Genomic DNA, 57671 nt, shown 5'->3' on the forward strand with positions numbered 1-57671 from the left:
TGATTCGTGGATTATCAGGAACAGTCGCGCCAGAAAGGCTTGGAGAAAAGCATGAATCCAGCGATCAATGTTCAGCAATTGGTTCCGGCTTGGCAATCGCTTCAATCCCTGGCTCCGGTGCATCATATTGATTCCGCAGCCGATTATGAACAAGCGATCACCCTGCGAAGCCTGTCTTGTCAAAAACTGAAGTAAATCACTTGCCCCCCTCCCATTTTGCCAACAACTGCGTTATACTTGTTTTCTGCGTTGCCGGGGTGGCGAAATTGGTAGACGCATCAGACTCAAAATCTGACGGTGGTGACACCGTGCCGGTTCGAGTCCGGCTCCCGGTACCAGCTTTTTTGCAAAACATCAAAGGCCAAGCTTTCCAAAGCTTGGCCTTTTGTTTTTCGCCCGCCTGCAACCTCAGAGAATTGAGCCATGAAGATCGAAACCCTAGCTATTCATGCTGGTTTTGCACCGGATCCGGCAACGAAATCAGTCGCCACCCCGATTTATCAAACCACCAGCTATGCTTTTGATGATACGCAGCATGGCGCGGATTTATTTGATCTCAAAGTCGCGGGGAATATTTATACCCGCATTATGAATCCCACCAGCGCGGTATTAGAACAGCGGGTTGCGGCGCTTGAAGGCGGCGTCGGTGCGCTGGCGCTGGCTTCGGGCATGGCAGCAGTGACTAATGCAATTCTCACGCTGGCGCAAGCCGGCGATAATATCATTGCAGTATCAACACTCTATGGCGGTACGTATAATCTTTTTGCGCATACTTTACCGCGCTTAGGTATTCAAACTCGCTTTGCTGCGCCGAATGATCTCGATGGCATGGCCGCGCATATTGATTCGCGCACCAAAGCTATTTTTTGCGAATCTATCGGCAATCCAGCCGGAAATGTCGCTGATTTAACACCAATGGCCGATCTGGCACATGCGCATGGTCTGCCTTTAATTGTCGATAATACCGTGCCGACGCCATATTTATGCCGTCCGTTTGAACATGGTGCAGATATTGTCGTTCATGCACTGACGAAATATATGGGCGGGCATGGCACAACCTTAGGCGGGGCATTAGTTGATTCAGGGCGTTTTCCCTGGGCGGAACATGCCGAACGCTTTGCGCTGCTAAATGAGCCAGATCAGTCTTATCATGGTGTGGTTTATACCGAAACAATGGGCGCAGCGGCCTATATTGCGCGGGCGCGAGTTGTGCCATTGCGTAATATGGGCGCGGCAATTTCGCCTTTTAATAGCTTTCTGATTTTGCAAGGAATTGAAACCTTACCGGTGCGAATGGATCGGCATTGCGACAATGCGCTCGCGGTTGCACAGTATTTACAGCAGCATCCTAAAGTCGCTTGGGTGCGCTATGCTGGATTACCGGAGAGTCCTGATTATCCGCTGGTTCAGCGGTATATGGATGGCGCTAAAGCGAGTTCGATTTTATCATTTGGGATTCAAGGCGGACGTGAGGCCGGAGCGCGTTTTATTGATGCGCTGCAATTAGTCGTGCGGCTGGTCAATATCGGTGATGCGAAAACCTTAGCCTGTCATCCAGCGACAACTACGCATCGTCAGTTATCAGCGGCTGAATTAGCACGCGCTGGCGTATCAGAGGATTTGATCCGGCTGTCAATTGGGCTGGAACATATTGATGATATTCTCGCCGATTTAGAGCAGGCATTAGCAGCGGGATAACATCAATTCGCGTGCCGGAGCATGGGCCGATGAATACTACTATCTCGATCCAAGTTCAAACCCAGCCATTTGCGATTCACGCCGAGCAGGAGGCGCTCTATTGTCAGCATCCGCATATTGGGGCGCTGGTTACTTTTGTCGGCTTGATGCGTGATTTAAATGATGGGGCTGATGTTGTGCAGATGACGCTTGAACACTATCCGGGTATGACCGAAAAGGTGTTACAGCAACTCGCGGCTGAAGCTGAGGCACGCTGGGAATTAGCTGGAGTGCGCATTGTGCATCGCGTCGGGACGCTTAAACCGACAGATCCCATTGTTTTTGTCGGCGTTGTCAGTGCGCATCGTGATGCAGCTTTTCGCGCCTGTGAATTTTTAATTGATGCGCTCAAAACCCGTGCGCCATTTTGGAAAAAAGAGCTTACGGCGAATGGTGAGCGGTGGGTTGAGGAGCGGGCGACGGATTTAATGGCGGCGCGGCGGTGGTAAATTCGGAATCATCTGCCGTCGCAGTCATGAGCGGCGGCGGTTCCACTACAGAACGCACGCGCAAATGCAGCGCCGCTTTTGAGAGCAGATGCGCACTCACCGGTGCAGTGATGAATAAAAAGAGTGTAACTAAGACTTCATGGAGGCTCCAAGAATTAGTCTGGGTGCTGAAATACAGCATCGATGCAATCAGCAGACTGCCAACACCAATAGTCGTGGCTTTAGTCGGGCCATGCAGGCGCGTATAAAAATCTGGCATCCGTACTAATCCTAATGAGCCGATCAAGGTAAAGAGTGCGCCGAGAATAATTAAAACGGAGAGCGTAATGTCTAGCATGGCGCACCTATTCAATAATATCGCCGCGTAGTATATATTTGCACAGCGCGACCGTGCCAACAAAGCCCATCATAGCGATTAAAATCGCGGCCTCAAAATAGAGCGCCGAGTTAAATTGGATTCCTAATAATACGAGCAGCGCAATAGCGTTGATATAGAGGGTATCCAGCGCCAAGATGCGATCCGGTTGATCCGGCCCAATCAATAATCGCCAGACTGTCAATCCAATTGCGGCGGTGACGCATCCAAAAGCCACTGCCAGCGCAGTATTCAGCATCAGCATGATTCAAATACCCTCCGAATCGGTGTTTCATACCGCTGTTTAATGGTCGCAATCAAGGCGTCGGGATCCGTAACATGCAGTGCTTGTACAATCAGTACGCGCCGATCTGGACTGAGCCAAGCTGAAACCGTGCCCGGCGTTAATGACACGGTATTCGCCAATAAACTAATGCCCAATTCTGAACGCAGATCGAGCGGCACGGCGATAAATGCCGGTTGAATATGGCGGGCGCCGCGCAGAATGCGCCAAGCAACGATCAGATTAGCGACCAGAATGTCCGCGCCAATCACCAGCAGCAACCGGAGCAGAGTCAGCGGCTGGCGCACACGCACCGGATCGGGCCAAAAGCGCCGCGTAAATAGCGGAATCAGCCAGCCGAGCAGTAGTCCGAGCAGCACCGAACCAGGCGCAAAGCTGTTGGTCAGCAGCACCCAAATCAGGGCCAGCGTTGGCGTGAGGAGCGGATGCGGCAGCCAGTGTTTCACGGTGCGAACTCCTCAGGTGCGAACTGAATGCCGATGGGCTTGAGCACGGCATGAATATACTCATGCGGGTTGAGCAGTTGCGCGGCGGTGGCGTCGGTGAAGTTCAGCAGCGGCCCCGCGCCGATCAACAGGGCCAGACAGAGCGTGAGCAGGCCGATGGTCGGCAGGGCAGCGCGGAAGTATCCGGGCTGTGGTAGCGGATGGGTGGCAGCGCCGGAACCGGCGCCGCGAATGTGAAAAAACAGTAGACTGCCCACCCGCGCCAACGCGATGATGCCAAGCAATCCCGTGACCAGCACGATGCCCACCAGCCACGGCCAGTCGGGGGCGGCAAGTGCGGCACGTAAAATCAAGAACTTGCCGATAAATCCCGAGAACGGCGGCAATCCGGCGACCAACAGCGCGGTGATGAAAAACAGTCCGCCGAGTAATCTAGCATTGGGTAGGGCTGGCCCGGGCTGCAAGCGGTCGCTCAGTGCGCCGCGTTGACGGCGGATGAGATCGGCGAGCAGGAAAAATGCCGCCGTGGCAAAGGTGGTGTGGACTAAATAATAGAGTCCAGCAGCGATGCCGGCGGCGGTGCCGAGACCGAAGGCGGTTAGAAGCAATCCGACTGAGACCACGACGAGATAGGCGATTTGCCGACGCACTGTACTCGCGGCCAGTGCGCCGAGTGCGCCAAGCACCAGCGTCAGCAAGCCGAGCGGCAGCAGCCACGCGGGATACAGGCCGCTTAGAATGCCAGCGTGTGTGCCAAACAGCAGGGTTTCGACCCGTAGCAAAGCGTAGGCACCGACTTTAGTCATAATCGCAAACAGCGCGGCAACGGGCGCTGCGGTTGCGGCATAGGCGGCTGGGAGCCACAGATGCAGCGGGACCAGTGCGGCCTTGAGTGCGAACACGGTTAGCAGCAAGAGCGCGGCGATCCGCGCTGGCCCGAGATGTTCCGGCGGCAGGTGCGCGAGTTTTAGGGAGAGATCGGCCAGATTGAGCGTGCCAACTAGCCCGTACAGGGCACCAGCGGCGAAGAGAAACAGCGTCGAGCCGATGAGGTTGATGACCACGAAATGCAGTCCAGCGCGAACCCGCGCCGCACCGCCGCCGTGTACCAAGAGGCCATACGAGGCCAGCAGCAGGATTTCAAAGAACACGAACAGGTTGAAGAGATCGCCGGTCAAAAACGCCCCGTTGAGGCCCAATAACTGCAACTGAAATAGCGGATGAAAGTGCCGACTGCGCCGATCTGTGCCCTGCATGGCATGGAGCAGGGCGAAGAACGCTAACAGCGCGGTGACAAGCAGCATCCACACCGCGAGCCGGTCGGCGACCAGCACGATGCCCCAGGGTGCGGGCCAGTGACCGAGGCGATAGGTGAGAATCGTGCCATCGCTGACTAGCAGCAGGAGTTCAACGGCAAGGATAAGCTGACCGAGGATTGCGGCGAGATTGAATGTCCGCCGAATGGTCAGCGAGAGGGTGCGTCGAGCAAGCAGGAGCAGCGTGCCGATGAGCAGCGGCAGCAGCAACGGAGCAATAACGAGATGGTTGATCCAGGATTCGTGCATTAGTTGTTTTGAACCGCAAAGAGGCGAAGTGCGCTCAGTATTGTTAAATGTTTAAGCAGGTTATGCGGTAAAGAGGATGTTAATAGACAGGATTAACAGAATGATTCAGAATTTACAGGATGTTAGTAAATATTAAACGCAGCCTGTTTATAAATCCTGTTAATCGTGATTCATCCTGTTAATCCTGTCTAATCTTGTGTATTTGGCGGTTGATTGATGTGCCCATCAACATGATCGCTGCCTAATTCCGCCCGCGCCCGCAGCGCCAGCATAATGACAAAAGCAGTCATGGCAAAGCTAATGACAATAGCGGTGAGCACCAGCGCCTGTGGCAGTGGGTCGGTGTAATGGGTTATTTCGGGCGCGAGAATCGGCGGTGCGCCACGCGTGAGTCGTCCGCTGGCAAATAAAAATAGATTCACCGCGTAAGTGATTAGGCTCAATCCGAGCACAACCGAAAATGTGCGGGCGCGTAATAGCAAATATACGCCGCCCGCAGTAAGCACGCCGATCATGACACTCAGCAGGGCTTCCATCTTAGGGCGTCGGCTCCGCGTGTGGATGGGTGGCGCGGTGCATTAAGCCGAGATGAATTAAGATCAAGAGGGTTGCACCGACCACCACTAAATACACTCCGAGATCAAATAACATCGCAGTCGCTAATTCAAAATCACCAATGATCGGCCAATGCACATGCGTAAAACTGGAAGTCAGGAACGGATAGCCAAACACCAGACTTCCCAGTCCAGTCAGGGTCGCAATCAATAGGCCCGCGCCAATTAGCGGCAGCATATTGCTCGATAGCCGTTGGTGTGTCCACGCAACGCCATTAGTAAGATATTGCAGAATCAGCGCCACGGCGGTAATCAATCCGGCAATAAAACCGCCGCCCGGAGCATTATGTCCGCGCAAGAAAATATAAATCGACACCAGCAGCGCCAGCGGCAGTAATAGCCGCGCCAATGCCGCCATAATTGCCGGATGAGTGTCCCAATTCCACGGGCGACCTTCGGCATCCTGTGTTAAACCCGGCAGCCGCAGACCATAGAGCATGGCGTGAATGCCCAGTCCGGCGAGCGCCAACACCGTGATTTCACCGAGCGTATCAAAGCCGCGAAAATCAACCAAAATCACATTGACCACATTTGCACCGCCGCCACCGGGCAGACTGTGGGTGATGAAATAATCCGAAATCGACGTGAATGGCCGCGTCAGCATCGCCCAAGTCAACGCTCCGGCTCCCAGTCCAGCCAATACCGCGATCAGCGCATCGCGTGTGCGCCGCAGGTTGCTCGATTCACGCGGCGATTGCTGTGGCAGAAAATACAGCGCCAGCAGTAGCAACACGATGGTCACCACTTCAACCGACAGTTGCGTTAAAGCCAGATCGGGCGCGGAAAACTGGATAAAAATCAACGCCACCAGCAGTCCGAGTGCGCCGACAATCACCAGCGCCGTGAAGCGGCGGCGATGCAGCGCGACCGTCGCCAGCGTGACCACAATCAGCACCGCTGTCATCGCCACACTGACCCCATCGACCGGCAGCAGCGAGCGCGTTCCCGTCAACGGCGAGCCGCTGCCCAGAAATCCAAATACGCCCAATCCCAGCACGGTGAGCAGCAGCACCAACACCAAACGTTGCAGCGAGCCGCTATCCAGGCGGCGCGTGAACCAGCGGGCAAACAGCAGCATCTCGGCTAATACCCACTCGTAAATCGCTCGCGCATCGAGCCACCCTTCCAGCCGCGCCGCCAGTCGAAACAGCGGGCGACGCAAGGCATAGATCGTCAAGCCGCCGCCGAGCGCCACCAAGCTCATCACCACCGGCAGACCGAAACCGTGCCAAATCGCCAAGTCAAAATCCGGCGGCGGCGCTTGCAGCACGCTCGCAACAGTCATGCGCAACAGCGGATCGACCGTCAACGCGGGCACAATCCCAACCAGCAAACAGATCGCCACCAGCACCGCAACCGGCGCTTTCATCCAGAACGGCGGTTCATGCGGCGTGCGCGGCAGGTCAATCGGATCGCCATTAAAAAATACGTCATGAATAAAACGCAGTGAATAAGCGACCGCCATCACGCCAGCCGCAACCACCAGCGCCGGTAATACCCAACCATGATCAAAGCCGCTGGAAAAATCAGCGGTCTCAGCAAAAAACATTTCTTTAGATAAAAAGCCATTAAAGAGCGGCACCCCAGCCATAGATGCCGCCGCAACCATTGCTAAGGTCGCGGTATAGGGCATGAATGACCATAAGCCATTGATGCGGCGCATATCGCGGGTGCCGCATTCATGGTCAATAATACCAGCGGCCATGAAGAGCGATGCCTTAAAGGTCGCATGATTAAAAATATGAAATACACCTGCGACCGCAGCTAATGGCGTGCTTAAGCCAAAGAGCAGCGTAATCAATCCCAAATGGCTGACGGTCGAATAAGCGAGTAAGCCCTTAAGATCATGCTTAAAGAGCGCAATTCCGGCACCGACGAGCAGCGTTGTTAAACCCGCGCCTATAACTAACCATGTCCATTCCGGCGTCCCCGAAAGCACCGGAAATAAACGCGCTAACAGAAAAATTCCCGCTTTGACTAGCGTCGCCGAATGTAAATAGGCCGAAACTGGCGTTGGCGCAGCCATCGCGTGTGGGAGCCAGAAATGAAAGGGAAACTGTGCTGATTTAGTAAACGCGCCGATTAGAATGAGCACCAGCATCGGCGTATACAGCGGATGGGCGCGAATGATTTCGCCCTGAGTCAAAATAATCAAGAGGTCATAGCTTCCAGCCATGTCACCGAGTAACAGCAATCCGCCGAGCAGCGCCAAACCGCCCAGCCCAGTGACGGTTAACGCCATCCGTGCCCCGCGTCGGCTCTCCGGTTTGCGATAGGAATAGCTAATCAGCAGAAAAGATGACAGGCTCGTCAATTCCCAGAACATGAGCAGCAGAATCACATTTTCGGCCAGCACAATGCCGAGCATGGATCCCATAAAGCTCAAGAGATAGGCATAAAAACGCCCAAGTCCGTCGCGTTCCGGCAAATAATAACGGGCATACAGAATCACCAGCAGCCCAATGCCGAGAATCATCGCCGCAAATAACAATCCCAGCCCGTCAAGCCGAAAGGCGAGATTTAAACCACTTGTCGGAATCCAGTCCAATCGCCACAGCACGGTTTCACCGGCAACGGTCAGCGGCACGCATGGCACCAGCGCCAACACCGCGAGCAGCGTAAATAATCCAGCCATCCATGCCGCTTGCATTCGCCCCAAACGCGCTACCCAGCCTGTGAGCACCGCGCCGATAAAGGGCAACAGAATGACCAGTGGTAGCGTCATAGTTTGCACGGTCTTAAACCATCCAACCTCGGTTTAGACTTGATTTAAACTTGTTTAACACCACAACCATAGCGATCAATCCCAACCTCAGCGGCAGTCACAGCGCGAAAAATCGCCCGACCTTTATTCATGGTTTCTTGCCATTCTGATTCGGGCACCGAATCAGCGACAATACCGGCACCGGCTTGAATATGTAACATCCCCTGTTGAATGACGGCGGTACGAATGGCAATGGCAGTATCCATATTGCCATTCCACGCTAAATAACCAACCGCGCCGGAATAAATGCCGCGTTTGACCGGCTCTAATTCGTCGATAATTTCCATCGCCCGAATTTTTGGCGCACCTGAAACCGTGCCTGCTGGAAAGGTTGCACGCAACACATCAATCGCACTTAAGCCATCTTTTAACTGTCCGATGACATTAGAAACAATGTGCATGACATGTGAATAGCGTTCGACGATCATTTGATCGGTCAGGCGCACGCTGCCAATTTCCGACACGCGCCCAGTATCATTGCGTCCCAAATCAATCAGCATCAAATGCTCGGCTAATTCTTTCGGATCGGCTAATAATTCGGCTTCAAGCGCCTGATCTTCGGCGGGTGTGTGACCGCGCTGCCGGGTGCCAGCGATAGGACGCACGGTGACTACACCATCTTCTAAGCGGGTGAGAATTTCTGGTGATGAGCCGACAATATGAAATTCAGCGAGATCGAGATAATAGAGATAAGGCGATGGATTTAATCCACGCAGAGCGCGATACAGATCGAGCGGCGGCGCACGAAAGGGAATTGACAGCCGCTGCGACAGCACCACCTGCATACAATCGCCAGCGAGAATATAGTCTTTAATGCGCTCAACAGCCTGTTTGAAAGCCGTTTCGGTAAAACCAGAAATAAAGTCTGCTTCATGAACTTCACGCGGCGCAGTGCTGATTAAATTCGGCAGCGGCTGGCGCATCCGTGCATTTAATGCCGCAATCCGCGCTTCACCGGCTTCAAGCGTATCCCCAACAGTCGGATCGAGATGGACGATGATATAAAAACGCCCACTGAGATTATCAAAAACAATGACTTCATCCGAAACCAGCAGCAGAATATCCGGCGTGCCGAGTTGATCGGGATTGGGGCAGACGGCTAATTTCGGTTCGATATAGCGAATGGTGTCATATCCGAAATAACCGACCAGACCGCCGGTAAAACGCGGCAGTCCTGCAATTTCTGCAACCTGAAAGCGGCGCTGATAGTGCTCAATCCAAGCTAATGGATCTGTGCTCGTCGTTGATTCGATCACCTGACCATCGCGCTCAACGATAATCTGCTGACCGCGAATTTTAATCACCGTGCGTGCCGGCAGACCGATAATCGAATAGCGGCCCCATTGCTCGCCACCTTGCACTGACTCGAATAAATACGAATACGGCCCATTGGCCAGTTTTAAATACACACTGAGCGGCGTTTCGAGATCGGCAAGCACTTCACAGGCAACAGGAATGCGGTTATAGCCCTGTGCGGCGAGCGCGTTGAAGGTTTTGGGGGTCATCGTGAATGATAAAAGCTCTGAATGCAGGGAAATTTGAGACAGGATTGACAGGATGGCTCAAGATTAACAGGATGATCTTTCAATTGATTATTGCCTGTCAATCCTGTGTAATCTTGTTAATCCTGTCTAATGACTCGCCAGCAAGCCACGCAATTCGACAAATGAATCAATCACGGCGTCGGGCTGCGAATCACGAATATCAACGCCGTGATTGTAACCATAGGTAGTGCAGATAACCTTAAATCCGGCAGCGCGGGCGGCTTTGACATCGCTCATCGAATCACCGATCATCAATGATGCTTCAGGTTGAACGCCAAACTGTTCAGCGGCATGAATCAATGGTAGCGGATCGGGTTTTTGGCGCGGCAGACTGTCACCGCTAATCACCAGACCGAAATAGTCGCGCAGTCCAAATTGCTCCAGCAGCGGATCAGTAAATTGCGCGGCTTTATTCGTGACACAGCCGAGCGGATAACCTGCGCCCTGCATAAAGGCTAATCCTTCGCGCACTCCGGGATAAACCTGCGAGCGTTGAAAGATATTCTCGCTATAGAGTTCGAGAAAAATCGGATAGGCGCGTGCAAATTCCACTGCATCCGGTTCGCCATTAAGTTGACCAATTAACGCCCGCCGCACCAATCGCTCAACGCCATTGCCAACCCAGGTGCGTACCGCCGCCTCACCGCAGGCCGGACGCCCCAGCCGCGCCAACATCGCCTCAACGCAATAGGTCAGATCGGGAACACTGTCCACCAAGGTTCCATCAAGGTCTACGAGGATCATTTGAGGGTGCAACAGCGACATGGGCGCGGCCTCCACAAGCAGGCGAGCTGGAATTAACGATCAACGCTGGCTAATGCGCGGCGCATCTCGGCAACAATGGTGTCATAGCGATGCGGGTCAGATTCGCGGCCGTAACCGAAAATGCCTGAGCCGGATACAAAGGTATCAGCGCCCGCTGCTTTGATTTCGGCGATATTATCGGTTTTGACACCGCCGTCGATTTCAAGCCGAATATCCAGTCCAGAATCGTCGATGATTTCGCGCACTTCACGCAATTTATCCAGCGCCGAAGGAATAAAACTCTGTCCGCCAAAGCCCGGATTCACCGACATTAGCAGAATCATATCGACTTTTTCTAAGACATAGTCGAGATAGGTCAGGGGCGTAGCCGGATTAAAAACCAGACCGGATTTGCAGCCAGAATCACGGATCAATTGCAGCGTGCGATCAACATGTTCACTGGCTTCAGGATGAAAGGTAATATAGGTTGCGCCGGCTTTCGCAAAATCGGGAATAATGCGATCAACCGGCTTAACCATTAAATGCACATCAATGGGAGCGGTCACGCCATGCTTACGCAGGGCTTCGCACACCAGCGGGCCAATTGTTAAATTCGGGACATAATGATTGTCCATGACATCGAAATGCACGATATCGGCACCGGCGGCAAGGACGTTATCGACCTCTTCGCCGAGCTTGGCGAAATTCGCCGACAAAATGGACGGTGCAATAAGATCAGATGGCATGTGAGGTGTCCCCGTGTGATGATCCGGCGTGCGGCGTGCCGCCATCCGGTGATAAGGCGATGCGAAAGCGTAAAGCCGTGCAGGGTTGCAACAGCGAAAGCGACTAACTCTAACCGATGCGGGCGCGTTTTTCACCCGCTTTGCGTGAAGAAACCGCGAGCGTGGGTCGGCAGCATACGGCAAGTTCTCGGTCTATAATCAGCGCGTTTTCAGTCTAATCCCGCCATTGTGACGCCCCCGTATGCACTACCGCGACCTGCGTGACTTCATCGACCAACTCGAACAGCGCGGCGAACTGCATCGCGTGCGCGTCGCAGTCGATCCCTATTTAGAAATCACCGAAATTTGCGACCGCACCCTGCGGGCTGGCGGCCCGGCGCTGCTGTTTGAGCGGCCTAAAGGGTCAAAGATTCCGCTGCTGGGCAATCTGTTTGGCACGCCGCAGCGGGTTGCGCTCGGCATGGGCGAGGAATCGGTCGCGGCACTGCGCGAGGTCGGGCGGCTGCTGGCCTTTCTCAAAGAACCCGATCCGCCCAAAGGTCTCAAACAGGCGTGGGAAACGCTGCCGATCTTCAAAAAAGTGCTCGATATGGCCCCAAAGGTGCGGCGCAATCCGCCCTGTCAGGAAGTCGTGTTCAGCGGCGCGGCGGTCGATCTTGGTCGCCTGCCGATTCAGCACTGCTGGCCGGGCGATGCGGCGCGGCTGATTACCTGGGGACTGGTCATCACACGCGGGCCAGAAAAACCGCGCCAGAATCTCGGCATCTACCGGATGCAGGTGTTGGGGCCGAATCGCGTCATCATGCGCTGGCTGTCGCATCGCGGCGGGGCGCTCGATTATCGTGATTGGCAACGCGCCAACCCGGGCCAACCGTTTCCGGTCGCGGTGGCGCTGGGTGCTGATCCGGCGACTATTTTGGGCGCAGTCACGCCTGTGCCGGATACGCTGTCAGAATATGCCTTTGCCGGTTTATTACGCGGCAGCCGCACCGAATTAGCCGCCTGTTTAGACTCCGAATTACAGGTTCCGGCGACGGCTGAAATCATCCTCGAAGGGCATATTTATCCGAATGATCTTGCTCCCGAAGGGCCATTCGGCGATCACACTGGCTATTATAACGAAGTCGATTCTTTTCCGGTCTTGACAATTGAGCGGATGACGCATCGCCGCGACCCGATTTATCACAGCACCTATACCGGTCGGCCACCAGATGAACCCGCTGTGCTCGGTGTTGCATTAAATGAAGTCTTTGTGCCGATTTTGCGCAAACAATTCCCAGAAATTCAGGATTTTTATTTACCACCCGAAGGCTGTTCGTATCGGCTGGCAGTGGTCAGCATCAAAAAGCAATATCCCGGACATGCCAAGCGCGTAATGATGGGAGTGTGGTCATTTTTGCGTCAATTCATGTATACCAAATTTGTCATTGTGGTCGATGACGATGTCAATACGCGCACTTGGACAGATGTGATTTGGGCGATGACCACGCGCATGGATCCAGCACGCGATACGCTGCTGATTGAAAATACGCCGATTGATTATCTCGATTTCGCCTCGCCGGTTTCTGGGCTTGGCTCAAAAATCGGTTTTGATGCGACAAATAAATGGCCGGGGGAGACAACCCGCGAATGGGGTCAGCCGATTAACATGGATGAAGCGGTGCGCGAGCGGGTCGATCAAATTTGGAATACACTGGGGATTCAGCTCGAACCGCGCCCGCATTGACGCGATTCGAGGGAGTGGGATATAGGGATATAGAGCGATTGCGTGCCGCAGTCGCAATCAATAGCGCCCGCCGCCTCCTCCTCGCGGACGCTCGGCGCGTGGGCGTGCTTCATTGACCGTTAATTTACGGCCTTTCATTTCGGTATCGTGCAGCGCCTTGATTGCTGCATCGGCTTCCGAGCTATTGGGCATATCGACGAAGCCAAATCCCTTCGATTGACCCGAAAACTTATCCTTAATCACTTCCGCTGCTGCCAGTTCACCAAACTGGCCGAAAATGTTTCGCAGTTCGTCATCGTTCACGCTATAAGGCAGATTGCCTACGTAGATCCTCATCGCTATTCTCTCTCGCGCTCATCATAGTGTGTCGGTCAAACGATACCGTCGCGGGCCAACACACAAGCCGACGCGACAGCCAGAAAACCCTCGGCTGTTGGCGCAAAAGCTAGTAGATACGCAATCAAGCGTCAACTGGCCAGCACAAAAAAACCGCCGCGATCCGCATTAAACAATATGCTGATCGCTGGCGGCTGAAAGCTGGCCGCTAAAATCCCCTCACGGCCGCCCATCAATCACCGATTCAACCGGCGCACGCATTAAATCAGCACGACTGACTCCGAGCATCACGGCGGTCGCACTAGCAATATAAATCGTCGAATAGGTGCCCGAAATCACCCCGATCATCAGCGCCAGCGAAAAGCCGCGTAGACTTTCACCGCCAAAGCTATAGAGCGCCAGCACCACGAATAAGACTGTGCCTGCCGTAATAATGGTGCGCGACATGGTTTCATTGACCGACTGATTCATAATCTCCAGCGGCTCGCCTTTGCGCAATTTGCGGAAATTCTCGCGCACGCGGTCAAACACGACGATGGTGTCATTAAGCGAATAGCCAATCACGGTGAGCACAGCAGCTAACACATTGAGATCAAAATCAAGCTGAAACAGTGCAAACACGCCGAGAATCAAGAGCGCATCATGCAGCGTGGCGGCAATCGCGCCGACTGAGAAGCGCCATTCAAAGCGCAAGGCGACATAGATCAAAATGCCAATCACTGAAAACAGCACCGCTAAACCGCTCTGTTCGGCTAATTCCTTGCCAACCTGCGGCCCGACAAATTCAACGCGACGCAATTCAACCTGTCCGGGTGCAGCATCATTGAGTACCTTGAGCACGCGCTGACTGAGTTCGGCATCATTGACCTCCCCAACCGGCGGAATACGCAGCAAGACATCGCGGGTTGAACCGAATTGCTGCACCATCACCGTACCAAAATCACCGCTGGCTAATGCCGTGCGCACCGCAGCTAAATCAGCCGGTTGACTATAGCCGACTTCAATGAGCGTGCCGCCGGTGAAATCGAGACCGCGATTGAGGCCGAAAATTAACAGCGATAGCAAACTAATTGCCATGAGCGCCCCCGAAAATATCAGGGCACGTCGGCGCTGCGCGAGAAAATCCAGATTGGGCAGTTGAATTGCAAACATAGGTTTTTCTCTCGCTTAGACGGGCAGGCTTTTGAGCCGTTTGCCACCAAACAGTAAATTGATTGCGGCGCGGCTACAGGTAATGGCCGTAAACATCGATGTCACCAAACCAATAGCTAGGGTGACGGCGAAGCCTTTAACTGGCCCGGTGCCGAAACTAAATAACATCAGCGCGGCAATCAGGGTCGTGATATTGGCGTCGATGATGCTCGACAGGGCTTTTTCATAGCCAGCGGCAATACTGGCTTGCGGGGAATTGCCGATGCGGACTTCTTCGCGGATGCGCTCAAAAATCAGTACATTAGCATCCACCGCCATGCCGATAGTCAGCACAATGCCAGCAATGCCGGGCATGGTCAGGGTTGCGCCGAGTAGCCCCAGCACCGCGACAATCAGCACCAAATTCAATAGCAGCACGGCGTTGGCGACCAATCCGAACACGCGGTAATACACGCCCATAAAGAGCACGACCAGCACAAAGCCGATCAGTACCGAGTTCAAGCCCTGATCGATGTTGTCCTGACCGAGGCTGGGGCCGATAGTGCGTTCTTCGACAATCTCAATCGGCGCAGCGAGCGCCCCCGAACGTAGCAGCAGCGCGGTGTTGTGCGCTTCGGTGCTGCTATCGAGGCCAGTCGTTTGGAAACGCCGCCCGAAGGGTTCGCGGATGGTAGCTACGCTGATGACTTCTTCAACTTTGCGCGTGGTTTTGACCGGCTCGCCGTTGACGAGCTTAGTCGTCGTGCGGTTTTCGATGAATACCACCGCCATCGGTTTGCCGACATTCTCGGTAGTGACATCGTGCATCCGGCGGGCGCCCTGACCGTCGAGATTGACGAACACCGCCGGAGTGCCGCTCTGACTATCAAACCCAGCAGAGGCATCGGTAATTTGATCGCCAGTGACGATCACACGCCGCTTGAGCAAGATTGGCTGACCGTCGCGATCTTTGTAGAGTTTGCTGCCAACCGGCATGCGCCCGGCGACGGCATCGGCGACGCTGCCTTCGGTATCAACGAGACGATATTCGAGCGTCGCCGTCGCGCCGAGGATTTCTTTTAAGCGGCCCGGATCCTGTGCGCCCGGCAACTGCACGACGATGCGCCGCTCGCCCTGACGCGCAATGCTCGGCTCGGCGATGCCCAGTGCGTTGACACGATTGCGCAGGGTGGTGATGTTCTGTTCGAGCGCGAAATCTTTGATCTGGCGCTGTTCGGCTTCGGGCAGACTGGCCAGCAGCGTGATGCCGCCTGCGTCATCACTGACGGCAAAGCTCAGACCGGAAAACTCGCGTCTGAGCTGACGTTCTGCCGTGTCGCGGGTGGCGGCATCTTCAAAGATGATCTGGAGACGCTCGCCGTCGCGGTTGATGGCGAGATAGCGCACTTTTTGTTCGCGCAACTGACCGCGCAGATCGTTGCTGTAGCGTTCAATGGCCTGTTCGAGCGCGGCTTCTAAATCGACATCAATCACGACATGAATCCCGCCGCGCAGATCGAGGCCGAGATTCATCGGTTTGAGTCCGAGCCAGCGCATCCAGCCGGGGAGATCAGCCGATTGTGTCAGCGCGGTGCGATAGCGTTCCGAGAGCGTCTGGTCGATGGCATCCTGCGCCTGCAACTGCTCACCAGCGGAGTTAAACCGCGCAAGCAGCTTGCCGCCTTCCAGCACTTCGATGTGCTTGAGCGGCACCTTGGCGTTTTCCAGCGCGGCGGTGATCTCACCGAGGCTGGCGGCGCTAATATTCTGACCACGGGCGGCGGTGATTTCGATGGCTGGATCTTGGGAATAGAGATTCGGCCAGGCCAGCAACAGGCCGACCAAGATGACGCCCAAGATCAGCAGATTCTTCCATAGGGGGTATCGGTTCATTCAGCACTCCAGATTTGGAGAAGAGCGGCTCGCGGTGCGGGCTGGCGGGCGGTGCGCGTGGAGGGATCACCGAACGGCGATCCGCTCCAGAGCGGAAAAGCGCAGGTTAGAGTTCGTGCAAAGTGCCCTTTGGCAGGACGGATTCAACGGCGGTGCGGCGGATTTTGACCGTCATGCCGTCGGCGATTTCGACCAGCGCGAAGTTCTCGCCGATGTCGGCGATGCGTCCAGCCATGCCGCCCATCGTGATGATTTCATCGCCTTTGGTCAGCGATTCGACCATTTTGCGATGCTCTTTTTGGCGCTTGGCCTGCGGGCGGATGAGCAAAAAGTAGAACACTACCGCAAACAGCACCAGCGGCAACAGGGCCATAAACGGATCACCGGCGGCAGGCGCGACGGCTTCGCTCTGGGCTAAAGCATCGGAGATAAACACGCTCATAAGTCAGTTCCTGAGTTCAAGTGTGGCGCGGGTCGTCGGGTTGCATGGGCCGATCCGCGACGGCTAAACGGGCGGGGATTATCGCACAGCGCAGCGGCTGGCGAGCAGCGTAGATCGTTTGGGATCCTGAAGTATGCGTTCAAAAAAGCGCGTTGAGGGTCGATGCTGAAAGCCGAAGGCCGGAGGCTAATAGCTGGAAGCTAAGAACTGCTAGAATCCCGCTGATTCGCCAATCCAGTTTGCTGTACGGATTTCTCCGGTAACTCTATGCCCCACGCCACCGCCTACGCACAGCTCTATGAGTTGTCACGCGCCATTGACGACTCCCGCGAATTGGAACCGCAGCTTCAACGCTTTTTAACCGAGCTAGTCCGACGGCTCGATGCCAGCGGCGCAGCCGTGCTCGAATCGCCCGCGAATGTCCCATCGGGACAGGCTCCGGTTGTGTGCTTAATGCCCGCCGAGCTGCCCCGCGATCCACTCTATGCCGCGTTTTGGGATGATTGGTCATTCAGCACGCTCGAAACGGCGTTAGCTGACTGTCCACCTGGCTTGCCGATTTTGACGCAGAGCGCCACCGGCAGCGTACTGGCCATGTCACTCCCTGGGTTTGGTGTGCTGTTGCTGCTCCGTTCGGCGACCGCTGGGCCGCTCAATCTAGTGCTGCAACAGGGTCTGCCGTTGGTGGCGATGACGGTCGCACTGGCCGCCCGCTGTGCGCGGCGCAGTGCCGAGACCAAACAGCGGATCGAAATGGCACAATTTGGCCGCAGTCAGCGCCTCGCTGATACCGGACGTGAGATCCGCGTTCCGCTAAAAAATATTTTAGAAATCAGTGAGTTGACCTTGCACAGCTCACTAGAACCCGCGCAACGCCACGCACTCGACCTGATCCGCGCCTCAGCGACCACGCTGCTTGAGCAAATCGACGATCTGCTCGATCTGACGCGCATCGAAACTGGGCAAATGACCATCGAGCAGATTCCATTTAATCCCTCGGTGTTAATCGCTGATTTGATTGATGCACTGGCGCTCAACGCCCATCGTCACGGCCGCGAGATCTGCTACACCGCGCAGGATGCCCTGCCCACACACAGCCTCGGCGATCCCAGCCGCATCCGGCAGGTGTTGACGACGCTGTGTCAAGCGATTCTTGCCAGCAGTCACGATGACGTGCTGCACATTCAGACGCGCCGTCTGGCTGCTGAACCGCCGACACTTGATTGGTTACAAATCTCGGTGCTCGGCCTCAAGCCGCCGCTGCTGGCCGATCTGCAAGCCGTGCTGGATCTCACATTGGCCGTCAATGCCATGACCGAACACGGATTTAATGCCAATCATTGGCGGCTGGCCAGTTGTGCGCGACTGATTGAGCATCTCGGCGGACAAATTTGGATCGACGCCACATGCGAGCACGGCAGTCTGCATTTCAGTCTCCCGCTGCAACGGCTCAACACCCGCGAAGCCGCGCCACGTCCCGGGCAAAGCTGGCCAGGTAAACGGGCATTGATTGTCGATAATCAAGCCGTCGTGCGCCGCACACTGGCCTATTGGTTCAAGCAATGGGGACTGGATGTGCAGGAAGCGAGCGGCGGTCGGCAAGCTCTCGAACTTGCGCAGGCCAGTCAACCAGCATTTGATGTGTATGTATTCGATGCGATGCTGCCGGAACTCGACGGCTTTGAACTGGCTGCGCAGTTACGCGCTGGCGTGGCGAGCCAATCCGGGGCACTGGTGATGCTGGCCTCACTGGGGCAACGCGGCGATGCGCAACGCTGCCGCAGTGTCGGGATCGACGCTTTTTTGACGAAACCAGCTTCGCCGCGTGAACTGCGCGAGCTGCTCACCCGTTTGCTCACGCCGCGTGAGATTGTTAGTGATGAGCGCCCGTTGCTCACGCGCCACATGCTGGTTGAGTATCGCCAACGGCTGCGCGTGCTGCTGGTCGAGAGCAGCCCGCTGCATCAAAAGCTGGCCAGCGCCCTGCTGCAAGAATGGGGACACGAAACGCATCTGGCGACGACTAGTGAACAGGCCATCGCACAGTTTCAAGCCGAGCCGTATGATCTGGTGCTACTTGATTTGGCGCTGACGGATGCGGATGGGCTGGAAGTGGCGCACGCGATGCGCCGTCTGGAAGCGCCGACACGCCCGCGCACGCCGATTATTGGTCTAAGCACGCTCGATCTGGACAGCGAACGCCCGCGCTATCTCGAACACGGCTTAGATGACTACATCGTCAAGCCGCTCAATCCGACGGTGTTGGAAGATTTGATTCTGCGTTTTGTGCATGGTGGGTAGCTTTTAGCTACCAGCCGTCAGCTTCCAGCAGTGCTGATCACGAAGCTGGAGCTTCGTGATTAGATTGACCAGATTGAACGCTGATAGCTGGTCGCTCTCTTCACAACCGAAACTGCGCTACCCGCGCTTGTAGCAAGCTGGCCAACCGCGCTAATTCCTCGCTGGCGCTGGCAATGTGTGCCGATCCCGCCGCCGTTTGATCGACAGTTGTGGAAATGGTGTGGATATTGCGATTGATCTCTTCAGCGACGGCGGTTTGCTCCTCGGCGGCGCTGGCAATCTGCCGATTCATGTCATTGATGCTGGCAATTGCCGCGCTGATCGCTTGGAGCGACTCTCCGGCCCGCTGCGCCTGCACCACGCTCTCACGCGCCATATCTTGCCCTTTGGTCATCACCGCAACCGCGCCCGCCGAGCCTTTTTGCACGCGCTCGATTTTTTCTTGAATATCCTGAATCGACGATTGCGTGCGGCTGGCCAATGTGCGCACCTCGGCGGCCACCACCGCAAAGCCGCGCCCTTGCTCGCCGGCCCGCGCTGCTTCGATGGCCGCATTGAGCGCCAGCAGATTGGTCTGCTCGGCGACACCGCGAATCACATCGAGCACGGCACCGATTTCGCTGCTGTCATCCGACAATCGCGCAATGACCTCGCCGGCTGATTCCACTTCTTGCGCCAGCAAATTGATCGCCGAAATCGTCTGCGCGACCACATGGCCACCAGCTTCCGTCTCGCGATCCGTGTCCTGCGCCGCTCGCGCCGCCGCCGCCGCATGGCGGGCGACCTCTTCAACCGTCGCGGTCATCTGGTTCATCGCCGTGGCGACTTGATCGGTTTCCGCCTGTTCTAAATGTACCTGCTGACGGGTCTGCTCACTGTTGGCTGAGAGTTCAACTGCTGCTGCAGCGACCTGTGAACTGGCAGTAGCCACATCACGCAATACCCGCCGCAACTGCTCGACCATCCGCGCCATCGCTGCCAGTAAGCTTGTCTCATCGCCAGCACGGACATGAATCGTTGTCGCTAGATCGCCTTCCGCTAACTGATTGACAATCGCCACCACCCGCGCCGGTTCACCACCAATCTGACGCAGGGTGTCATGCGTGGTCAACCAGCCGAGCACCACCGCCATAATCATTCCGAGTACGATGCCCGTGCCGTAAAGCAGAATCATCAAATGACTTTCGCTTTGCGCAGCCAGCAGGGTGTCGGTCGAGGAGCGATTTTTCAGTGCCACCAGCGATTCGATCAGCACGGCTACACGGTCGGAGAGCAAAAAAATCTCATCGACTCGCTGTGAAAATTGCGCCAGTGCGTCAAAATAGCTTTCCTGACTGGTCGCGTCGATCATGGCGCGGGTCAGGCGTTCGAGTTCGGTGTAATGCTGCCGCCAGGTTGTATAGTCGGATTGCAGCACCGAAAACACGGCCTGTTCATCGACCGATTGCGGAAGCTGTTGCAACTGCTTTAACGCCGCGTCCATAACCGTCCACGAAGCGATACGCTGACGTTGAATCTGTTCGAGCAGCTCGCGGGTACGCGGTGTCCACTGAATCAAACCTTTAATTTCATAGGTCTGACTGCGGATTTGCACGCGCTCGTAGTTGAGTCGATTGAGCTGCATCACCGCTGGCAGGCTCTCTTGGCTCATTGATAATAAATGATTACGCATACTCAGCTCGCCGCGAATACCGAGCAGGCCGAGAATCAAGAGAATTACCGCCATGATGAGAAAACTAGCGGCCAGCTTTACGCTCAAGCGAGTGTTGTTCAACATACAACTTTCCGTCCCAGGACGTGTAAAAAGTGCGGGCGATATAAGCGGGACAGTTTAATACGACTTGGCGTTGGGCGCGTATTATCCGTGATGAGCTTTCAGCCGCCAGCGCGGGCGTCACTCGCGAGACTGCGTGGCACAGTCGGCAGGGGTGGCACGGTCGGTGTGTAGCGGTCAGAATCGCGGCGCGACCAGGACGCGACAGGCGCATAGCTGGCCTGTTTCATCGCATAGAGGGCGCTGTCAGCGCGTTGATAGAGCTGTTCGAGGGTCATGCCTAGTTCGTGCGTTGCCGCTCCGATGCTGGCGCGGATATGGAGGCGCTGGCCGGCGTCGGTCTCGATGCACCGCTGCGTGAGTGCCTGACGAATGCGGGCAGCACACTCGTGCGCGGCATCGAGATCAGTGTTTGGCAAGAGCACGCAAAATTCATCGCCACCCAGCCGCACGCACAGATCCGCCGTGCGCGTGACCGCCATCAAGGTTTCAGCAACACAGCCAAGCACGCGGTCGCCGACTGGATGTCCGTGCGTGTCGTTGACCGCTTTAAAACGATCCAAATCTAGCACCAGCATCGAAAACGGATGTTCGTGCCGCACGCAGTCGGCCAGCCATTGCTCGCCTTGCAGCGTCAGGGCACGGCGGTTGCCCAATCCGGTGAGCGGATCGCGTTCTAATTGACGGGTGATCTGCGCCACATAGAGCGCGTTGCGAATCGCTGGCAGCGCCAGCGATAACCAACCGGCGATGCGCGTCTGTTCAGCGGCTGAAAATCGCTGACTGCGCATCAGCGTTAATGTGCCCAATTCGTGCTCATTACATGTTAAATCGTACTCGATTCGATGGTGTTCGCACTGCCCGTCGCGCAGGGTCTGGCTGTTATCCGGCCCGCGATATTCCCAGCCGCTGAGGGTAACCGTGTCATGCAGACACTGGCTGAGAGTGCCAAGCACTGCGCTTAAATCAAGCGAGGCCGTGACTGCTTGCAAAAAGCGAATTGGGTCAATGCGCTCGGAAGGGTGGCGGCGACTGGGGCCAGCACACGCCACGAGGGAGAGTGGTAGCGCATCGTTTTGTGTTGTGCTGGACACGTGACGCCCTCGCCAAGATGGATCATGTGTCGAGTTATGCGAAAGCTATGCCAGTCGCGGTTAATAGAGGAGCACCGTGCGCGGGTGTTCGCTGGCGGCGACCGAAAACGACGATTCTCTGACGCTTGCCAGCGTGCCTTATCTGGCGCATTGCCACGAACTTGGCAGCGTTTAGCGCAGTTTACACATGGCTGCTGTCATGCGATCCGCTGCGGCTCTGGGGGCGACTGGTCAGCAGCGTCAACACTTGATCGAGGTTGAGTTGCCGCCGCGCCCGCCGTTCGGAGCGGTCGCGCACGCACAGTAACCACGCGCCAGTATTGCCATCGGCGACCAATTCGAGCCAAAACCGCTCGTGTTGCCAATGATCGGCCAGCGGTTCGATTACGGAGCGTGAATTCGGGGATAACGGCTCGTTGCGTTCATATTGAGTGTTCATCGTGTTCCGGCGCTCCACGCACATTAGCAGTAAACAGATCGCTACAAGCCTACGCAACGGTCATGCCCGATTGAGCTGAAAGCTGGCAGCACAAAACCATTTACTCGTATCATTCCGGCACCGCTCATGTTGAGGCTGCTGTTGTATGCCTATGTCACAGTCTGCATCGATGAAAGCCGTCATTCTCGCCGGCGGTCTTGGAACGCGCATTGTCGAAGAATCCCATTTGCGCCCCAAGCCGATGATTGAAATTGGTGGAATGCCGATTCTTTGGCATATTATGAAGCTCTATGCGCATCATGGCGTGACTGAATTTATTGTCTGCTGTGGCTATAAGGGCTATATCATCAAAGAATATTTTGCTAATTATTTTTTGCACATGTCTGATGTCACCATTGATTTAGCGCAGAATCAATTAGAGGTGCATCATCATCAAGCCGAACCCTGGCGTGTGACCTTAATTGATACCGGCGCGGATACCCAAACCGGCGGGCGTTTAAAGCGCGTTGTGCCCTATTTGCGCAATCAAGAGGCATTTTGTTTTACCTATGGCGATGGCTTGAGCGATGTCGATATTCGCTCATTGATTGCCTTTCATCGTCATCACGAACGCTGGGCGACCGTCACTGCTGTCCCCGCGCCCGGACGCTATGGTGCGATTGATCGTGATGGTCAGACCGTGACTGATTTTATTGAAAAACCGCGTGGTGGTGATGGGTTAATTAACGGCGGTTTTTTTGTGTTACATCCGCGCTGTATTGATCTGATTAGCGATGATCGGACTTCTTGGGAAGCCGATACCCTGCCAAAATTGACGGCTCAACGGCAACTGATGGCATTTGAACATCACGGATTTTGGCAGCCAATGGATACCCTGCGCGATAAAACGCATCTTGAAGCCTTATGGGCGTCTGGTGCAGCACCGTGGAAATGTTGGGATTAAGGATTTAATACGCGATGAGTCCGCAATTTTGGTCACAACGTCGGGTATTTATCACCGGACATACCGGTTTTAAGGGCGGTTGGTTGGCACTTTGGTTAGCCGAATGGGGCGCGGAGCTATTCGGCTTTGCGCTTGAACCGCCGACCACGCCGAATCTGTTCACCGTCGCGCACCTGCGGGCGTGCTTTGCTCAGGATGTGCGCGGCGATGTGCGCGATCAAGCAGCCGTGACCGCTGCACTTCAGGCCGCGCAACCAGAAATCGTGTTGCATCTGGCCGCACAACCGCTGGTGCGGGCGGGCTATGCCGATCCGGTCGGCACCTATGCGGCTAATGTGATGGGCACGGTGCATCTGCTCGACGCCGTGCGCCAGTGTCCGAGTGTGCGGGCGGTAGTGATCGTGACGACAGATAAATGCTACGACAACCGCGAATGGTTCTGGCCCTATCGTGAGTGCGATGCGCTCGGCGGGCATGATCCCTATTCCAGCAGCAAGGCAGCGGCAGAGTTGGTCACGCACGCTTATCGGCAGGCATTTTTGGCGACATCTGGGGTGCAGGTGGCCAGCGTGCGGGCGGGGAATGTCATCGGCGGTGGCGATTGGGCGGCGGATCGGCTGGTGCCGGATGTGTTGCGGGCGCTTGATGCTGGGGAAGCGGTGTCCATTCGCTCGCCGCACGCAATCCGCCCCTGGCAGCATGTGCTCGAACCGCTGGCCGGTTATCTGCACTTAGCCGAACGGCTCTACGTACCGGATGCTGCCTGTGCAACCGCGTGGAATTTTGGCCCCGATCCGGCGGATGCTTGGTCAGTGGAACAGGTGGTGCGCTGGTTGTGTGAGCATGGCGGCGGACACTGGTACACCGCGACACAGGTCGGGCCGCATGAAGCCGCTGTGCTCAATCTCGATAGCGCCCAAGCGCGGGCGCGGCTGCGCTGGCGTCCGCGCTGGACGGTGCGCCACGCTTTAGATCATACGCTGCGCTGGCATCAGGCGTGGCGAGCGGGCGCTGAGATGCAGTCGGTGACGCGCCAGCAGATTCGCGCCTATCAAGCTTCTGCGCCTCAATACACCGGCGCAGCTTTATCGTAGCGCAGCCCCTTCTCAGCGGCCTGTTCACGCACCGCATTGAAGATTTGATAATCCAGCGACGTTTCCGCGCCACCTTCAGCCTCAACCCGCGACTTGAGATAGGCGGCACGCTGGGCTGACAGATCTTTAATCTGCTGTTCGAGTGCTTCGCGCTTGGCTGCCTGTTCCGCAATCAACGTGCGTCGCGCTGCGGGCGATAGGTCAGCTAAGGGCGCGGGCAGTTGCGCACTGGGCAGCGCCTCGAGTTCAACGCGACCGCTTGTCACATCCTCAATCAATTCGTTTTCACCTTTCAAACTCGCCTTGCCGCTCTCTGACGCGACGTACTCAGCGCGTCGCGCTAACACCGCAGGCGCAGCCGCCGCTTGCGTGGCTTTAGTCGAGGCCAGTTTTTCTTCTTGCTTGGCGCGGATCTCGGCCTGACCGTAATAGATGCGGGTCGCGTCGAGTTCAGCGGAGAGTTTCGCTAAGGGCGCATCATAAGGCGTAGTGAACGCCACTGCGTTGCCGCTCTGCTCGACCTGAGCATAACTGCCGTTGCCCAGTTGCGCGATGCGTTGCCATTCGCGGGTCGTCTCACTGAGCGTGCCGCATTGAATCGCATTGACGCGAATCCCGCGCCGTTTCGCCGTAGCCAGCGTTTGGGGATAGGGCACATCGTTGGGATAATCCATGTGCGCTGGCGCGTCGCCGACCAAGAAAATCACGCGATACGCCTGCGGGTCTTGGCTCCAGCCGATGCGGTGCAGCGCCTCATGCAGCGCCTGATTGACGTTTTCGGGGCCATCGCCGCCGCCCTGCGCCTGAAGCTGCATCAATTCGGCATGAAGCGCATCGAGATCTTTGGTCAGATCGACTACGCGTGTCACATAATCATCGCCGAGATCACGATACGCGACCAATCCGAGCCGAATTTCGGGCGCAGGTTGCGCAGCGGCCATCGTCGAGGCAATCGACCAGATTTTATCTTTCGCCGCTTGAATCAGCCCGCCCATGCTGCCGGTGGTGTCGAGCACGAACACGGCTTCGATCAGCGGCGTCTGTTGGTTTTGATTGTGGTGTTGATTGAACGGTTGCGCGGCACTCGCGGGAAATGCAGCGAGTGCGGTGAGCAGCAGCGCGGCGGTTAAAGCAAAGCGCGACCGCGTGCAGAACTGAGGTGTCTGAGCAGATTGCATAAGCATAAGCCTAATCCTCATCAAAATCGGATGATCCAATTATCAAACCAGCCAACAGGCCGCCGATTCGCGTTAAGCTGCATGATGTCTGGTATCGCGTGCCGACGCGCCCACTGCATCACGGATACCGCACCGACGCAACCTGTTCGCTGAAGACGCTATACACGTTTCTCATGGTCAAACCGCTCTCGAATCTCCCCGCCCCGCACATCGACGACACTGAAGCCATCCGCCACTGGCTCGATAGCCTCGATGCGTATTATTCCGCTGACGAACGCGCCGCCCTCACCCGCGCCGGAGCTGTGCTCGAACACTGTCGCGGTGAGCCACGCCCTGATACCGGCGAAACCCCGATCCGCCACGGCCTCGCGACCGCCGACATCTTGGCGCAGTTGCGCATGGATCACGAAACGCTGATGGCCGCGCTGCTCAAGGGCTGCCTGACCGAAAGCGGCGGTGAATTGACCGAAACGACGTTATTAGCCGATTTTGGCGCGAATTTAGCGCGGATGGTCGCCGATTTAGCGCGAATCGAGCAATTAGCCACTGTTGAAGCGGTGATTGCCGCCAAAGATCAACCGCAACAGGAAGAAAATCTCCGCCGTTTGCTACTCGGCATTGCCGAAGATGTGCGCGTCGTGCTAGTGGTATTAGCCGAGCGCGTGCATTTAATGCGTGCCATCAAAGATTTAGAACCTGAGCGCCGCACGAAAATCGCCCGCGATACCCAGCGCGTTTATGCGCCATTAGCTAATCGACTCGGCATCTGGCAAATTAAATGGGAGCTAGAAGATTTAGCGTTACGTTATCTTCAGCCCGATGAATATCGCCGCATTGCTGGATTATTAGCCGAGCGACGCGAAGAACGCGAAGCCTATATAGCCGCAGTAATTACCATTTTGCGCGAAAAATTCGCCGAATTAGGCATTGCCGCTGAAATCAGCGGACGCCCCAAACATATTTATAGCATCTGGAAAAAGATGCAACGCAAAAGCGTTGATATTGCCGAGATTTTCGATTTACGTGCTGTGCGGATTTTAGTCGATTCAGTCGCCGATTGTTATGCGGCACTTGGTATCGTTCACGGACTCTGGCGACATATTCCGAAAGAATTTGATGATTATATTGCTACACCTAAAGGCAATTTCTATCAATCATTACATACCGCTGTTGAAGGGCCAGCCGGTAAAGCCTTAGAAGTGCAAATTCGCACGCACGCCATGCACCAACATGCCGAATTTGGCGTCGCCGCACACTGGGCTTATAAAGAAGCCAAAGGCCATGATGCGGAATTTCAGCGGCGCGTTGTTTGGATGCGACAATGGCTAGAAACCAAAAATACCGACAGCGGTGCGACAGAACGCTTAGAGCAATTCAAAGCCGAATTTGAACCAGCACATATTTATGTTTTAACGCCGCACTCGAAGGTTGTTGAATTACCGAAAGGCGCAACGCCGCTCGATTTCGCGTATGCCATTCATTCGGCAATTGGCAATCGCTGTCGCGGGGCAAAAGTCAACGAACGCATTGTGCCGCTGAATTACACCCTGCACAGTGGCGATACGGTCGAAATTCTCACTCAGAAAAATGCCACCCCAAGCCGTGATTGGCTCAGTCCGCATCACGGTTATCTAATAACCCATCGCGCCCGCAATCGCGTGCGGCAATGGTTTAAACAGCAGGATTTCGACCAGCATCTTCAGGAAGGTCGCGGATTATTAGACCGTGAATTAGCGCGGCTTGGAATCACCGATAAACCGCTGCTCGATCAGATCGCCGAGCGGTTTAATTTCAAACGCGGTGATGATGTGCTCGCCGCAATCGGGCGCGGTGATTTACCGGTTGGTCAGGTAGCGCGTCAAATCGGCGAACCTAAGCATGAAGATGCCCGCGAACATGAGCCAGAAATTAAGCCGCGCCTAACCAAATCGCATTCACATCCCACGAATACGGGTAGTGATGTAGTCATTGCCGGTGTTGATGATTTAATGACACGGCTTGCACCCTGTTGCAAACCGGTACCGAATGATCCGATTATTGGGTTTGTGACCCGAGGACGCGGTGTGACCGTGCATCGCCGTGATTGCACGAATATTCGTCATCTAAGTGCTGAAGAGCGGGCGCGATTGATTGACGTACAATGGGCTGAACGCACCGCTAGTTCTAGCATGGGGCGTTATCCGGTTGATCTATTAGTGGTGGCGGGAGATCGCAAAGGATTATTACGCGATGTCAGCGCGATTTTTGCCGATGCCGATGTGGATGTAATTGGCGTAGAAACGCATTCAGAAAAAAGCACCGATACCGCGTCGATGCGGTTTACCGTTGAAGTCGCCGATCAAACGCAACTGGAGCGGCTGATAATCAAACTTCAGCAATTACCGGATATTCATCAGGTGCGGCGGTTTCATTGAGACCAGTTCATTAGACAGGATTAACAGGATTATTCAGGATGAAACAAGATTTATTTTTGAAAATTTTTTAAAAAATCCTGTTAATTCTGAAAAATCTTGTTAATCCTGTCTGAATTTATTTTCAGCATTTCATATCGAATCGGTGGTCGTAAGATGTCATGTGATGAACGTGATGCGCGTCATCTGTTGGCGCTGGCTGAAGCATTTGTAATTGCGCGACCGCTGTCTCATGTGACTCCACTTGGACGCGGGCTAATTAATGACACCTATCGCTTAGAAGCCGCTGATTGCACTTATGTTTTACAGCGGATCAATGGTCAGGTATTTCCCGCACCAGAACAGATTATGGCGAATCTGCATCGCTTGGCGCAGCATCCGCACTCACCCGCAACCTATGATTTATGTGTGCCGCGTTTAATTCCGACCTATGACGGCGCGAGCTTTGTGCGCGATGCAGCCGGGGCAATTTGGCGGCTGCTGGAATTTATTCCCGAAACACGCACCCTGACGCGATTAGATACGCCTGAGCAAGCGCGTGAGGTTGGGCGAGCGCTGGGGCGGTTTCATCGCTGGACAGCGCATCTACCGAACACCGATTTTGCTGTCACCTTGCCAGGTTATCACGATACCGCGAGCTATTTTAAGCGGTTAGCGGAAATGCTCATCGACGCACCGCCGGAATTAACTCAATTGCGGGCGTTTATTCGCGACCGGCAAGCACTCGCCAAAATACTTGAACAGGCACTAGCCGCCGGACAGATTGCACTGTATCTCACGCATGGCGATCCAAAACTTGATAATATTCTTTTCGATCAATATGGCCGACAGGCGCGAGCGTTAATTGACCTCGACACGGTGCAGCCGGGATTGATTCAGCATGATTTAGGCGATTGTTTGCGTTCATGCTGCAATGCGCTCGGCGAAGGCGAAACCGATCCGACGCGAGTCAGTTTTGATCTTCAATTGGCGGCGGCTATTCTCGGCGGCTATGCTGAGGTGACACGTGCTTGGTTGAATACAGCGGAAATTGACTGTTTATTTGATGGGATTCGCGTCATGCCGTTTGAATTAGGGATGCGGTTTTTGATCGATCATCTCAACGGAGATCGTTATTTCAAAGTTGATCGCCCAGGGCGCAATCTCATTAAAGCGCAGATTCAATTTGCATTAGTCGCTGATATTGAGCGGCAGGAACAGGCGATTCGGGCGGTGATTGATGAGGTATTTAGCGGATAGTTTGATGTTGACCGCCCTATTACCCATGCCCAATCAAACTCGCCCGCCCGGGCGGTGGATATATCCGCAGCCGGGTTAAACACGCATGGGGAACTTCCAGCGCCAGCAACCCAGCGTCAGCCATACACAACACCTCAGCGACCAATACCCGAATCACCCCGCCATGCGTAATCAGCAGCGTGTGTTGCGCCTGATCCGCGCATAAGTCTAACCAGGCGGCTAACACCCGCTCGCGAAAGGCGGTAAACGGCTCGGCGCTGGGCGGCGTGTAGCCAACTGGATCGGCCCAAAATTGCGCCAGCTCCGCCTCTGGCAGCGCCGCGAGTGACCGCCCTTCCCAGTCGCCGAATGACCGTTCACGCCACTCAGCCACCACATGCAGCGGCACACCGCGTGCGTTTGCCAGCGTCTGCGCAAACTCAGCACACCGCCGCAATGGTGAACTCACAATCTGCGTCCAGCCTGTCGCTGTTGCGGTCGCCTGCTGCATCTGCTCCCAACCGAGCGCACTCAAGGGATCGTCCTGTTCGCCGCGCAGACATTCATTGCCCGTCACCGCGCCATGTCGCAATACATCGAGATATCTCACTGCTTCAAACATGGTGTTTCTCAACTCAAAATCTGTTCGATGTCATGCCGCACCCGCTGTTGTACGGCGTCTAGTTCGGTCATCCGTCTTTGCATATCGCATTCCGTGCTGTCGTGCAACGCCGCTTCCAGCATCTGCGCCGCGTCTCGCACCGCTTCAACGCCGAGCGTCGCGGCCATGCCCTTGAGTTCATGCGCCAGATGCCGTGCCGCGCCGCGATCCGCAGCCGCTACGCATTGCTCTAACTGTGCGGTCAGGGTGCCGGTTTTGACCGCAAATCGCTGGAGTAACCGCAGATAGGTGTCAGTCTGATTGCAGACGCGCTTGAGTCCCGCCGTCACATCCAGCCCAGTCACGCAACGCAGGCGCTCCAGCGGCGCGAGCATCGGCACCGTCGGTTCGAGGCTTGCAATCGCCGCCGACAAATCGGGCACTGGCAACCACCGCTGCACCGTCTGATACAAGTCCGTTGGATCGACCGGCTTGGCGACATGATCGCAGAGACCAGCGGCGAGACAATCTTGTCGATCTGCTTCAAAGGCATTCGCGGTCATCGCCAGAATCGGCAGCGTTTCCTGACCGGGCAGGGCATGAATCGCCCGCGCCGCTTCCAATCCGTTCATCACCGGCATCTGAATATCCATCAAAATCAGGTCATAGCGCGTTTGCCGCGCCAGATCGAGCGCCAAACGGCCATGATCGGCAACATCGACCTGCAACCCCGTAGCCCGCAACAGCGCCAACGCGACTTCTTGATTGATCGGATTATCTTCAACCACTAACACGCGCCGACCAGCATAGGCGCTCCAGGACGGCGGATTGACGCAGGTGACTGGCACTGCCGCTATCGGCGCGGTTGTAGCACAGGTCAGCGGTACCTCAAACCAAAAGCAACTGCCCTGTCCGAGCGTACTCGTCACGCCAAGCTGTCCGCCCATCAGCGCCACCAGATGCCGACTGATCGCCAAGCCCAGTCCGGTGCCGCCATAGCGGCGCGTGGTCGAATTGTCGGCCTGCTCAAACGGCTCAAACAGCCGCTGCTGCTGGACTTCGCTCAAGCCAATGCCAGTATCAGTGACGGCAAAACGTACATGCCAGCAGTCAGCCGTTATTGGCTGTGCCTGTACCTGTAGCTCGATACCGCCCTGTTCGGTGAATTTCACGGCATTACTGGCAAAGTTCAGCAACACCTGTTTGAGCCGCAACAGATCGCCGCGCACCTGCGCTGGCAGATCGGGCGCGAGCGTGACGCGCAGCCTGAGCTGTTTGGCACGCACCCGCTCTTGCATCAGATTGGCGACGCTCTCAACCAGCTCAGTCAGCGCAAAATCGACCTGATCGAGCACCAGCTTCCCGGCCTCGATTTTGGCGATGTCGAGAATGCTGTTCAGAATTTCCAGCAGATGTTGTCCGGCGCTGGCGATCTTGTCGAGTTGCCGCTGTTGTTTGACATCAGGACTGTCGCAACGCAGCAGATGGGTTAAGCCGAGAATGGCGTTCATCGGCGTGCGGATTTCGTGGCTCATATTGGCCAAAAAGGTACTTTTGGCGCGATTGGCCGCTTCAGCGGCGTTTTTGGCCTCTTCCAGTTCGGCTGTGCGTTCTTGAACCAGCGTTTCTAAATGCTGTTCGAGGCGCTTGCGGGTAGTGATGTCTTCATGTGCGACCACCAGCCGACGCGGATCGGAGCCATCAAAACAGGTGGCGCGAATCGCCAGCCAAGTACAGGCGGTCGCCGTGATAACCGGATATTCCAGCTCGAAGGTATCGCGCTCGCCGCTGATAACGGCGCTCAGACCTGCCGCGAGCGTTGCCGCTGGATGCTCTGCCGGCGCGGCGGTGCAGGCGTCCAGATAGCTGTCACCTTCTTCCGCCGCAAAAGGCAGCGGCGGTGCGGTCGCGGCCCACTCGCGCCAAGCCCGATTCGCCGTAATCACGGTGCCTTGATCGTCGAGCACCACCACAAAAGCCGACAGCGCATCGAGCGTCAACCGCGCAAAGCGTTCAGATTCATGCAGCGCCGCTTGTGCCGCACGCAGCCGCGCAATATCGCGGCGGATGCGGGCCGCGTTGTCAGCAGCGAGTTGCGCAATGCGATGCTGGCTGACTTCTTGAAACAGATTGGCGCTGATGCGCTCCATTAGGTTATGCAGCGTCACCACGCCCATCACCTGTTCAGCGTCATCGACGACGACCAGATGGCGCAGATTGTGTTCGTGCATGTGCAACGCAACATCGGCGACCGGCGTGTCATAGGACACAACACGCACCGGCGAGCGCATCACGTCGCATAACCGCGTCTGATGGAGCTGCTCGGCATCACTGTTAGCCAGCAACTGTGGAATATCGCGTTCGGTCAAAATGCCGAGCGCCCGTTGCTCGGCAACCGCCAGCGCATAGGACATCCGCTGCCGACGCATCTGCTCTAACACTGCGTCAACAGGCGTCTCCGGCGGTAAAAAGGGCGGCTCACCGTCCATCACGGCGGTCAGATCCGTCAACTGACGCAGCAGTTTGAGACCGAGTGGACGGCGGAAATCGGTTTCGGTGGCAATGCCGATGACGTACCCATCCGCATCGACCACGACCAGATGACGAAATTGATGATCGAGCGCAAGCTGATAGGCGTTCGCAAAGGGCGTGTCGGCGGGCGCGGTGAGCACCGGCGTACTCATCACCTGCGCAACCGGCAGATCGAGTCGGGTGCGGGTGTGGAGCAGGCGCAGTAAATCGCGTTCGGTGAGAATGCCGACCGGCTGCCCGTGATCGACGACAATCAGCGAGGAAATACGCGCTTGCGCCATGTGACGCGAGGCGTGACTGAGTGGGCAGTCCGGCGGCACCTGCTGCACCACCGCACTCATAATGTCAGCCAGCGTCATCGCAATTAAAGAAGACATACCGCGTTGCTCGTCCATTGTGGGTTCGTCCAGCTACCAGCTTTCAGCCTTCAGCTTGAGTGTAGGCCGCGCTTATTCGCTGCATTGCAGCTCAATCATTGGCCAAATCGCTGTTTTTAGCCAGTCACCAAATGGCTGCAAGTCCGCATAGCGCCCAGCAACCGCGATCACATAATTCAGTGTGCGCGGAATATCCGCTATATATCCTGGTTTGCCATCGCGTAATTTCAGTCGCGCAAAAATCCCACAGGCTTTCAGATGTCGCTGCATTCCCATTAAATCAAACCATCGCTGCCAGCACTCAAATGTCACATCACCGACTAATCCGGCTGCTGTCGCCCGCGCATAATACGCCCGCGACCAGTCTTGCACGCGGGATTCCGGCCAAGCGATATAACAATCACGCACTAATGACACCACGTCATAGGTAATCGGCCCCAGCACGGCATCCTGAAAATCCAGTACGCCCGGATGATCCTGCTCAGTGCGCATTAAATTGCGCGAATGATAATCACGATGTACGCAAACCTGTGGTTGTTCGAGTGCATTCGTGAGTAAGCGCTGATATACGGTCGTTAAGCGTGCGCGTTCATCGGATTGAATAGACCGCTGGAGCAGGCCGGTTAAAAACCAGTCGTCAAATAAACCTAATTCACGGGTTAATAATGCGGCATCATAACGCGGTAATTCATCAGTCGGCGCACAGGTTTGCAAGCGTTCTAATGTATTGAGTGCCGCGCCATATAATTGATCGGCAGTGTCCGCGCTTAATTCCTGCAAATACAGCCGTTCACCAAAATCACTGATGAGCAAAAATCCTTGCTCGCGGGCTTCGGCAATGATTTCCGGCGTATTCAGCCCGACGGCTCGCCAACGTCGCGCTAAATCCGCATAGCGTCCGCAATCCTCAACTTCCGGTGGTGCATCCATTGCAATCCACGTCTGGCCAGCGTGCCACACCCGCCAATAGCGCCGAAAACTGGCATCCGTTGACGCCGGCGTCAGCCGCACGCTGTCCGTTTTGAGCACAGTCGCTAACCAAGTTTGCAAAGCTGTCGTTCGCTCTACCACGCCGTTCAACCCCCCGTCCATTACCCTGTTTTGCGCACATCACCAACATAACAAGTTAAACTGCTTGCGTCTCAGCCGCCACCGGCTTCGCCTGCCGCCGATGCTTCAGGTTTTTTCTGTCCTTCATTACACACCAGCCACCTCATGCCGACTCAGGCCGATTTTCACCCGCACGCCCGCGCCCTGCTGTTGCTGGCATTGGCGAGCACGTCGGCAGTCAGCCGCAGTGCCGAGCCAAGCGCCGCTGCTGTGGTGACAGCGCCCGCGCCGCCATCAACCGCCGCGACCGCGTTCACGCCGACACCGCCCGCTGCCGCTGCGACACCTGACGCGCTACTGACCCCGACGGCTCCGATGCCCGCCCCCGCTGCGCCGACGCTGCCGCCGGTGGCCGCGCAACCGCTCACCATCGCACCGCCCGATGAGCGCCCCGCCGCGCCCGTGGCCGCGATTCCGGTCGCACAACGCGCTAACGATCCGTTGTTGCATCAGGGTCTCGATTGGAATTATTGCGGCCCTCGGCCCGGAATGAACAGATTTGTCCCGCCCCCGCCGCCTGATGACCGGCAGCCGATTGAGATTACCGCCGATTTGGTCGATTACGATCAAACCCGCGATCTGCTGCAACTGCGCGGCGACATCGACATCGTGCAAGATCGCAGTCGTCTGCGCACCCCAGCGGCGCGTTATCAGCGCACGACTGGCGAGATCAACGCCAGCGATGGCGTGCTGTTAGAACATCCGGGGCTGCGTCTGATTGGAGCGCAGGCGGATTACAACCTGCAAACCGAACGTGGCCATGTGCAACAGGTCGGCTATCGCTTACACGATCAGGCCAATTTACGCGGTGCCGCGCAAGAGGTGTGGTTACTCGACGCCCAGCGCAGTCAGTATCGCGATGTGCTCTACACCACCTGTCCACCCGGTGATGCCACTTGGTCAGTACGCGCCCGCGATCTCGAATTAAATCAAGACAGCGGATTGGGCACCGTGCGTCATGCGCGGCTACAGCTTTGGGACGTGCCGGTATTTTATACCCCGTATCTCATGTTCCCAATTGATGGACGGCGGCACAGCGGGTTTTTAATTCCAGCGATTGGCAGTGCGGATGAAACCGGCCTGGATATCAGCATTCCCTATTATTGGAATATCGCCCCAAATACCGATGCCACCTTGACTCCGCGGATTATGAGCGAACGCGGTTTTATGTTGGGCGCAGAAGTGCGGCATTTATCACCCTGGCAGCGGCTCGAATTTGATGGCGAAATACTGCCCGAAGATCGCGCCAATCCGGATGCGGGCATTCGCGGTGCGCTGCATTTAACCCAATTTGGCTGGTTGAATCAGCACTGGTCAAGCGCAATTGATTTTACCACAGTTTCCGATGCTGACTATTTGACCGATTTCGGCAATCGGCTGGAATTAACCAGCGTCCGCAATCTCAGTCAGCGGGCTGATGTCAGCTATAGCGATGCGGACTGGTGGGCATTAGCACGGGTGCAACAATTCCAAACAATTGATTCCAATATTGCGCCAGCCAATCGCCCCTATGAACAGCTTCCACATTTAGAATTTCATCTCACGCCGCAATCACTCGCGGGCGGATTTGAGTATGCGTTCGAGGCGCAATACGATTATTTCGCTCATCAAACCGCCGTGCATGGCAGTCGTTTTGTCGCTATACCGACCCTACGCTGGCCATTCAGACGCGGATTCGGTCATTTGATTCCACGCGCCCGACTCTATTACACCCATTATGATCTCACCAATCAACGCGCCGACGCAGACCGGCAACTCAGTCATCTCATTCCGAGTTTTGAATTAGATGGCAAACTGATTTTTGAACGCGAAACCGATTGGTTTGGTCAAGCGACGATTCAAACGCTCGAACCGCGTTTCTATTACGTGCGCACCGCCTACGCAGATCAAGCCGATAATCCGCTGTTTGATACCACGGCGCTTGAATTTAGCTTTGCCAGTTTATTTCGCCCTAATCGCTTCACCGGTTATGATCGCATCGGCGATGAAAACCGGCTGACACTGGGTTTAACATCGCGCACCATTGCCAATCGTGACGGCGATGAATTAGTGCGTGTCAGTCTCGGTCAGATTCATTATTTTGATGCGCGACAACTGCAACTCAATGACAGCCAAGTCCGTGATATATCCAGTTCACCGCTGGCTGCTGAATTTGCGGCTCGCCTGACGCGCAATTGGAGCGCCCAAGCTGGATTGCAATGGAATCCGCATCACGAGGAGCCGACTTGGGAAAAACAGGTCTTGCAATTGCGCTATCGTCCTGATACCAAGCAGCTATTTAATCTTGCTTACCGCTATAATCTCGGCAGTCAAGCATCGGAACAATATGAAGATACTGATTTATCATTTCAGATGCCGGTCGGTTCGCACATGCGCCTAGTGGGACGTTGGCTCTATTCACTGCTACATGAAGAAACAGTTGAAGCCTTTGCCGGTGTGGAATTTGGTCAGTGCTGCTGGCGATTGCGGGTATTAGGTCAGCATCTCAAACGCGATGCCGCTGAACCCGCCAGCACCAGCGTCATGCTGCAATTAGAGCTGGCGGGTCTTGGCGCTTTTGGTAATTCGATTGATAAGGTTCTGGAACGGGGAATTTATGGGTATCAGACCGATTAAACAGATCAGCGGTTTTGCGCGGTCGCAGTGGCTACGCTGGAGTTTTTTTAGCGTCGCGCTGAGTGTGCTGGTTATCCATGCGCCGCCGCTCACCGCACAAACACTCGACTCAATTATCGCCGTCGTCAATGATGATGTCGTGGTGCGTAGTGAATTAGAGCGCGAAATTGCCCTAGTCATTCCGCAACTCAAACAACGCGGTACCGAAGTGCCACCCTTGACCCAGCTTCATAAACAGGTACTCGACCGTTTGATTTTAAAACATCTGCAACAACAGCGGGCTAAAGCACTCGGCATCTCAGTCGATGAAGCCATGCTCGAAGAAGCCTTGCAGAGCATTGCCGGACGTAATGGGCTATCACTTGAAGAACTCAAAGCGACACTCGAAGCGGGTGCTATTCGCTTTGCTGATTTTCGTGAAGATACCCGCTCGCAAATTCTTACCAGTCGCTTACAAGCGCAAGAAGTGACGCGCAAAATCCAGATTACTGAAACAGAAATTGACCGGTTTTTAGCGCGTGAATCCAGTCGCTTAATCGAACGCGAACAGGTGCGCTTGCAGCATATTTTAATTGCCTTACCGGAAAATCCGAGCGCCGCGCAACTGAAACAGGCAGAAGATAAAGCTAAACGCTTAATTGCGCGGCTGCGTGCCGGTGAAGATTTCGCCGCATTAGCCGCGAGTGAATCAGATGGACGCAATGCTCTCGATGGCGGTGATTTGGGTTGGTTTGAAATGGGTGCAGTGCCCAGTTTAGCTTCAGAACTTGCTTATACGCTTGCTGAAGGCGAAGTCAGTGAACCCTTGCGCAGTGCCAGCGGTTTTCATATTTTGCGGATGCGTGAAATTAAAGCCGCAACTCCGCAAGATGTGACCCAAACACATGCGCGTCATATTCTGGTACGCACCAATGAAATCGTCTCCGATGAGGATGCGCGTCAACGACTCACGCAATTACGCGAACGGCTAGTGAATGGCGAAGAGTTTGCGAATTTAGCGCGGGCGCATTCAGATGATACCGGCTCGGCGCTCAAAGGCGGTGATTTGGGGTGGGTTGATCCAGGTGATACCGTGCCTGAATTTGAGCAAGCAATGAATGCGCTGGCTATTGGTGCAATCAGTGCGCCCTTTAAAAGCCCATTTGGGTGGCATATTATTCAAGTACAGGAACGCCGCCAGCAAAGCGCAAGCGAAGATTTATTACGCATTAAAGCGCGTGAAGCATTACAACGGCGTAAAACCGAAGAGGCAACCGAGGAATGGTTACGTCAATTACGCGATGAAGCCTATATTGAAATTCGCCTTGATAGCGAAATGAGTAGCGAATGATTCATCACGCACACGAATCACAAAATACTCGCACGCAAGTGCCGCGTCTGGCAATCACCCCAGGTGAACCGGCGGGCATTGGGCCGGATTTAGTGGTGCGATTGGCCGCTGCCGAGCATTCGCCCGCTGAACGCATTGCCGTTGCTGATCCCGAATTGCTCGCCGAACGCGCCGCCCGCTTGGGGCTGGATCTTAGCTTGATCCCGTTTGATCCGCGTGAAACCGCGCAGCCGAGTCAGCGCGGGCAACTCAAAGTGTGGCCGGTGGCGCTTGCTCAATCCGTGACGCCCGGACAATTAAATCCAGCAAATGCGCGATATGTATTAGCGACACTGCAACGCGCTTGCGCTGGCTGTCTTGATGGAATAGTTGATGCGCTCATCACTGGGCCGGTACATAAAGGCATTATCAATGAAGCGGGCATTCCTTTTACTGGTCACACTGAGTTTTTAGCGGAACAGTGTCAGGCCGAGCCAGTGATGATGCTTGCGACACCCGGATTACGGGTTGCATTAGCAACAACGCATTTACCATTAGCGCATGTGAGTTCGGCAATTACGCAGGCTTCACTTGGGCGCGTGCTGGATAGTTTGCATCGGGATTTAATCATGCAGTTTGGATTAAATAACCCGCGCATTTTAGTCTGTGGATTAAATCCGCACGCAGGCGAAGGCGGTCATTTAGGGCGCGAAGAAATCGATATTATTGAGCCGGTGCTCAATGAACGTCGCGCACGCGGTTGGCATTTAATCGGCCCGTTGCCAGCGGATACGCTCTTTGTTCCGAGCCGCTTAAAAGAAGCGGATGCGGTATTAGCAATGTATCACGATCAAGGCTTACCCGTGCTCAAACATTTGGGATTTGGTCGAGCGGTAAATATTACGCTCGGCTTGCCGATTATTCGCACCTCAGTCGATCACGGCACGGCGCTGGAATTAGCTGGAACCGATCAGGCACATTTGGGTAGCTTGCAATTTGCCATACAGACCGCGTTGATGATGGCGACTCACAGGGTAGACCTGAATCATGCAATTGCGCTCAAATATTGATGTTAAATAACAGCTCTGTGCGCATCGAGAAATTTGATTTAGCAACTTGAGCAACTTGATTGAAAAATCTGTGAGACCTATTCATGCCGAACTTAAAACCGATCCGGCTGTTTTCAATGCTTGCCCTGAGTTTGAGTTTAATTGTACTGCTAACCGCTTGTCAGGATGCTCCAGATTCATCCCAAGCAGTGCGTGCTGATTTCGAGGAATTAGACTGGGATGCACTCTTGCCAGCGGATTGGCAGCCGGAAGCCTTATTAGAGCAACTCGAAGTTGATAATATTCCCGACGATGATCCGCGTGCGGTTGCGGTGATGGAGCAGATTATGCAGCTATGGAATGCCGCGCCGACCGTGCCGCTTTTGGCGGGACGCCGCGTAAGTTTGACGGGTTTTTTAGTGCCGCTGGATTTCGAGACCGATCAGCTTAGTGAATTTTTGCTGATTCCTTATTATGGCAATTGTATTCACATACCGCCACCACCTGCTAATCAAACGCTGCATGTTGTGATGCCTGAAGGCCACCCGCATCGCGCTGGCGTGTTTGATGTGGTGCGAGTCAGTGGCACCCTGCGTATTGCGTCTTTTCGGCACGCGATGGGGGTGGCAGCCTATCGGCTTGATGCTGAACTGGTCGAATACGATCAAGCCGCTGGCGCAGATGTGATGCAGCAGATGGAATAATGGCAATCAGAAGCACAGCAATCCGCATTAAATCCGAAAACTGCCAATCGTTTGCTGAATTTCACTCGATAAACTCGCTAATCGGGCGCTGGCCTGCGTTAAATGATCGGCAGTTACAGCAGTATTATCAACGCTTTGACTGATTGCATGAATATTGCGATTGATTTCCTCAGCAACCGCTGATTGTTCTTCAGCCGCGCTGGCAATTTGCGTATTCATATCATTGATGCTAATAATTGAGCGGCTAATGCTTTGGAATGATTCACTCGCCTGCCGCGCTTGCTCAACACCGCCCTGCGCCCGCGCTTGACTGCCACCAATCGCATTGACAACACTGACCGAACTGCTTTGTACGCGCTCGATTTTATTGCGAATATCTTGAATTGAATCCTGCGTGCGACTAGCCAGTGTGCGCACCTCATCAGCGACCACCGCAAAACCGCGCCCCTGTTCACCAGCACGCGCCGCTTCAATTGCAGCATTGAGCGCAAGCAAATTCGTTTGCTCCGCGACCCCGCGAATGACTTCCAGCACCGTGCCAATATCCCGACTATCATCGGCGAGGCGCGTCACGACTTGACCGGCTTGCTCAATTTCTTGGGCAACGGCTTCCATTGTTGCTACAGTTTGCACCGCTAATTGATCGCCCTGTAACGCTTCGGCGCTGGTTTCCTGTACCACTCGCGCTGCTTCGGACGCATGGCGAGCGACTTCTTCTACTGTTGCCGTCATTTGATTGATCGCGGTGGCGACTTGATCGGTTTCGCTCTGTTCGAGCTTCACTTGCTGATAGGTGTCATGGCTTGTTGCTGAAAGCTGTGCCGAGGCGCTCTGTAATTCAAGCGTTGCCATTGAAATTTGTGAGATGGTCAAATGAATTTTATCGACAAAGTCATTGAATGACCGCGCTAAATCACCGATTTCGTTGCGTCTTTTATCATCAAGCCGTCGGGTAAGATCACCGTCACCCTGAGCAATAGCGGACAAATTATCCGCAACATCGCGAATCGGTTTAGCAATACTCTGGGCAATCAGCCAAGCAATGACTAACCCAACAATCAATACTAACACGCCAGCGCCAACAATTGACAGCAGCGCCTGTTGATAAATTGTCACGGCTGCACGCCGATCACCAATCAATTCGAGCACGCCAACTGCTTGACCAGAGAAATCTTTAATCACGCGCCCATAAATCGAAATCGGTTGACCTTGATAATCGCGCCGCTCAATAGCGGTGTCACCGGCCAGAATGCGTTGTAATTGCTCATGAGAAAACAGCGAACCGCCTTGAATTGTCCCAGCGAAGGTTTTAAAACCACCATTTGCCGCTGGAAGCTGTAATGCCGCTTGCACGCCGGTGCGCTGAGTAAATTGGGTAAAAAAGGCTTGACCAAATGACAATCCAAATTCAACGACGCCGATATGTTGTCCCTGATAAGACACGGGTTCTACGCCGCGCACCCCTAAACCCGCTACTCCAGTTTCTAAGCCACTGAGGGGCGCTCGGGTGCGATTGGCTTCAACAATGGTTTTGCGAATGGCAGACAGATCGTCGCCATATTTATTGAGCATATGAACCCGCAAAAATGAGGTTGCCGGCGCAGTGTGAAATTGAAACTGCTCCACGCCCTGATGTTGTTGCATATACACAAAAATCGGATGGGTGAGCGCCGTTAAGCGTTCGCGGTCGCCTTCAGCAAAGGCGCGTTGAATCTCAGGTTGCTGCGCAATCGCGGCACTCAGCGACCGCGCCCGTTCGCCTTGGGCGCTGATGGCTTCGGTGAGATTGACGAAGAGACTTTCGAGGGCGTTTTGTTCAGCCTGACGCGACAACGCGCTGAGTTTGGTCAGCGTCAGCGGCAGGGTTAACACAATGCTCAAGATCAGGATCAATCCCGAACCCATGAGCACTCGCCGACTAATACTCAGGTTTTTCAGCATGTTAGAACCGTATTTTGAGGTGGAGCGCTGACAGCTACCAGCGTTCAGCCGTCAGCTTTAATACTAAGTATATGATGAAAACTTTACACAAAACTACAGTATCGCGGCTGATAGCTGACCGCTCGCGATGCGTTAGAATTGACCGCAATCACCCACACTGTGGCTTTAAGAACACGTTTACTGAGACTTTCCGCGCATGAAATTATCACTTTCTGTGGTTATGCTGTCTTGGCTGACCATTATGGTGCCAACATCGGCACAGGCGAATGCGTTGCTGGCCGCAACGCTGGAGGCGTTCCGCGATGCCAGATCGGTGGCGCTCGATGGCGTGCCCTTGCTCGCTGCGCCAGTATTGGCGGATTTTTATGTGCAGCGCGGGTATGCGCTGGCGTGGTCTGACTCGGCCCCCATTGAAGCACTGCTGGAATTGGTCGAGCGCAGTGAAGAAGAGGGCTTTCGTCCCGAAGATTTCCATGTTGCCCGTCTGCGTGACCTCAGCCGCCCCGGGGCGCTTGCCGCGTTGCAGGGGGTGGCGCGATTGACAGCAGATGTCCAGCTCAGTGATGCGCTGTTGCGTTATGTGCATCATACCCGCTACGGCAAGCTCGATCCGGTGGCCATTGACCATGTATGGAATGATCGCCCGCCGCTGCCCGAAGAGCGATTACTTGCCGATATGCGCGGGGCGCTGGATGCGACAGATTTGGCCGATTTTCTCAACGGTCGGTTTCAAAAACCGTTTTGGTATCAAGAGTTGCAACAGGTTCTGAGCCAGTACACTGCTGCGCGTCAGGTGCAGCAACTCGCGCCGCTGACTAAGGGCGCGACGCTCAAGCTTGGCAGTCAGGGCGAACGGGTGGCGCGGTTGCGAGAACGACTGCATTTGCTCGGCTATGGCGAACTGCTGCCGCTGGAATTAGCTGGCACCTTTGATGCTTCATTAGATGAAGCGGTGCGGGCCTTTCAGCGCAGTCGCGGGCTAAAAGGTGATGGCGTGGTCGGGCCGCAGACGGTCGCGGCCGTCAATCATCCGGTTGATGAACAAGCGATTGCACGCATCCGGCTGAATTTGGAGCGGATGCGCTGGCTGTATGACGATCTGCCGCCGGATTATGTGTTCGTCGATGTCGCTAACTATATGGCGCATCTGGTGCGCGGGCGTGAAATTGCCTGGAGCACGCGGGTGATCGTCGGCAAACAGGAAGCGCAAACGCCGATGTTCCGCGACCGGCTCGATCATCTGGTACTCAATCCAACTTGGACAGTGCCGGTGTCGATTCAGAAAAAACTGACCAATGTTTCAGCAAAATACACCCTGATCGACCGGCGCACCGGGCGGCGCGTCAGCGGTGGCAATGCCGCTGATTACAAGCGATATCGCGTGGTGCAATCGCCTGGGCCGGACAATGCCCTCGGGCGCGTCAAGTTCATGTTCCCGAATCGTCATGCTGTTTATATGCACGATACGCCCAGCAAGGCGCTGTTCGGACAAGCAGCGCGGGCGCTCAGTCATGGCTGTGTGCGTGTGCAAAATCCGATGAAACTGGCCGAATTGCTGCTGGAAGAATCAAGCTGGGATCGAGCACGGATTGACAGTGTTTTAGAGGGTACTCAAACACGCCATGTCAATTTATCTGAGCCGCTGCCGGTGCTGTTGTACTACTTAACGGCGCGGGCGGATGCTGAGGGTCGGGTGCGGATGCGTCCAGATATTTATGGCCGTGATGCGGCGGTCGCAGCGGCACTCGACGCGCCGGTGCAGCGCACACGCATTGAGCCATACGCCCTGATCTCGCTGACCCAAACGCCGACGACTACCGACGATGGCGCGGCTCCGGCGACCGATCCAAAGTTAGATTCCAGTGTACGTTTGACGCGCTCAGATGTGTCCGAACGCTAGTTACGCACCGTGTTTTTGCGGGTGAGTGCGGCCCTAGAAACAGCGTTTTGTGTTAGCTACTATTGAGGCTGCTGCGCTAATCTATTGTCAAAGTTGGGAAAATTACAACTTGCCTCGGCGTGCGCTTGGCGGTTAGCATCAAAACGCTAACAACTATCCGAAGGGTTCTGACATAGCGCCCAAACACCAAACGACACGCGGAGGAAGCGTTTTGGTCAATCGACGCAATTGGCTCTCACCCTTGGCACTCGCTTTTTCGCTCTTGCCAATGACTTCAGCCCAGGCGCTCGTCGCCGATGGCCTCGCCTCATACTACGGAGATCGGTTTAACGGTCGTCGCACCGCCAGCGGTGAGCGATTCAATCAACACGAACTGACAGCGGCGCATCGCACGCTAGAGTTCGGGACTCGGGTACTGGTGACGAACAAGGCCAATGGTCGTTCGGTTGCCGTCACTATCAATGATCGCGGCCCCTATACCCGTGGCCGTTCCATCGACCTGTCTAAAGGCGCGGCCCGCGAGCTGGGGATGCTCGGTCGCGGGGTGGCTCCAGTCAAACTGCGGGTGCTGAAAGACAGTCGCGCCCCAGAAGCTGACGCACTGCCGCAGCCTGCTAATCCGGTCGCCGTCGCGCAGGCCGAACAGCTGATGATGGATTTGTTTTAGCTACCAGCTTCCAGCCTGCGAAGTAACGCAATCGGCTCCTTGTGTCCCAGTGGCACAAGGGGCTTTTTTTATTGTTGCAAGATGAGTTTTGTGACGGATGCAGGATTACGATGTGTTTAATGGCGATGCGGATGGCGTGTGTGCGCTGCATCAATTACGACTGATCGAGCCGCGTGCGGCGGAGCTGGTAACTGGCCCCAAACGCGAGATTGATCTATTGCGGCGGGTGCCGTCTGACGGTGTCGCGGCCGTAACGGTGCTGGATGTGTCGCTGGAAAAAAACGTGGCGGCGCTGGAGCGGTTGTTAGCGGCGGATGTGTCGGTGCGCTATTTCGATCATCATGTTCCGGGCACGATTCCGCAGCATCCTAAGCTACAGGCGCAGATTGATACCCGCCCCGATGTCTGTACCAGTTTGTTGGTGGATGCCTATCTCAACGGGCAAGTACGGGCGTGGGCGGTGGTTGGGGCATTTGGTGACAATCTGGAACAGGCGGCGCACCAAGCGGCAGCCGCGTTGCAGTTGGATGCGGCGGCGTTGCAAGCGTTGCGCGAGTTGGGGATCTGTTTGAATTACAACGGTTATGGCGCGACGGTAGCAGATTTGCATATTGCGCCGGATACGTTGTATCGGCGCTTGCAGCCCTATGCCAATCCGCTGGATTTCATCGCCGAGGACAGTGCCTTTGCGCAGTTACGCGAGGGCTATGCCGATGATCTGGCGCGTACACAGGCACTGCGACCTGAGTGGGCGGATGCGCAACACCGGCTGTTTATGTTACCGGCAGAACCCTGGGCGCGACGGGCAAGCGGTGTTTGGGCGAATGCGTTGGCGCAAGCTGAACCGGATCTGGCACACGCGATCTTGACGCAGTTGAGCACGGGCGGCTATTTGGTCAGCGTGCGGGCACCGCTGCATCGACCGGTGGGCGCGGATGCGTTGTGTCGTCAGTTTGCCACTGGCGGCGGACGCTCGGGCGCAGCGGGGATCAATCATCTGCCCGAAAGTGACTATGCGCGATTTGTGCAGGCGTTTCAGGGGTTTTAGCTTTCTAAAGCATTCGAGCTGGTGACGAAGCGTTGGCTGCGTCATTAGCGCAGGCCAGATGGTCACGAAGCTGGAGCTTGGATAAAATGAACAGGCAAGCCAAACTACGTCGCTATTATGCGCAAAACACTGATAGATAGAGAAATGAATGAAATTTGAAATTGAGAACATCACAGGAAGAAAGCCATTAGCTGATTATCCTTGGAGATCTGAAGTGGATCGCCTGCTAAATTGGCTTGTCAATAAAGACTCTCATATACAGGCATTTTGCTTTGATCTAATCATGTCTGCTGCTTACATCGATGCATCATCGGGAATCGAAAAATCAATTGAGCAATGTAATAGCATAAATGAAAAATATAATTCTCACATAGGTTTTATTAATCTTTGTTCGCCATGCTTTACAAATAAAGAAATATGGGCATATCAAAAAGCAGTTAAACCTCAATCAGGTACTTTAGGAAAGTTGAGCAGTGAGGTTATTCTAAGGTTTGTCGAAAAGCTTTATCCACAAATAACAGAAGTCATTGCAGTAGGTGGTTCTGAGACCGCTGATGCTGTCCTCACGCATAAAGACGGAATGGTCATATTAGCCGAAGTGAAGTCAGCCCCGCTTCTCACTTATCCGTTTCTATTTAAATTGCCAGAGAGCTGCTTAAAAGGTGAACACGAAAAAGTTGTTATCACAAGCTCTCAATTGAGGGCTTGTGATTCCGCAATTTTTCTTCATGGTATAGGTTCTATTGATTTGGGTAAAGTCGGCGGTGACTTGTGGCCTTTCAAACCACTTATCGACTTTTTTGTTGATGAGGTAAATATGCCTTTAATACATCATTGTATTAATGAATGGTTATCAGCTAAAGATGCTTATACAAAAAAAGACCGTCAGAATCGTATGTACTATCTTGCTAATGCCAGTGGAAGCCCTCCCAAAATTGCAAAAGACAGAGATGGCTGGCCCAAATCAGAATCAATAAGTGATGGAAAAACTAGTGCTGGAATGGATAGAACCGATGACATCAAAAAAGGCATTTATCAAACCCTTAAAATCGGTACCCACGTTAAGAGTGATGCAAGTGTCAAAACAGCTATAATATCTAACCTTCCAGCATATCGTCACGGCAATGAATATGTGTCTCCATTTATTAATATGTTGTGGGGGCTAGAAGAGGATATTGCAGACTTGAACGGCCAAAAAGCAATTCTCTCTGAAAATCTCCGTAGGGCGTTCGATTTCATAATTACACTAGAAGAACCTATTTTGCGTGACATTAATTTATGAATCTACCAAATCATGAAACTAGAGAGTACACGGATATAGTCCTTGAAAGAATGAAGTACCTTCCTCCTGGAGGAAAAATGGGGGATTTACCTGAACACCTTCAACATGAAAGCTTTGTGCGAACAGGTGCTAAAAAAACAGGTGGTCCAAACATGCGCTTGTTACGCCTAGAAATGGATAAGCCATCACTTACAGTAACAGCTTATATATTCAATAAATTTGTTCATCCAAAGGAGGATAGATATATAACCCCAAGGGAAGCGGCTGTTTTACAGGATTTTCCTGTTACTTATGAATTCAAAGGAACTCTTGGCCAAGTCCAAAAACAAATAGGCAACGCCGTGCCCGTAGGGCTTGCAAGAGCGATAGCAAAAGAAGTTGCTAAATATTTCGAGCGTTTAAACAAGGGTGGCAAAAAAATTATTGCATCCTACTTTACAGGAGCAGGGGGCTTAGATTTAGGTTTTGAGCAAGCATCAGACGATCTGATTCAATTTGAAACGCTTTTCTCAACAGATATAGAAAAATGGGCTGAAGCTACAATAATGTGCAATCGGCCAGAGTGGAATTTCCATAGAGAAGATATTACAAGGCTTGATCCGGTAAAAGTAAAACAGGTGATAGGGGAAAATCCAGATGTAATCATTGGGGGGCCGCCATGCCAGCCTTTTAGTGTTGCTGGAAAACAAAAAGCAACCAAAGATCCTCTTGGTGTTCTTTATAGAGACTATATTAGGCATGTCGATTTTTTACAGCCAGAAATTGTTGTCATGGAGAATGTATACGGATTAGCCCAAGTAAAAAGCGCAAATATGATTGAGGAAATTTACAAATCATTCCAAGATATTGGTTATGAAGTTACGCATAGAGAATTGATGGCTGCGGATTATGGCGTTCCTCAAAAGAGGCGTAGGTTATTTTTTGTTGCTGCAAAAAATTTACACTATTTTCAGTATCCACAACCGACTCACTGCGAAACAGAAAACCTTTTAGGTTTGCCGCTTTACAGGGGGGCTGGAGAAGCTCTTCTGGAATTACCGAGAGCAACAGCCCGGAAAAAGTAGCGCATAATAAGTTATTGCTGCACACGGACAAATTACTCGCTGCGCTCTTAATTTACCGGTGAGCAAGTAGCAAGCAATTAGGACTCTGGGGTTCCCTTGACACTTTGACTGTCGATAATCGCCCCTGTCGGCTCTGGTTTTCGGTCTTTTTTTTCGCGTAAGTGCTTGCGTAAAGCGGTATTTAGCTTTTCAAGCAACTTGTTATCTGTCCACTTATTGTAGTAATAGTTAACCAGTTTGTAAGATGGAAAATCATTTGGGAGATAACGCCACGGACAACCTGTTTTGTTTAAATAAAAGATAGCATTCAAGATTTCGCGTAGATCACTTGATCTTGGGCGGCCTGTTGTATAAGGCTCAAGTTCTTCGAAGATTTTTTCAACAATCTCCCATTCTTCATCGGAGATATCGCTTGGATATTTTGGCGAAGAGTTTTTTCTGAAGTCATATTCACGATATGAGTGATGTTAATTAACTCGCAAAATTTGCCATATTCTCGAAAAAATATACTTAAATATACTTTAAAATCAATAGTTTAGTTTTTAGACAGCCTCTAATACCGATCCGCCTCTTGTTCCTGCAACCATGCTCGCCGATCTGCCGCCCGTTTTTTGGCTAATAACCGATCCACTAATTCATCCGTCGCCTGATCGTCGTCAATCGTCAGTTGCACTAGGCGGCGCGTATCAGGATGAATGGTCGTCTCGCGCAATTGCGCCGGATTCATTTCACCCAAACCCTTAAATCGCTGCACATTCACTTTGCCTTTGATCTTTTCAGCGGCAATCCGCTCAATAATTCCCTGCTTTTCGGCATCATCGAGCGCGTAATAAACCTGTTTGCCAATATCAATGCGATACAGCGGCGGCATGGCAACATAAATATGCCTATCAGCGACTAAGCGCCGGAAATGCTTTAAAAATAACGCACAGAGCAGGGTCGCAATATGTGCTCCGTCGGAATCGGCATCAGCGAGAATACAAATCTTGCCAAAGCGCAGACGGCTTAAATCATCATTGCCCGGATCGACGCCAATCGCGACGGCAATGTCATGCACTTCTTGCGAGGCCAGCACCTCATGCGCCGCAACTTCCCAAGTATTCAGAATCTTGCCGCGTAACGGCAAAATGGCCTGAAATTCACGGTCGCGGGCCTGTTTTGCCGAGCCGCCCGCCGAGTCGCCTTCCACTAAAAACAGCTCGCTGCGTTCGGGATCGGTCGCGGTGCAGTCGGCGAGCTTGCCCGGCAAGGCCGGCCCTTGCGTGATCTTTTTGCGCGTCACCGTGCGGCCGGCCCGCAGTCGCGCTTGCGCCGCGCCAATCGCCAATTCAGCGATCTGTTCGCCTTCGATGACATGCTGATTGAGCCAGAGGCTAAACGCATCCTTGACCACGCCGGCGACAAACGCCGCGCACTCGCGTGAGGACAGTCGCTCTTTGGTCTGCCCCGAAAACTGCGGGTCAAGCAGCTTGACCGATAGAATGTAACTGACACGACTCCACACATCTTCCGGTGCCAGCTTGACGCCACGCGGCAGCAGTGTGCGGAATTCGCAGAACTCGCGCACCGCTTCGGTCAAGCCTGAACGCAACCCGTTGACATGGGTGCCGCCCTGTATCGTCGGGATCAAATTGACATAGCTCTCGGCGAGTGGCTCACCGCCACCGGCACGCGGCGGCTCCGGCAGCCAGACCAGTGCCCAGCTTGCCGCCTCGCTGCGGCCTTCAAAATTGCCGACAAAGGGTTCGCTGGGCAGGATGGCGACGCCGTTGAGTGCCTGAAGCAAATAATCCTGAAGTCCATCTTGATAACACCAGAGCTGCTCATCGCCATTGATTTCATCGCGAAAGCGCACGGTTAGTCCGGGACAGAGCACCGCTTTCGCTTGCAGCAGATGGGTGAGCGGACGGATGGCAAATTTAGGCGAATCGAAATAACGCGGATCGGGCCAAAACCGCAGGCGCGTGCCGGTGTCGTGGCGCTTGACGGCTCCGACGACCGCCAATTCACTGACCGTATTGCCGTGCTGAAAGGCCATGTTGTATTCCTGACCGCCACGCTTAACCCAGACTTCCAGATGCTGCGATAGCGCATTGACCACCGACACGCCCACGCCGTGCAGACCGCCAGAGAAGCGGTAAGTATCCGAATTGAACTTACCGCCCGCGTGCAGCTTGGTCAGAATCACTTCGACTCCGGGGCGGCCTTCTTGTGGATGGAGATCGACCGGCATTCCGCGTCCATCGTCGGCGACTTCGAGCGAGCCGTCCGCATGAAGCGTCACCGTGATGTACTTGGCATGACCGGCGAGGGCTTCATCAACGCTATTGTCGATGACTTCTTGTGCCAGATGATTCGGGCGCGTGGTATCGGTGTACATCCCTGGGCGCTTGCGCACCGGGTCGAGACCTTGCAGCACTTCAATCGCGGAGGCGTCGTAATGGCCGATCATGGACGGTCAGGTTTTCCTACAAACGGGTGAGGGTGAGCGGGGCGGAGCGCGGCGCGGGCGGCGTTGGTTTGACCGCTTCATCGACCTACGGTACCGTACTTGCACACTCGGATTCAAATTCCCGCGTCCACTTAATCCCAGCCGGATTCTATGACCGATCACACCCTCGATGACTTTCGCACGCGCTGTGCCGCTCGTATTGACACGGCGCTCGATCAGATTTTACCGCCGCTGAATGTGCAGCCGTCGCGTTTACATGAAGCAATGCGCTACACCGTGCTCGCCGGTGGCAAGCGGATTCGCCCGCTGCTGGCCTATGCCACAGGTGAGGCACTCGGACTCGATCCGGCGCTGCTCGACCGCCCGGCGTGCGCGGTGGAAATGATCCACGCCTATTCGTTGATTCACGACGATTTACCGGCGATGGATGATGACGATTTACGGCGCGGGCGTCCGACCTGTCATCGCGCCTTCGATGAAGCGACCGCGATTCTGGCCGGGGATGCGCTGCAAACGCTCGCGTTCCAAGTGCTTGCCGAAGCGCCCGGACTCAATGCCGAGGCGCGGGTGCGCATGGTATCGGCACTGGCTCGCGCCAGCGGTTCACGCGGCATGGTCGGCGGGCAGGCGATGGATCTGGAAGCCGAAGGCACGCCGCTCGATCTGGTGCAGTTGGAGAATATTCATATTCATAAAACTGGCGCGTTGATTCGCGTCTCGGTGCAACTGGGCGTACTGGCGCATGGGGCGCTCGCCGCCGAGCACGCCGAACGGCTCGACCATTATGCAAAATGCTTGGGGCTGGCGTTCCAGATTCAGGATGATGTGCTCGATGTCGAGGGCGACACGGCGCAGATTGGCAAAACCGCCGGACGCGATCAGGCACTCAACAAGGCGACCTATCCGGCGCTGGTTGGATTGGCTGAGGCCAAAGCAATGGCCAATCAGTTGATTACCGAGGCGATTGATTCGGTGGCGATTTTCGGCGAACGTGCCCAACCACTCATCTGGATTGCGAACGCATTGTTGGGACGCAAAAGCTGATCTGCCGTTGCGCGTTCAGGCACGCTCAGTCCGGTCACGAAGCTGAAGCTTCGTGACCAGTAAATGGCGCACATCAACAACTTGGCCAATGTGCCAACCGCCCCCACCTTCTAGCCAATCATTCTGACGACGACCGAAACTCTCATGGAGCCATCGACCACATCCAGCGGTTCGCCCGCGATTGTCTGTGACATCGCCGACGTACAGGGCAGCGCCGACACGCGCCGCATCGCCATCGACCGCGTGGGCATCAAGGACATCCGCCATCCGGTGCGGGTGCTCGACCGCAGCGGCACCGAACAGCACACGGTGGCGACCTTTAATATGTATGTCTATCTCCCGCACGACTTCAAAGGCACACACATGTCGCGCTTTGTGGAGATTCTCAACCGCCACGAACGCGAAATCAGCGTCTCATCGTTCAAAACCATGCTCGCCGATATGTCCGAGCGGCTCGAATCCGAAGCCGGACACATCGAGATGCGCTTTCCGTTTTTTATCAGCAAGCAAGCGCCAGTGTCCGGTGTCACCAGCCTGCTGGATTATGACGTGACCTTTATCGGCGAGATCCGCGATGGTCAACCGCATCTGGAACTCAAGGTAATGGTGCCCGTCACCAGCCTGTGCCCGTGCTCGAAGGAAATCTCGGCCTTTGGTGCGCACAACCAACGTTCACACGTCACGGTTCAAGTGCGCATGGAACGCTTCATGTGGCTCGAAGAGCTGATCGAACTGGTCGAGCACGAGGCGTCCTCGGAGCTGTACGGCCTGCTCAAGCGCCCAGACGAAAAATTCGTCACCGAACGCGCTTATAGCAATCCCAAATTCGTCGAGGATCTGGTGCGCGATGTGGCCAAACGGCTCAATGAAGATGATCGGATTCTCGCCTACACCGTCGAGGCTGAGAATTTTGAGTCGATCCACAATCATTCCGCCTACGCGCTGATCGCCCGCGACAAGACCACCGAGGCCGCACTCTGAGTCCGGTTCAACCGCGCTCGCTGCTGCTGCATGGCTTCACCGGCGGTGGAGCCGACTGGTCGCGGGTCTTTCCTGACGACCCGACGCGCTTGGCGATTGATCTGCCTGGGCATCTGACCAGTCCCGATCCGCCGGGGGGCTATCTGGAGAGCATCCGCGCCCTGCTCGCCACCTTGCCCGCAAGCATTGATGACGTGATCGGCTATTCACTCGGTGGACGGATTGCGCTCAGTCTCATCCAGCTTGCGCCCGACCGCTTTCGCACCGCGACCATTCTGTCGGCGCATCCAGGGCTACGCGATCCGAGCTTACGCGCCCAACGGCGGCTGGCCGATCAAGTCTGGATTCGGCTGCTACGCGAGCACGGCCTTGACGCCTTTGTCACCGCCTGGGAACAGCAGCCGCTGTTTCGCACGCAAGCGCGGCTCGCGCCGGAACTGCTGGCGCAGCAGCGAGCGCGGCGACTGAGCCACCGCCCCGACGGGCTGGCCTGCGTGCTCGAACGGCTCGGTTTGGGTGAAATGCCGAGTACGTGGGACGCACTCGCGGACTATCGCGGCCAGCTCAACTGGATCATCGGCAGCGAAGATCGGCGTTTTCAGGCGATTGCGCACACGGTATTAGCACAGCGTCCAGCAACGCGACTGATGGTACTCGAAGCGGTCGGCCACAATCCGCTGCTGGAAGCGCCGGAGCGGGTATTGGCAGCGGTCAGCTTCCAGCTCATACAATCTCGCGACGCCCCTAGAGCTGTGTGACCAGCGCGAACCGATATTAGCTGACCGCTGGCGGCTGGAAGCTGACTGCTAAACAACCCACTCCATTCATACCCGAATCATTATGGTCAAATCCCCGCTTTCCGGCGCACGTTATCTCATTCAAGGCTTAAGCCTGATTACGCGCCCCGGTATCAAACGCTTTGTTATTATTCCGCTGCTGCTGAATGTGCTGATTTTCTCGGCGGCGATTTATGTCGGCATCAGTCAATTCGAGTCATTGATGCAACTGATGGAAGCACAACTTCCAACCTGGCTAAATTGGCTGGATTGGCTCATTTGGCCGCTATTTATTGTGCTGCTGCTGGTATTTGTGTTTTATACCTTTGGCTTGCTCGCCAATCTCATTGCCGCGCCCTTCAATGGCCTGTTGGCCGAAAAGATCGAGCTATTATTAACCGGCCAGCCTCTTGAACAGAATGGCGATTATCTGCGCCTGCTGGCTGAATTGGGGCCAACGCTGCTTGATGAAGTGCGCAAACTCGCCTATGCCCTACTCTGGGCGCTGCCGTTTTTGCTGCTATTATTCGTGCCGCTGATTGGGCCACTGCTCTGGTTTCTCTATACCGCATGGATGATGGCAGTCGAATACAGTGATTATCCGATGGGCAATCACGGTTTACGCTTTGCTGAAATCCGCCGTCATCTGCGCGAGCGTCGGGCACTCAGTCTCGGTTTTGGTGCCGCCGCCGCTGGGATGGCGATGATTCCAGTGCTGAATTTTCTGCTGATGCCGGTTGCCGTTGCGGGGGCAACCGCGCTGTGGGTGCGTGAATTTCGCCCGACTTCACCGACCTGAGCACTCAACTTAACCCAACGCGGCGGCCTTGCGTTCGCCTCGTTCTCGCCCAATTTAATCCATTCATCAGTTTTGAATGTTTTTCCAGACTGAATGCACCGGAGGCGTTTAGCTATGAACGATCACCGCTCACGACTCGATACTTGGCTCTCGACGCTTTTTCTCTACACCGAAAAACTGGTGCTGGTTGTCGTCGGTGGATTGGCGCTGATTGGTATTGGTCAGTTGATTGGAACGATTTATCAACAGCGCGATATTCGACTTGAAGATCTCTTGATGATGTTTATTTTCATCGAGATTATGGCGATGGCTAATGTCTATTTTTTGCGCCGCACCGTGCCCTTTACTTATCCGATGTTTATTGCCGTCACCGCACTCTCACGACTGATCGTGCTGCAAGGCAAAGGAAGCTCTGAGGGGCTGATTTACGAAAGTGGCGCAATTTTGCTTGTGAGTTTAGCGATTCTCGTCATTCGTTTTAGTCAGCAATTTAACCGCGATGACCAAGACGGGGATGGCGGCACCGGGCACCGCGAATGAGGCAGTGCGCATGTTGTTAATTGAATTAGCGGCTTATCTCGCTATTGGCGCTTGTTCAGGCGTGCTGGCGGGATTATTTGGCGTCGGCGGCGGGGCGGTGATGGTGCCGGCGCTGTTATTGCTCTTTGGCGCACTCGATCTCGGCGGCGACTGGACAGCGCAACTGGCGGTCGGCACCTCGCTGGCCACCATCGTCGGCACCGGCGCGGCCTCGACGCTGGCGCATCACCGGCGCGATGGGGTGCGCTGGGACATTGTGTGGCCGTTCGTGCCGGGGATTATCGTCGGGGCGCTGGCGGGCGCGATGGTGGCCGGTTGGTTGCCAAGTGGTTGGTTACAAAGGATTTTTGCGCTCTTTCTCGCCTATGTCGGCACCACATTGCTGCTGACGCGCTCGGCGACAGTCGCGGTCGCGCAACCGCTGCCCGGGCGTGTCGGCTTGGCGAGTGTCGGGAGCGGCATCGGGGCGCTGTCGGCGCTGGTTGGGATCGGCGGCGGTACCCTCACCGTGCCGTTTTTACTGCGTCACGGGATTGCGATGCGGCAGGCGGTCGGCACTTCGGCGGCCTGTGGTCTGCCAATTGCGCTGGCTGGGGCACTGGGTTTTATCCTCAGTGGCTGGTCACGGAGCGGTTTACCGGCATTGAGCAGTGGCTTTGTGTATTGGCCAGCGGTGGTGGCGATGTTAGTGGCCAGTATGCCGCTCGCGCCACTCGGGGCGCGATTAGCCCATACATTGCCGGTGGCGCTACTGAAGCGGTTGTTTGGTGGGTTGCTGTTGGTGATTGCTGGGCGGTTGGTGTTTGTTTGATTTGCGATGAATTGATGATTGGGTGATGCAGCGCCTACTTCATCACCCTTATTCTATTTATCTCACAACGCCGCAATCTTCTCGCGCTGCGCTTGCAGATTAGCAATCGCTGCTGCGTGATCGGCCAGTTTAGCGCGTTCTTTCTCAACCACCGCCGCTGGAGCTTTATCCACAAACGCCGGATTAGCAAGCTTGGTTTCCGTGCGGGCAACATCTTCAGTCAAACGCGCCAGCTCTTTATCCAGCCGCTTTAATTCGGCATCTGTATCAATTAACCCCGCCATCGGAATTAAAATCTTCATCGCACCAACCAGCGCAATCGCCGATTCGGGCGCGTTTGATTCATCATCAAGCACGGTAATGGATTCGGTGCGGGCGAGAAAATCCAAATAAGGCCGCGCTGTTTCTAACCAATGCCGTTCTTGCTCGCTCGCATTGACGATCAGAATTGGCAGTGGTTTACCGGGCGCAATATTCATTTCGCCCTTGATACGCCGAATCCCGAGAATACACTGCTTGACCCAATCCATTTCACTGACCGCCTGCGCATCCTCAGTAGCGGTATCACAGAGCGGATAGGGCGCGAGCATGATGGTCTCGCCCGTGACGCCTGCCAGCGGGCGCACCTTCTGCCAAATCTCCTCGGTGATAAACGGCATGATCGGATGCGCCAGCCGCAACAGGGTTTCGAGCGTCTGCACCAGTGTGCCGCGCGTGCCGCGCTTGGCCGCGTCGCTGGCCTGTACGCTGGTCAACACTGGCTTGGATAGCTCCAAATACCAGTCACAGAATGCGTTCCAAGTGAAATCGTAGAGCGCCTGAGCTGCCAAATCGAAGCGATAGGCGTCGATAGCTTCGGTGACGGCAGCGATAGTGCGATGAAGTTCGGCGCGAATCCAGCGGTCAGCAGCGGAATATTCAATAGGGTCTGACCCCAAGCCGCAATCCTGCCCGTCGGTGTTCATCAGCACATAGCGCGAGGCGTTCCAGAGCTTGTTGCAAAAGTTGCGATAGCCCTCGGTGCGACGCAGATCGAACTTGATGTCGCGGCCAGTCGAGGCCAGCGCCGCGAAGGTGAAACGTAGCGCATCGGTGCCAAAGGCGGGGATGCCGTCGGGGAAATCGGTGCGCGTATCGCGGGTGATTTTTTCGGCGAGATGCGGCTGCATCATGCCACTGGTGCGCTTTTTAACCAGTGATTCGAGATCAATGCCGTCAATCAGATCAATAGGGTCAAGAACATTGCCCTTTGATTTCGACATCTTATCGCCGTTCTGATCGCGCACCAGTCCGTGAATATAGACCTCGCGGAACGGCACCTCGCCCATGAACTTCAGCCCCATCATCAGCATTCTAGCGACCCAGAAAAAGATGATGTCAAAGCCGGTGACCAGTACCGCCGTCGGATAAAAGGTCTGGAGGCGTTCCGTTTGTTCGGGCCAGCCGAGTGTACTAAAGGGCCAGAGTGCCGAGCTAAACCAGGTATCAAGCACATCCTCATCTTGGCGCAATTCGACCTCGGGGCCGAAGCCATGCGCAGCACGGACGGCATCTTCGGAGCGCCCGACATAGACGTTGCCTTCGCTGTCGTACCAGGCCGGAATGCGATGGCCCCACCAAATCTGACGGCTGATGCACCAATCCTGAATATTGCGCATCCAGTCAAAATAGGTGTTTTTCCAGTTATCGGGCACAAAACGCACCGTGCCGTTTTCCACTGCTGCTATCGCCGGTTCAGCGAGCGGCGCAACGCGCACATACCATTGATCGGTCAAATACGGCTCGATGATCGCGCCCGAGCGGTCGCCGCGTGGTTGCTGCAAGCGATGCTCTTTGACAGCGGCAAGCAGTCCAGCGGCATCGAGATCGGCGACAATCTGTTTGCGAGCGGCATAGCGGTCGAGACCGATATAGGCGGCAGGCAAGAGCTGACCTTCATCGGCTTCATTGGCGCGAATCGCGGCATCTGGGGTGAAAATGTTGATTAAGCCGCCGTGTGGCTGTTGGGCAATGGCGACTTCATCACGATGCCGTAGCCAAACCTGATGGTCATTGAAATCATGCGCCGGGGTGATCTTGACACAGCCGGTGCCGAACTCGGGATCGGCGTGTTCGTCGGCGATAATCGGGATGCGGCGTCCGGTCAGTGGCAGTTCGACGAATGCGCCGATGAGATGTTGATAACGCTCGTCCTCGGGATTGACCGCGACTGCGCAGTCGCCGAGCAGGGTTTCGGGGCGCGTGGTCGAGACAACGAGATACTGTGGCCCAGCGACCTCAGGCGGCAGGAGCAACGGATAGCGCATCTCCCACATAAAACCGCTTTCTTCTTCCGATAGCACTTCCAGATCCGACACGGCGGTATGCAGCACCGGATCCCAGTTCACCAGCCGCTTGCCGCGATAGATCAAGCCCTCTTCATAGAGTCGAACGAACACGTCGCGCACCGCATCCGACAAGCCCGCGTCGAGCGTGAACCGCTCGTGTGCCCAATCAAGTGACGCACCCATGCGCCGTAACTGGCGGGTGATGGTGCCGCCGGATTCGGCTTTCCAGTCCCAAATGCGCTCAATAAATGCCTCGCGCCCGTAATCATGGCGCGTTTTGCCGTCGGCTTCGATCAAGCGTTCGACGACCATTTGCGTGGCAATGCCGGCATGATCGGTGCCCGCTTGCCAGAGCGTCGGCTTGCCCTGCATCCGGTGATAGCGAATCAAGGCATCCATGATGGTGTCTTGAAACGCATGACCCATGTGCAGACTGCCGGTGACATTCGGCGGCGGAATCATGATGCAGTACGCGCCGTGCTCGGCGGCGGGC

47 protein-coding genes and 1 tRNA gene (1 of these 48 running past the window's edge) are annotated in these 57671 nt (G+C 55.0%); 24 read left to right on the forward strand and 24 right to left on the reverse strand.

The window, feature by feature from the left end; genetic code table 11:
• The first annotated feature begins 251 nt into the window (after nucleotides 1–251).
• The 3 genes from BLW10_RS02815 (at nucleotide 252) to moaE (ending at nucleotide 2186) form a co-directional block, all read left to right on the forward strand.
• Nucleotides 252–338, forward strand: a tRNA-Leu gene (locus BLW10_RS02815).
• A gap of 85 nt (nucleotides 339–423) precedes the next feature.
• Nucleotides 424–1698 carry a bifunctional O-acetylhomoserine aminocarboxypropyltransferase/cysteine synthase gene (locus tag BLW10_RS02820; RefSeq protein ID WP_091332235.1) on the forward strand — a complete coding sequence of 425 codons (1275 nt, stop codon included), beginning with the start codon at nucleotides 424–426 and terminating at the stop codon, nucleotides 1696–1698.
• A 29-nt stretch (nucleotides 1699–1727) separates the two neighbouring features.
• Nucleotides 1728–2186: a molybdopterin synthase catalytic subunit MoaE gene (gene moaE / locus BLW10_RS02825; protein WP_091332336.1), complete on the forward strand. Its 459-nt coding sequence runs from the start codon at nucleotides 1728–1730 to the stop codon at nucleotides 2184–2186.
• Here the strand turns inward: moaE and BLW10_RS02830 are convergent.
• The 9 genes from BLW10_RS02830 to rpe all read right to left on the reverse strand — a co-directional run bounded on the left by BLW10_RS02830 (nucleotide 2119) and on the right by rpe (nucleotide 11268).
• The gene (locus BLW10_RS02830) at nucleotides 2119–2523 is read right to left on the reverse strand and encodes a Na+/H+ antiporter subunit G (protein WP_091332237.1); all 405 of its coding nucleotides are present in this window, start codon (nucleotides 2521–2523) and stop codon (nucleotides 2119–2121) included. The genes moaE and BLW10_RS02830 overlap by 68 nt on opposite strands.
• Nucleotides 2524–2530: 7 nt before the next feature.
• Nucleotides 2531–2800: a K+/H+ antiporter subunit F gene (locus BLW10_RS02835; RefSeq protein WP_091332338.1), complete on the reverse strand. Its 270-nt coding sequence runs from the start codon at nucleotides 2798–2800 to the stop codon at nucleotides 2531–2533.
• Entirely contained in the window at nucleotides 2800–3291 is a 492-nt protein-coding gene (locus BLW10_RS02840; protein WP_091332238.1) for a Na+/H+ antiporter subunit E, read from the reverse strand. Before BLW10_RS02840 ends, BLW10_RS02835 begins: the two co-directional genes overlap by 1 nt.
• Entirely contained in the window at nucleotides 3288–4856 is a 1569-nt protein-coding gene (locus BLW10_RS02845) for a monovalent cation/H+ antiporter subunit D (protein ID WP_245709060.1), read from the reverse strand. The genes BLW10_RS02840 and BLW10_RS02845 overlap by 4 nt, the downstream gene beginning before the upstream one ends.
• A 188-nt stretch (nucleotides 4857–5044) precedes the next feature.
• Entirely contained in the window at nucleotides 5045–5392 is a 348-nt protein-coding gene (locus BLW10_RS02850) for a Na+/H+ antiporter subunit C (protein WP_091332240.1), read from the reverse strand.
• A 1-nt stretch (nucleotide 5393) separates the two neighbouring features.
• On the reverse strand, nucleotides 5394–8195 hold the full coding sequence (locus BLW10_RS02855) for a monovalent cation/H+ antiporter subunit A (RefSeq protein ID WP_091332242.1): 2802 nt from the start codon (nucleotides 8193–8195) through the stop codon (nucleotides 5394–5396).
• Nucleotides 8196–8239: 44 nt separating this feature from the next.
• On the reverse strand, nucleotides 8240–9739 hold the full coding sequence (gene trpE / locus BLW10_RS02860; RefSeq protein WP_091332244.1) for an anthranilate synthase component I: 1500 nt from the start codon (nucleotides 9737–9739) through the stop codon (nucleotides 8240–8242).
• Between the two features lie 126 nt (nucleotides 9740–9865).
• The gene (locus BLW10_RS02865; RefSeq protein WP_091332342.1) at nucleotides 9866–10543 is read right to left on the reverse strand and encodes a phosphoglycolate phosphatase; all 678 of its coding nucleotides are present in this window, start codon (nucleotides 10541–10543) and stop codon (nucleotides 9866–9868) included.
• A gap of 32 nt (nucleotides 10544–10575) precedes the next feature.
• Nucleotides 10576–11268 (reverse strand): ribulose-phosphate 3-epimerase, encoded by a 693-nt coding sequence (gene rpe, locus BLW10_RS02870; RefSeq protein WP_091332344.1) that lies wholly within the window; start codon nucleotides 11266–11268, stop codon nucleotides 10576–10578.
• 241 nt (nucleotides 11269–11509) lie between these two features.
• Here rpe and ubiD point away from each other — a divergent pair, with 241 nt between their 5' ends.
• A complete protein-coding gene (gene ubiD, locus BLW10_RS02875) occupies nucleotides 11510–12994 on the forward strand; it encodes a 4-hydroxy-3-polyprenylbenzoate decarboxylase (protein ID WP_091332246.1) in 1485 nt (494 codons plus the stop codon).
• Between the two features lie 57 nt (nucleotides 12995–13051).
• Here ubiD and BLW10_RS02880 read toward each other — a convergent pair whose 3' ends face one another.
• The 4 genes from BLW10_RS02880 to yajC form a co-directional block, all read right to left on the reverse strand.
• The gene (locus BLW10_RS02880; protein WP_091332248.1) at nucleotides 13052–13330 is read right to left on the reverse strand and encodes an RNA recognition motif domain-containing protein; all 279 of its coding nucleotides are present in this window, start codon (nucleotides 13328–13330) and stop codon (nucleotides 13052–13054) included.
• A gap of 219 nt (nucleotides 13331–13549) precedes the next feature.
• Nucleotides 13550–14482, reverse strand: a complete 933-nt coding sequence (gene secF, locus BLW10_RS02885) for a protein translocase subunit SecF (protein WP_091332250.1) — start codon at nucleotides 14480–14482, stop codon at nucleotides 13550–13552.
• A 15-nt stretch (nucleotides 14483–14497) separates the two neighbouring features.
• Nucleotides 14498–16354: a protein translocase subunit SecD gene (gene secD, locus BLW10_RS02890; protein ID WP_091332252.1), complete on the reverse strand. Its 1857-nt coding sequence runs from the start codon at nucleotides 16352–16354 to the stop codon at nucleotides 14498–14500.
• A 106-nt stretch (nucleotides 16355–16460) separates the two neighbouring features.
• A complete protein-coding gene (gene yajC / locus BLW10_RS02895) occupies nucleotides 16461–16796 on the reverse strand; it encodes a preprotein translocase subunit YajC (RefSeq protein ID WP_091332254.1) in 336 nt (111 codons plus the stop codon).
• Nucleotides 16797–17063: 267 nt separating this feature from the next.
• On the opposite strand from yajC, the gene BLW10_RS02900 reads away from it, so the two are divergent.
• Nucleotides 17064–19097, forward strand: a complete 2034-nt coding sequence (locus BLW10_RS02900; RefSeq protein WP_091332257.1) for a response regulator — start codon at nucleotides 17064–17066, stop codon at nucleotides 19095–19097.
• Between the two features lie 100 nt (nucleotides 19098–19197).
• Here the strand turns inward: BLW10_RS02900 and BLW10_RS02905 are convergent, their stop codons facing one another.
• The 3 genes from BLW10_RS02905 to BLW10_RS02915 all read right to left on the reverse strand — a co-directional run bounded on the left by BLW10_RS02905 (nucleotide 19198) and on the right by BLW10_RS02915 (nucleotide 22404).
• Nucleotides 19198–20874, reverse strand: coding sequence for a methyl-accepting chemotaxis protein (locus tag BLW10_RS02905; RefSeq protein ID WP_091332259.1), 1677 nt, complete (start codon nucleotides 20872–20874; stop codon nucleotides 19198–19200).
• Between the two features lie 98 nt (nucleotides 20875–20972).
• Entirely contained in the window at nucleotides 20973–21965 is a 993-nt protein-coding gene (locus tag BLW10_RS02910) for a GGDEF domain-containing protein (RefSeq protein ID WP_091332261.1), read from the reverse strand.
• 181 nt (nucleotides 21966–22146) lie between these two features.
• On the reverse strand, nucleotides 22147–22404 hold the full coding sequence (locus BLW10_RS02915; RefSeq protein WP_091332263.1) for a hypothetical protein: 258 nt from the start codon (nucleotides 22402–22404) through the stop codon (nucleotides 22147–22149).
• Between the two features lie 169 nt (nucleotides 22405–22573).
• On the opposite strand from BLW10_RS02915, the gene rfbF reads away from it, so the two are divergent.
• Entirely contained in the window at nucleotides 22574–23347 is a 774-nt protein-coding gene (rfbF, locus tag BLW10_RS02920) for a glucose-1-phosphate cytidylyltransferase (protein ID WP_091332265.1), read from the forward strand.
• Nucleotides 23348–23361: 14 nt separating this feature from the next.
• Nucleotides 23362–24441: a CDP-glucose 4,6-dehydratase gene (gene rfbG, locus BLW10_RS02925; RefSeq protein ID WP_091332266.1), complete on the forward strand. Its 1080-nt coding sequence runs from the start codon at nucleotides 23362–23364 to the stop codon at nucleotides 24439–24441.
• Here the strand turns inward: rfbG and BLW10_RS02930 are convergent.
• Nucleotides 24414–25625 (reverse strand): vWA domain-containing protein, encoded by a 1212-nt coding sequence (locus tag BLW10_RS02930; protein ID WP_091332268.1) that lies wholly within the window; start codon nucleotides 25623–25625, stop codon nucleotides 24414–24416. The two genes, rfbG and BLW10_RS02930, sit on opposite strands and share 28 nt — an antisense overlap.
• Before the next feature lie 167 nt (nucleotides 25626–25792).
• On the opposite strand from BLW10_RS02930, the gene BLW10_RS02935 reads away from it, so the two are divergent.
• Together BLW10_RS02935 and BLW10_RS02940 are read left to right on the forward strand one after the other, a co-directional pair.
• Nucleotides 25793–28033 (forward strand): RelA/SpoT family protein, encoded by a 2241-nt coding sequence (locus BLW10_RS02935; RefSeq protein WP_091332270.1) that lies wholly within the window; start codon nucleotides 25793–25795, stop codon nucleotides 28031–28033.
• Between the two features lie 153 nt (nucleotides 28034–28186).
• Nucleotides 28187–29269, forward strand: coding sequence for a phosphotransferase enzyme family protein (locus BLW10_RS02940; protein ID WP_091332272.1), 1083 nt, complete (start codon nucleotides 28187–28189; stop codon nucleotides 29267–29269).
• 19 nt (nucleotides 29270–29288) lie between these two features.
• On the opposite strand, the gene BLW10_RS02945 is transcribed toward BLW10_RS02940, so the two are convergent.
• The 3 genes from BLW10_RS02945 to BLW10_RS02955 form a co-directional block, all read right to left on the reverse strand.
• The gene (locus BLW10_RS02945; protein ID WP_091332274.1) at nucleotides 29289–29870 is read right to left on the reverse strand and encodes a histidine phosphatase family protein; all 582 of its coding nucleotides are present in this window, start codon (nucleotides 29868–29870) and stop codon (nucleotides 29289–29291) included.
• A gap of 8 nt (nucleotides 29871–29878) precedes the next feature.
• A complete protein-coding gene (locus BLW10_RS02950) occupies nucleotides 29879–32758 on the reverse strand; it encodes a CBS domain-containing protein (protein WP_177168968.1) in 2880 nt (959 codons plus the stop codon).
• Nucleotides 32759–32830: 72 nt separating this feature from the next.
• Nucleotides 32831–33808, reverse strand: a complete 978-nt coding sequence (locus BLW10_RS02955) for an aminoglycoside phosphotransferase family protein (protein ID WP_245709061.1) — start codon at nucleotides 33806–33808, stop codon at nucleotides 32831–32833.
• Nucleotides 33809–33973: 165 nt separating this feature from the next.
• Between BLW10_RS02955 and BLW10_RS02960 the strand changes: the two genes are divergently transcribed.
• The 4 genes from BLW10_RS02960 to BLW10_RS02975 all read left to right on the forward strand — a co-directional run bounded on the left by BLW10_RS02960 (nucleotide 33974) and on the right by BLW10_RS02975 (nucleotide 39546).
• Entirely contained in the window at nucleotides 33974–36484 is a 2511-nt protein-coding gene (locus BLW10_RS02960; protein WP_091332277.1) for an LPS-assembly protein LptD, read from the forward strand.
• Nucleotides 36465–37814, forward strand: a complete 1350-nt coding sequence (locus tag BLW10_RS02965) for a peptidylprolyl isomerase (RefSeq protein WP_091332278.1) — start codon at nucleotides 36465–36467, stop codon at nucleotides 37812–37814. Before BLW10_RS02960 ends, BLW10_RS02965 begins: the two co-directional genes overlap by 20 nt.
• Entirely contained in the window at nucleotides 37811–38863 is a 1053-nt protein-coding gene (pdxA, locus tag BLW10_RS02970) for a 4-hydroxythreonine-4-phosphate dehydrogenase PdxA (RefSeq protein WP_091332279.1), read from the forward strand. The genes BLW10_RS02965 and pdxA overlap by 4 nt, the downstream gene beginning before the upstream one ends.
• Before the next feature lie 83 nt (nucleotides 38864–38946).
• Nucleotides 38947–39546, forward strand: a complete 600-nt coding sequence (locus tag BLW10_RS02975) for a DUF3299 domain-containing protein (RefSeq protein WP_091332280.1) — start codon at nucleotides 38947–38949, stop codon at nucleotides 39544–39546.
• A gap of 27 nt (nucleotides 39547–39573) precedes the next feature.
• Here BLW10_RS02975 and BLW10_RS02980 read toward each other — a convergent pair whose 3' ends face one another.
• Nucleotides 39574–41487: a methyl-accepting chemotaxis protein gene (locus tag BLW10_RS02980; RefSeq protein WP_091332281.1), complete on the reverse strand. Its 1914-nt coding sequence runs from the start codon at nucleotides 41485–41487 to the stop codon at nucleotides 39574–39576.
• A 196-nt stretch (nucleotides 41488–41683) separates the two neighbouring features.
• Here BLW10_RS02980 and BLW10_RS14385 point away from each other — a divergent pair, with 196 nt between their 5' ends.
• From BLW10_RS14385 to BLW10_RS03005, 5 genes are all read left to right on the forward strand, one after another.
• Nucleotides 41684–43387 (forward strand): L,D-transpeptidase family protein, encoded by a 1704-nt coding sequence (locus BLW10_RS14385; RefSeq protein ID WP_091332282.1) that lies wholly within the window; start codon nucleotides 41684–41686, stop codon nucleotides 43385–43387.
• 268 nt (nucleotides 43388–43655) lie between these two features.
• The gene (locus BLW10_RS02990) at nucleotides 43656–44054 is read left to right on the forward strand and encodes a septal ring lytic transglycosylase RlpA family protein (protein WP_091332283.1); all 399 of its coding nucleotides are present in this window, start codon (nucleotides 43656–43658) and stop codon (nucleotides 44052–44054) included.
• Nucleotides 44055–44151: 97 nt separating this feature from the next.
• On the forward strand, nucleotides 44152–45102 hold the full coding sequence (locus BLW10_RS02995) for an acetyltransferase (protein WP_091332284.1): 951 nt from the start codon (nucleotides 44152–44154) through the stop codon (nucleotides 45100–45102).
• A 148-nt stretch (nucleotides 45103–45250) separates the two neighbouring features.
• Nucleotides 45251–46384, forward strand: a complete 1134-nt coding sequence (locus BLW10_RS03000) for a hypothetical protein (RefSeq protein ID WP_091332285.1) — start codon at nucleotides 45251–45253, stop codon at nucleotides 46382–46384.
• Nucleotides 46381–47448, forward strand: a complete 1068-nt coding sequence (locus tag BLW10_RS03005) for a DNA cytosine methyltransferase (protein WP_091332286.1) — start codon at nucleotides 46381–46383, stop codon at nucleotides 47446–47448. The genes BLW10_RS03000 and BLW10_RS03005 overlap by 4 nt, the downstream gene beginning before the upstream one ends.
• Nucleotides 47449–47525: 77 nt before the next feature.
• Here the strand turns inward: BLW10_RS03005 and BLW10_RS03010 are convergent, their stop codons facing one another.
• Both BLW10_RS03010 and parE read right to left on the reverse strand, forming a co-directional pair.
• Entirely contained in the window at nucleotides 47526–47855 is a 330-nt protein-coding gene (locus BLW10_RS03010) for a transposase (protein WP_281241123.1), read from the reverse strand.
• A gap of 146 nt (nucleotides 47856–48001) precedes the next feature.
• Entirely contained in the window at nucleotides 48002–49900 is a 1899-nt protein-coding gene (parE, locus tag BLW10_RS03015; RefSeq protein WP_091332287.1) for a DNA topoisomerase IV subunit B, read from the reverse strand.
• Nucleotides 49901–50050: 150 nt separating this feature from the next.
• On the opposite strand from parE, the gene ispA reads away from it, so the two are divergent.
• The 6 genes from ispA to BLW10_RS03045 all read left to right on the forward strand — a co-directional run bounded on the left by ispA (nucleotide 50051) and on the right by BLW10_RS03045 (nucleotide 54851).
• The gene (ispA, locus tag BLW10_RS03020) at nucleotides 50051–50944 is read left to right on the forward strand and encodes a (2E,6E)-farnesyl diphosphate synthase (protein WP_091332288.1); all 894 of its coding nucleotides are present in this window, start codon (nucleotides 50051–50053) and stop codon (nucleotides 50942–50944) included.
• A 144-nt stretch (nucleotides 50945–51088) separates the two neighbouring features.
• Nucleotides 51089–51925 carry a GTP cyclohydrolase FolE2 gene (gene folE2 / locus BLW10_RS03025; protein WP_091332289.1) on the forward strand — a complete coding sequence of 279 codons (837 nt, stop codon included), beginning with the start codon at nucleotides 51089–51091 and terminating at the stop codon, nucleotides 51923–51925.
• A 26-nt stretch (nucleotides 51926–51951) separates the two neighbouring features.
• The gene (locus BLW10_RS03030) at nucleotides 51952–52683 is read left to right on the forward strand and encodes an alpha/beta fold hydrolase (RefSeq protein ID WP_245709065.1); all 732 of its coding nucleotides are present in this window, start codon (nucleotides 51952–51954) and stop codon (nucleotides 52681–52683) included.
• 82 nt (nucleotides 52684–52765) lie between these two features.
• The gene (cysZ, locus tag BLW10_RS03035; RefSeq protein ID WP_091332291.1) at nucleotides 52766–53500 is read left to right on the forward strand and encodes a sulfate transporter CysZ; all 735 of its coding nucleotides are present in this window, start codon (nucleotides 52766–52768) and stop codon (nucleotides 53498–53500) included.
• Between the two features lie 114 nt (nucleotides 53501–53614).
• Nucleotides 53615–54040, forward strand: coding sequence for a phosphate-starvation-inducible protein PsiE (locus BLW10_RS03040; protein ID WP_091332292.1), 426 nt, complete (start codon nucleotides 53615–53617; stop codon nucleotides 54038–54040).
• A gap of 10 nt (nucleotides 54041–54050) precedes the next feature.
• The gene (locus BLW10_RS03045; RefSeq protein WP_091332348.1) at nucleotides 54051–54851 is read left to right on the forward strand and encodes a sulfite exporter TauE/SafE family protein; all 801 of its coding nucleotides are present in this window, start codon (nucleotides 54051–54053) and stop codon (nucleotides 54849–54851) included.
• Between the two features lie 62 nt (nucleotides 54852–54913).
• On the opposite strand, the gene BLW10_RS03050 is transcribed toward BLW10_RS03045, so the two are convergent.
• A protein-coding gene (locus BLW10_RS03050) for a valine--tRNA ligase (protein WP_091332293.1) crosses the window boundary here: on the reverse strand, nucleotides 54914–57671 show its 3' portion. Its footprint extends 98 nt past the window's final position; 2758 of the gene's 2856 nt are visible here — the last part of the coding sequence; the start codon falls outside the window, past its right edge; the stop codon is at nucleotides 54914–54916.

Origin of the sequence: Allochromatium warmingii, from assembly GCF_900107145.1 — a bacterium.
GTDB lineage: Bacteria > Pseudomonadota > Gammaproteobacteria > Chromatiales > Chromatiaceae > Thermochromatium > Thermochromatium warmingii.

Bases quoted from the DNA above. Each gene is read 5' to 3' on its own strand.
- trpE (WP_091332244.1), bottom strand. From the start codon at position 9,739: ATGACCCCCAAAACCTTCAACGCGCTCGCCGCACAGGGCTATAACCGC.
- BLW10_RS03045 (WP_091332348.1), top strand. From the start codon at position 54,051: ATGTTGTTAATTGAATTAGCGGCTTATCTCGCTATTGGCGCTTGTTCA.
- BLW10_RS02975 (WP_091332280.1), top strand. From the start codon at position 38,947: ATGCCGAACTTAAAACCGATCCGGCTGTTTTCAATGCTTGCCCTGAGT.
- BLW10_RS02905 (WP_091332259.1), bottom strand. From the start codon at position 20,874: ATGTTGAACAACACTCGCTTGAGCGTAAAGCTGGCCGCTAGTTTTCTC.
- BLW10_RS02980 (WP_091332281.1), bottom strand. From the start codon at position 41,487: ATGCTGAAAAACCTGAGTATTAGTCGGCGAGTGCTCATGGGTTCGGGA.
- BLW10_RS03005 (WP_091332286.1), top strand. From the start codon at position 46,381: ATGAATCTACCAAATCATGAAACTAGAGAGTACACGGATATAGTCCTT.
- BLW10_RS02880 (WP_091332248.1), bottom strand. From the start codon at position 13,330: ATGAGGATCTACGTAGGCAATCTGCCTTATAGCGTGAACGATGACGAA.
- ubiD (WP_091332246.1), top strand. From the start codon at position 11,510: ATGCACTACCGCGACCTGCGTGACTTCATCGACCAACTCGAACAGCGC.
- BLW10_RS02900 (WP_091332257.1), top strand. From the start codon at position 17,064: ATGCCCCACGCCACCGCCTACGCACAGCTCTATGAGTTGTCACGCGCC.
- BLW10_RS02915 (WP_091332263.1), bottom strand. From the start codon at position 22,404: ATGAACACTCAATATGAACGCAACGAGCCGTTATCCCCGAATTCACGC.
- BLW10_RS02830 (WP_091332237.1), bottom strand. From the start codon at position 2,523: ATGCTAGACATTACGCTCTCCGTTTTAATTATTCTCGGCGCACTCTTT.
- moaE (WP_091332336.1), top strand. From the start codon at position 1,728: ATGAATACTACTATCTCGATCCAAGTTCAAACCCAGCCATTTGCGATT.
- cysZ (WP_091332291.1), top strand. From the start codon at position 52,766: ATGGTCAAATCCCCGCTTTCCGGCGCACGTTATCTCATTCAAGGCTTA.
- BLW10_RS02960 (WP_091332277.1), top strand. From the start codon at position 33,974: ATGCCGACTCAGGCCGATTTTCACCCGCACGCCCGCGCCCTGCTGTTG.
- BLW10_RS02950 (WP_177168968.1), bottom strand. From the start codon at position 32,758: ATGTCTTCTTTAATTGCGATGACGCTGGCTGACATTATGAGTGCGGTG.
- BLW10_RS02845 (WP_245709060.1), bottom strand. From the start codon at position 4,856: ATGCACGAATCCTGGATCAACCATCTCGTTATTGCTCCGTTGCTGCTG.
- pdxA (WP_091332279.1), top strand. From the start codon at position 37,811: ATGATTCATCACGCACACGAATCACAAAATACTCGCACGCAAGTGCCG.
- BLW10_RS02855 (WP_091332242.1), bottom strand. From the start codon at position 8,195: ATGACGCTACCACTGGTCATTCTGTTGCCCTTTATCGGCGCGGTGCTC.
- BLW10_RS02995 (WP_091332284.1), top strand. From the start codon at position 44,152: ATGCAGGATTACGATGTGTTTAATGGCGATGCGGATGGCGTGTGTGCG.
- BLW10_RS14385 (WP_091332282.1), top strand. From the start codon at position 41,684: ATGAAATTATCACTTTCTGTGGTTATGCTGTCTTGGCTGACCATTATG.
- BLW10_RS03040 (WP_091332292.1), top strand. From the start codon at position 53,615: ATGAACGATCACCGCTCACGACTCGATACTTGGCTCTCGACGCTTTTT.
- secD (WP_091332252.1), bottom strand. From the start codon at position 16,354: ATGAACCGATACCCCCTATGGAAGAATCTGCTGATCTTGGGCGTCATC.
- BLW10_RS02835 (WP_091332338.1), bottom strand. From the start codon at position 2,800: ATGCTGAATACTGCGCTGGCAGTGGCTTTTGGATGCGTCACCGCCGCA.
- secF (WP_091332250.1), bottom strand. From the start codon at position 14,482: ATGTTTGCAATTCAACTGCCCAATCTGGATTTTCTCGCGCAGCGCCGA.
- BLW10_RS02965 (WP_091332278.1), top strand. From the start codon at position 36,465: ATGGGTATCAGACCGATTAAACAGATCAGCGGTTTTGCGCGGTCGCAG.
- BLW10_RS02935 (WP_091332270.1), top strand. From the start codon at position 25,793: ATGGTCAAACCGCTCTCGAATCTCCCCGCCCCGCACATCGACGACACT.
- BLW10_RS02940 (WP_091332272.1), top strand. From the start codon at position 28,187: ATGTCATGTGATGAACGTGATGCGCGTCATCTGTTGGCGCTGGCTGAA.
- BLW10_RS02865 (WP_091332342.1), bottom strand. From the start codon at position 10,543: ATGTCGCTGTTGCACCCTCAAATGATCCTCGTAGACCTTGATGGAACC.
- BLW10_RS02945 (WP_091332274.1), bottom strand. From the start codon at position 29,870: ATGTTTGAAGCAGTGAGATATCTCGATGTATTGCGACATGGCGCGGTG.
- ispA (WP_091332288.1), top strand. From the start codon at position 50,051: ATGACCGATCACACCCTCGATGACTTTCGCACGCGCTGTGCCGCTCGT.
- parE (WP_091332287.1), bottom strand. From the start codon at position 49,900: ATGATCGGCCATTACGACGCCTCCGCGATTGAAGTGCTGCAAGGTCTC.
- BLW10_RS02850 (WP_091332240.1), bottom strand. From the start codon at position 5,392: ATGGAAGCCCTGCTGAGTGTCATGATCGGCGTGCTTACTGCGGGCGGC.
- rfbG (WP_091332266.1), top strand. From the start codon at position 23,362: ATGAGTCCGCAATTTTGGTCACAACGTCGGGTATTTATCACCGGACAT.
- BLW10_RS02930 (WP_091332268.1), bottom strand. From the start codon at position 25,625: ATGCTTATGCAATCTGCTCAGACACCTCAGTTCTGCACGCGGTCGCGC.
- folE2 (WP_091332289.1), top strand. From the start codon at position 51,089: ATGGAGCCATCGACCACATCCAGCGGTTCGCCCGCGATTGTCTGTGAC.
- BLW10_RS02820 (WP_091332235.1), top strand. From the start codon at position 424: ATGAAGATCGAAACCCTAGCTATTCATGCTGGTTTTGCACCGGATCCG.
- BLW10_RS03000 (WP_091332285.1), top strand. From the start codon at position 45,251: ATGAAATTTGAAATTGAGAACATCACAGGAAGAAAGCCATTAGCTGAT.
- yajC (WP_091332254.1), bottom strand. From the start codon at position 16,796: ATGAGCGTGTTTATCTCCGATGCTTTAGCCCAGAGCGAAGCCGTCGCG.
- BLW10_RS02990 (WP_091332283.1), top strand. From the start codon at position 43,656: ATGACTTCAGCCCAGGCGCTCGTCGCCGATGGCCTCGCCTCATACTAC.
- rpe (WP_091332344.1), bottom strand. From the start codon at position 11,268: ATGCCATCTGATCTTATTGCACCGTCCATTTTGTCGGCGAATTTCGCC.
- rfbF (WP_091332265.1), top strand. From the start codon at position 22,574: ATGAAAGCCGTCATTCTCGCCGGCGGTCTTGGAACGCGCATTGTCGAA.